The following is a 57,671-nucleotide window of genomic DNA, read 5'->3' as shown; positions in this document are numbered from 1 at the left end:
GGCCGTTCCAGGTCGATTGCTCGGCGATCGGGATGTGTGGGGTGTTGGCTTGAACCCTGCTGGTCACTGAATCTTTTGTGGCGAGGGAGCTTGCCTGTGGCGAAGGGGCTTGCCCCCGTTCGGTCGCGAAGCGGCCGTAAATCCGGATGACCAGAAAAAGCTTGGGGCTGCTTCGCAGCCCAACGGGGGCAAGCCCCCTCGCCACAGTGGCTGCGTTTACTTTTTCATCACACCGGTAAACAACTCCGACTCCAGAAACCGCTGCAACCAGTCCTGCAACCGCCGATACGGCGCCTGCGCAAACCATTCACGGTCGACGTGGGCGAACTGCCGCACGAAGGGCATCAGCGCCACGTCGGCCAGGCTTGGATGCTCGGCCAGCAAATAGTCGCGCCCCTCCAGCAACGCCTCCAGCCTTTGCAAAAACACCTCGCCCTCGGCGCGATACGCCTCCATCGGCTGCTCGGGATAACGCTCGGCGTACTTGTAGCGATTCAAGTGCACCTTGAACACCTGATCGTTCTGTTCGATCAGTGGGGCGATCTGCGCCGCTGCGTCAGGATCATCCTTGAGCAACCAGTCTTGCGGATCGTTCTGTGCCAGCGCCCAGCGCATGATGTCGAGGCTTTCGTCGATCACCCGGCCATCGGCGCTCAGCACCGGCACCGTGCCTTTGCCGGACAGCGCGAGCATCTCGGCGGGCTTGGCCTTCAGGCTGACTTCGACGATGTCCACGGCCACTGCCGAATAACGCAGGGCCATGCGTGCGCGCATGGCGTAGGGGCAGCGGCGGAAGGAATACAGCGTGTTCATTTCACCTCCAGGGTGCTCAGGCCGTTGCCCTGGCGGCGGACCTGGATCTGCACTGGAATCCGTTCATGCATTTCCTGTACGTGGGAAATCACCGCGACCTTGCGGCCCTGGGCCTGCAAGCCGTCGAGGGCGTCCATGGCCAGTTGCAGGGATTCCGGATCGAGGCTGCCAAAGCCTTCGTCGATGAACAACGACTCGATTTTCAGCGTGCTCGATGCCATCGACGCCAGGCCGAGGGCCAGGGCCAGCGATACCAGGAAGGTCTCGCCACCGGACAGCGAATGCACCGAACGCAGTTCGTCACCCATTTCGGTGTCCATCACCAGCAACCCGAGCATGCTGCCGCCGCGCTTGAGGCGATAACGCCGCACCAGTTGGCGCAATTGCACGTTGGCGTGATGCACCAGCAGGTCGAGGTTGTAGGCCTGGGCGATCTTGCGGAAGGTGTCGCCGGTGGCGGATCCGATCAACGCATTCAGGCGTGCCCAGCGTTGATATTCGTTGTAGGCGTCGGCAATCTGTTGGGCCAGGGCCTGATTGGCGTTCTGCCGGCGCTGGTCCTCGACCTGCTCGGCGCGCAGTTCGGCGCAGTGCTGCTCGCTGACGGCGAACTGATGTTGCAGGTCGGTGAGGGCAGTGGCGAGTTGTTCGGCATCGAGGTGGCCGTTGTGCTGGGCTTGATGGTCGAGCAAGCGCTGATCACGCTCCTGCAGCAGCACCTTGGCCTGTTCGATGGCTTTTTCGTTGTGTTGCAAGCGTTGGCGCAGTTCGCTGACTTGCATGTCTTCGACCCGCAGCAGATCTTCGAGGCCACCGTCATCCAGCTCAGGATGTCGGCCGCGCCAGTCGGCGATCTTGTCGGTGAGATCGCGATCTTCGTTTTCCAGCGCTTGCAAACGCTCCTGCTGCGCCTTGAGTTCGGCGGCGATCTGCACCCGTTGCGTACGTACCTGCTGCAGCTCCTGCGCCGTTGTTGCCTGGGTACTGCGTGCTTGCTCTACGGCGTTTTCCAGCCCTTGCTGCCACTGCTCGGCGCTGCTGTGCTCGCCCAGCAGTTGTGTAAGTCGGTGCTGGCAAGCCGTTTGCTGTTCGGCCAGTGCACTGAATTGCTGCTCGGCGATTTGCTGCTGTTGCACGCGGGTTTGCTGGCGATCCTGTTCTTTCTCAAGCGTCTGTTGGCGTTGTTGCTGCTCGGCAAGTTCTTCCTTTTGCTGATCGAGCTGTGTGAGGCGCTCGGCGATCTGCCGATCCAGCTGCATGAACGTCGCAGCAGGCTCCACCCGTAGCGCTTCGAGGGTTTCGGCTGGCAGAAGACTGCCGAATGCGGCGAGTTCCTCGTCGAGCCGTTGACGGTCGCTGCCCAGTTCGCGCTGCTGGTTGCTCAGGTGCTGGGCCGCTTGCTGATGCGCGGTTTCGGCATGGCGCAATTGCTGGGTCAGGCGCGCGGCGTCCTGCTGCAGGGTGAGCAGGGCGCGCTGACGTTGTTCGTCCTGAGTGATGCTCTGGTTCAACTGATCGTTTTGCCGGGTCAGCCAGGCGTCGCGCTTTTCGGCGTCCTGGTCCAGAAGCTGTGCGGCCAGTGGGTGAGCGTCGAGGCTCGGAGCCAAGGCTTGTTGTTGGGCGTCCAGTTGCTCTTGTTGTTGCAGCAGCTCCTTTTGTTGAGCGATGACGCCCACCACCTCGGCGCGCAATTCGGTGAGCTTTTCCTTGAGCTGGTCGACCGCTTGCTGCGCCCGGGCCTGTTCGTTTTCGTCGTGGCGACCGAGGCTCTGCAGCAGCGCTTCGGGCTGATGGTAAGGATGCTCGTGACTGCCGCAGACCGGGCACGGCTGGTCGTCCTGCAACTGCGTGCGCAACTCTTCGACACTCGCACTGCGGGCCAGACGTTGGCGTTCCAGCAGTTCACGGGTGACGTTGAAGGTTTGTTCGGCGACCGTTAGTTCGGCTTTGGTTTTCACCCCGTCCTGAGTCAGGCGCTCACGTTCCTGTTGCGCGGCGAGCTGACGCTGTTGCAGTTCGGCACTGCGCTTGTCCAGTTCCTGCTGGCTGGCCCACAACCGCGTCAGGTCTTCGATGGCGCGCAGCTGTTTACGGTTGTCCTGCAACAGGTTGCCGAGGATGCCGATCTGCTCGGCCACGGCGTCCGGCTCCGCGCCGGCCTCCTTGAACAGCACTTCAAGTTGCTGCTTTTGCAAGGCGAGTTCTTCGCCGCAGCGGGTGGCGGTTTGTTCGAGGGTGGTCAGCTCGGCCTGACCTTTATTCAAGCGGTTGCCGATCAACATCAACTGTTGCAGGCGATCCCGATAGGCATTCCACGCGTCGCTGAGCGGTGCCAGATGGGCGCTTTGTTCAAGCTCGGTGGCGATACGCTGCAAACGTTCGGCAACCTGGTTCTGCTTTTCCAGCAAGGCTTGAATGGCGCTTTGACCCTGGATGCAGGCTTGTTCTGCGGTGTACTTCGCCTCGGCGCTGAGGGCGGTGTCCCTGGCCAGGCGGGCGAGGGTGCTTTGTTCCTCGAAGGCCTGACGCAGTAGCGGAGCGCTGTCGGTTTGTCGTTGCTGGGCTTCGCTCAGGGCGATTTGTGTGGCCGAGAGGTTTTGCTCCAGCACCGCCTGGCGTTCAGTCAGCTCGTGCTGCTGCCGGGTATGGGCAGCAACCTGTGCGGCCAGTGGCGTCAGCAGTGCATCGAGTTCGGTTTTGCGGGCGAACTGGTGCCGTTGCGGGCCGAGTTGTTCCAGCCGTGTCAGCTTCAAGCGTTCGCCGGCCAATCCTTCCCACTGCTGTTGGGCACCGTGAAGTTGCTCGGTCGCGGCGAGTTGAGCGTCCTGCAACTGACGCAAATCCTTGAGCCAGGTGTGCTGCTGCTCAAGCTGTTTGAGTTGTGCCTGCTGCAATTTCAGCTGTTGCTGCGCGGCATTGAAGCGCTCATCCAGTTCCGCACGGGCCTGCGGCGCCAGCGGCGTCACTCCGCTGGCCTGATCCTGCAGCAGCTTGTGAACCTCGCGAGCCTCCTTGGTCTTGTCGAAGGCGCGACGACCGAGGCGGGTGTAAAGCGCCGTGTCGGTGAGTTTCTCCAGCAGTTCGCTGCGGTCGTTGTCGTCGGCCTTGAGGAAGGCGCTGAACTCGCTTTGCGCCAGCAGCACGGCACGGGTGAACTGTTCAAAGTTCAGCCCCAGCGCGGCTTCGAGCTGAGCCTTGTATTCGCCTTTCTGGCTGGCCAGCAACTGGTCCTGATCGATGTCACGCAAGCTCTGGCGGCTGGCCTGCAGTTTGCCGGCGGCCTTGTCCCGGGCGCGATTGGCTTCCCAGCGGGCGCGGTAACGGCGGCCGTCGACTCCGACGAAATCCACTTCCGCATAGCCTTCACCGGTGCCGCGACGTAGCAGGGTGCGCGGGTCGCCGGTGCCGATTTCGCCGTCGGCGTCCGGCACTTTCGCGTCGCGGCCGGTGTTGTTCAGACGTGGTACGGCGCCAAACAGCGCCAGGCACAAAGCATCGAGCAACGTACTTTTACCGGCGCCGGTGGGGCCGGTGATGGCGAACAGCCCGGCACTGGCCAGGGGTTCGGCGGTGAAGTCGATTTCAAACGGCCCGGCCAGGGAGGCGAGGTTTTTCAGGCGGATCGCGAGAATTTTCATGGCTGTTCGCTCTCCATCTGCACGTCTTGCAACAGCTCGGCAAAGTCCTTGAGGGTCTGCTCGTCGACCTCGCTGCCGTAGTTGTCCTGCCAGGCGCGGCTGAACAGCTCCTGGGGCGTGAGCTGGTCCAGTTCGATCAGCGTGCTGCCTTCATCGGCACCGTCACGGCCGCCATTGCCGGCGTACTCGGCGGCAATGCGCACCAGGCGCACGGCCTTGCCTTGCAGGGCGGTTTCCACTTGATTGCGCAGGTCGGGCTGCGGTTCATCGAGGCGCACCCGCACCTCCAGCCAGGGTTGGCGCTGGATGTCGGCCAACAGGTCGATGTCCGGCAGGTCCGCCAGCTGCAGCAGGATCTCGCTCAAGGGTGCCGGGCCGATGCGTTGCAGGTTGACCGCGCGGGGAATCAGTTTCGGCTCGACGCTCACCAGGGTTTCGCCGTCGAGCTTGATGTCGAGAATCTGGTGCTGATAGCTGATCTCGGAGAACGACAGCGGAATCGGCGAGCCGCTGTAGCGGATGCGCTCCTCGCCGTTGACCTTCTGCGGTTTGTGCAGGTGACCGAGGGCAACGTAGCTGATGCTCGGCCCGAACAGGCTGGCGGGCAGGGCTTCGGCGTTGCCGATGATCAGGCTGCGCTCGGAGTCTTCCGACACCGAGCCGCCCGCCATGTGCGCGTGGCTGATGGCGATCAGTGCCTGGCCTGGCGTGCGCTTGGCGTTGGCCGCTTCGATCAGCCATTCGTGAACCTGACCGATCCCGCGCAGATAGTTGTCGCCCAAATGCGCGCCGGTGACTTCCGCCGGGCGCAGGAACGGCAACGCCAGGCACCAGCCGGCGATCGCACCACTGGCGTCAGGCAACGGCAGCAACAGGCGCTCGGCATCCAGCTGCCCGTCGTCCAGCCACAGCACACGGCCGAGCGCGTGGGTGCGCAAGCGGCGCATCAATGGCGCGGGCAGTTCGATCCGCGAGCCGGAATCATGGTTGCCGGCAATCATCACGATGGTCAGCGACGGCTGCTGCTCGTGGGCGCTGACGATGAAGTCGTAGAGCCGCTCCTGGGCTTTGACCGGCGGATTGACCGTGTCGAAGATATCGCCGGCGATCAACAGCACATCCGGCTGATCCAGTTTCAGCTGGCGCAACAGCCAGTCAAGAAAACAGCCATGTTCGAAATCGCGATCCTGGCCGTGCAGGTTTTGCCCCAGGTGCCAGTCGGAGGTGTGAAACAAGCGCAAGGCGGACTCCGGTACAGAAATAGGTGATGGCCGCGTGAAGAATGAAGGCGGCGAAAGGGGGGGAGAGTTTACTGGTAAAAGCGCTTGACGGGATCAACCAAATGCTTGAGTAGAAAGTCTTTTCAGGCATGTTCGAACTGGCGAGGTGGCGATGGTATCGCCGTGTTGTGGTTGTTGGCTTCAGGCAACCTGTTATTTCTGACAGTAGAGGCAGCATTAACACTCATGCTATAGAAGTGCGCATGAACAATACCTTTTTGGATCGTGCCACACCCGCGCTGAGGGTCATTGACCCTCGTGGTGCTGTTTGTCGTGAAATTGCCTTCTGCCGCTCGCAAGCCGATCAGGTACCGGAACGACGAATTACGCGCTTTGGTTACGATTTGATGGGGCGAGAAATTACCAGTTGGGATCCCAGGCTATGGGCAAAAGTTGAGTCGGGGAATACACTCGCGGCCAATCTAATTCGAGTGCGGAGTTTGTCCGGCGCCGAGTTGCTTACAGATAGTGTTGATGCAGGTTGGCGTGTGACATTGTTTGGGGTCGCTGGCATGGAGTGCCATCTTTGGGATAGTCGCAAGAGTGAGTTTCAGTACTCCTACGATTCTTTACTTCGGCTGATTGCGGTGCAGGCGTCCGCAAAAGATGAACAAGAAAAAATAGTTGAGCGGTTTTGTTATGGGGATACCAGGGAGGACACCATATTTCGCAATCAGGGTGGTCGCCTTGTTCGCCATGATGATGAGGCGGGTACGTTGCGTTTCACCCGATACTCACTGGATGGCCACCTGTTGGAAGAATCCAGGCAGTTTATGGCGAACCTGGATATTTCCGATTGGCCGTCCGATTTGTCTTCGCGTGACAAGTTGTTGGTGGATGAATGTTTTATCTCAGTGTTTCGTTATTTTGCGTCGGGCGAAATGCGTGCTGAAGTTGATGCATTGGGCAATACGAAAGAATTCACTTATACACGTGCTGGAGAGCTGCGAAATGTAAAGCTTCAAGCGTCTGGCAGTGATAAGTCATGCACTTTAGTCAGCGATATAAACTATAGCGCCCAAGGACAGATTGAGAGTGAGCACTTAGGGTGTGGTGCAAATGTCGTCGCTGAATATGATCCTGAAATCAATCGGCTGAGTCGGCTTGTCGTCAGATACGGTCTCTCGAAGGTTTTGCAAGATCAACGATATGTCTATGATCCGGTTGGTAATGTCTTGCATGTTGAAAACGTTGCTCAGTCGGTAAATTTTTATAAAAACCAAAAAGTAGAGCCGGTTAGCATTTATCGATACGACAGTCTCTATCAACTTATTGAAGCAACGGGCCGTGAAGTAGGTTTTCCAATATTTGGGCCTCAATTGCCGGCGTGGCAAAAAGTGCCTATTGATCCGAATTGTTTACGCAGTTACACACAGAGTTTCGAATATGACCGTTCGGGAAATCAGCGAGTTCGATTTCACAGTAATTCGCCAACAATCAGGATGGCGGTTTCCGAGTTTGGCAATCGGAGTTTGGGTCAAAACGAGGATGGTTCACTGCCGACTGAGCGGGAAATCGCCGATGGGTTTGACGCAAACGGGAACCAGCATGAGCTTTCTCGTGGCCAACGAATGTCGTGGAATCTTCGTAATCAACTGCACAAGGTCACTATGGTCAAGCGCAAGAGTGGTAGTGATGACGAAGAACGATATTTTTACGATGGTACGGGACGACGTGTGAGAAAGGTGCACCTGACACAGGTTGGAAGTCGGACACTGTTGGCTCAGGTGTTTTATCTTCCTGGCCTCGAAATCCATCGGTGTGAAAGTCGCGAACATCATGTGGTGGATATCGACCTGGGAAGGTGTCGTGCCCGGATAATGCAGCGGGCGCAAGATCCCGCAGTTCGAGTCACTAATGATCAAATAACCTATGGCTTGAAAGATCACCTTGGGTCAAATACTCTCGAGCTTGACGGGGGCGGCGGGCTGAGCAGTCAGGAAAGTTACTATCCGTTTGGTGGGACTGCATGGCATAGCAGCAGGAGTGAGGAAGCATCAAAGTGCAAAGTAATTCGGTATTCAGGCAAGGAACGTGATGCTACAGGGCTTTATTATTATGGTTTCAGATATTACGCCACCTGGTTGTGTCGCTGGATAAGTCCGGATCCTGCCGGTACGGTGTATGGTCAGAATCTCTATGCGATGGTCGAGAATCGACCCACGTCACTCACTGACATCGATGGTTTGAAGCCGGGCTTTCCGGATGCTGTGAGCCAATCTTTCCAACATCCGAATCTGAAGGCGAGGTTTGACCAGTTGGGCCAAAAAAGTCAAGCGGCGCAGCGCCTCATACAGGAAAAATTTGAGCGGCCGGACGTTCATCCTGAGTCTCGTTTAATCAGATCTACATACTTCCATGATGAGGGCGGTCATCGCTATGAAAGTTGGTTTGTGAATGAATTTCGCGAAGATATCTGGGTTTTCAAAGAAAACTATATAACCAAGCCTCCGCGTAGTGACAAGATGGACGTTGGCGGTGTACTTGGGTTTTATGCTAGCGATGTTGCGCGGTATCAGTATGAGGTTGTCGCTAATCAGCTTGGTTTTTTTGGTAGGTTACCCTCGATTATAAAAAGAGAAAATGTTCTGAATTTTACAGCGCTCACCAATACGGAAAGCAGTGCAAATGAAATGGACGATTTAAGTACGGATTTTTTCACTAAAACACCGAACGGAAAAAGTACAAGGCGAATAATCGAAGATTTCGACCTGGAAGCCGTCAGTGTGGAAAAAATCAAAAATTCAGGTGGGGAAATTGATTTTCTGATTCATGTGCGGCCTAAAAATATTCAGCGAGCGGAACCGCAAGCATTCACGGCGGGTCCGCAAGGGGGCTCGCCAGATCGCGATGACGTAGCGGCAAGATCAGAGTTCTTCGGATCAGAGCCGTTAAAAGGCTCTGTCCGCAGAGGATCTATAGATATGGACCGGTTCAATCGTTACTGGTGATCCTGCCCCCAAGTTTCCTTACTTCGGATAAAGCGGCGGCAACCCACTGTCGCCAACCACATCCTGCACCCGTTCGGCCATCGGGATCGCCTTGATCGCCCGCCACAACTCGTCACCTTGCCAGTACTGGCCGGTTTCGCTGTAGAGCGCGCCGTTCAGGCCGTCGAGGGCGTTGGACAGTGGCACGAAGCGGGCGGCCATGTCGGCCAGGGTTTCCGGTTGTTGCCGGGCCCAGGCGTCGAGGGCCTGGCGGGTGGCGTGGGAATCGTTGGCCAGGCAGGCGCGCTTGAGGTCGTCGAGTACGGTGCGCGGGCTCGGGCCGGTCTGGGCGACGCGCGCCACCGCCGGTTGCCAACGGCCACGCCACCAGAGGCCGAAGCCGAGCAGGGTGGTGCAGGCCAGGAACAGGGTGCTGAGCTTCCAGCGCCACAGGGCTTCGCTGTCGGCGCTGGCTTCGACCGCAGACGCACCGGCCGGGGTATCGACCACCAGGCTCGGATTGGCCGCCACGTGCAGCGTGCGGGCAGGCAGGCTGCTGTGTTCCAGGTGGTCTTCGAAGGTGTTCCACCAGACCACGTCGACGGTGGGCAGTTCGATGGCGCCGGTGCGTGTCGGTACCAGGGCCTCGCGGTCTTCACGGCTGCCGACCAGGCCACGTTCGCTGTTCTGGTTGCCGAGCACCGGTTGATCCGGGTAGCGGCGCAGCCCGCCGACGTCGGTGCCGGGCAGCGGTGGCAGTTGGGTGCTGGACAAGCCTTCGGCCGTCACCGTCAGGCTGCGGGTCAGTGAATCGCCGACCTGGGCGTGGTCCGGCTCCGGGTTCCAGCTTTCGCTCAGGGTCAGGCTGCGCGCTGGCAGCCAGGGGGCATCGGCCGGCCAGGTGATGGGTTTGGCCTTGACCGTCAACAGCAGTTCGGCCGAGGTGACGCGCATCAGTTTGCCGGATTTCGGCCCCTGGGCGGTGCTGTCCTGTACCGGTTGCGCGTCGACCAGCGCCGCGTTGAAGACCTGTGCCGGAATGATCAGTTCGCCACTGTGTTGCGGGTAGATCGCGTAGCGCATTTCGATCACACCGTGGCGCAGGCCATCGATGTCTTTTTCGTAGGTGCGGGATTCGCCCAATTGTTCGATGCGTGCGTCAGGTATCTGCAAGGGTGGCAGGCTGCTGTCGTCGTACAGCGACACCGAGTGGTAGATGCGCAGGGTCAGGACTGCCTGGGCCTGAACGTACACGCTGGTTTGATCGAGGCTGGCATCGATGAACACCGGGGCGCGTTTGTTCGGGTTGTCCGGTGTTTCACTCTCGACCACTTGCAGGGTGATCGGCTGGCTCTGTAGTTCGCCCAGTTGCAGGGGCGGAATCACGACGCTGCCGTTTTGCCGGGGCAGGAGGGTGATGATCCAGCGCGTGGCGGCCTGGTTTTCCCCGCTGAGGGTGTTCAACTGGTTGACCTGGCGGGTGCCGCGCACCTCGAACAACGGCTCCAGCGGTGTCAGGTCGGGTTTGCCGAACTGGGTCACGTCGGTGGATTCCAGGGTCAGCTCGACCGTCTCGCCTGAGCTCAGGCGACTGCGGTCCACACTGGCGGCCAGCTCTGCAGCCTGTGCCTGGACAAAGCAGAACAACAGGCCGTGCATCAGCGCGAGCAATAAAACGGTGAAGCGGGTCATCGAGTTTTTTCCTGATCCTGATGTTGTTGCTGTTCGTACCAGAATTTTCGCCGCAGCAGCTCGCCGGGGTCATCCGGGATCTGTCGCAACCACTGCTCCAGTGCCTGACGCTGTTCACCTTCGATACTGTCGGTGGCAGGGCGCAAGGGCGGCGTGGTGTGCTGTTCGTCACCCAGCTCGCTGCCGGGCACTTCATTGGCCCCCGGTCTGGGTGGCGACACCGGTGGTTGCTTGGTGTTGGAGTCGGCCGGCGGTTCTTGCGCCTGCGGCTCGCCGTTGTCCGAAGACTGCGATGAGACGCCCGGAGGAGTCTGTTGTTGCATGGCCTGGGGTTCGTCGCTGGCGGAGGGGTCCGGTTCCGGGGCGGGCGGGCTGTTTTTCTGCTTGAGCAGCTCTTCCACCAGCGCTTTGTTGGTCAGCGCCGGGCGCAAGTCCGGTTGACGTTCCAGAGCCTGTTCGTACGCGTCCAGGGCCGCCTCCAGCTCACCGCTTTTGGCCAGGGCATTGCCTCGATTGTAGTGGGCGTGGGCATTGTTGCCTTCTGCGAACCGCTCTGCGGCGCGGGCATAGTCTGCGGCTTCATAGAGCGCCACGCCTTGCCACTGGTGGTCTTCGAAGCGCCGGGCGGCTTCGGCCGGGCGCTTTTGCTTGAGCAGGTGCACGCCTTGTTGGTCGGGACGCAACCACAGGTCGACGAGGTCGAAGGCGTAGCTCGGTTGAGGCAGCGCCAATAGCAGCGGCAGGCACAGCAGCCAGCCGCGACGCCCCGCGCAGGCCGCCAGCAACAGGAGCGGCAGCAACAGCCAGTAACCTTGATCGGCCCAGGTGTCCAGGCGCAGGGTCTGACCGTCGTTGCGCAGGTGGCGCGGGCCGTCGAACAGGCCGAGGGCATGCAGGTCACTGTCGTCCAGGCGTGCCTGGCGAAAGCGTCCATCCAGGTCGTTGGCAAAAGCTTTCAAGCCGGGCTCGTCCAGTCGCGGCACGAGAATGGCCCCTTGTTCATCCTTGAGGAAACTGCCGTCCTCCTGGGTGATGGGCGAGCCTTCGGCCGTACCGATGCCAAGCATCAGAAATTGAGTCGATTTGCCGTTGAGCGCATGACGGATGCCCAGCCGTTCCTGTTCGGTCAAGGACGAACCGATCAGCAGGATCCGGCCGTCGCCCAGCGCCGCTTGTTCGAGCAGCGCCAGGGCCTTGAGCACCGCCAGATCGGCGCGATGCCCGGTCTCTGGCATCAACGACGGTTTCAGTGCGTCCAGCAGATTGCGGCTGGTGGACAGATCATCCGACAGCGGTACCAGCGTGTGGGCGCTGCCGGCGTAGACGACGATGGCAGTTTGCGCGTCGCTGCGAATCTGCAGTAGATCGAACAACTTGCGTCGCGCCTGTTCGAGGCGGTTGGGCATGACGTCGGTGGCGAGCATTTCCGGGGTCAGTTCGAGCACCACCACCAGCGGGTCGGCGGGCTTTTGACTGGTCTGCTCGACACGCTGCCAGCCCGGACCGAGCAGGGCGAGCAGGGTCAACAGCCACGCGAGACCGAGGGCGATCCAGGGCAGTTTACTGTCACGGCCACTGCCGCCACTGAGCAGTGCGGCGTGAAAGGCCGGTGGCAGAATCATTTGCCAGCGCCCGGCGCGCTTCTTGCGGTGCCAGAGTTGCCAGAGCAACCAGCCAAGCACCGGCAGCAACAGCAGCCACCAGGGGCGGAACCAGTACGGCCACAGCGCACTCATCGACGCCTCCGCAGGCGCAGGCGTTTGAGACGCTGGCGCCAGTCAGGCAGCAATTGGGTTTGCAAGAACAGATCCTTGGTGAACAGGCGTTGCAAGGGGTTGTCCGGCCAGAGTACGGGGGCCACCAGCAGCATGCTCAACCACAGCGCCAGGGCCAGTGGCCAGTGGTACAGCGCTTGAGTCGGGCGGGCCTGGGTGGGTTGCTGGGCCACGGGCTCCAGTTGATCCAGGGTGTCCTTGATCGCCTGCAGCTCTTTGCCGTCGCGAGCACGGAAATACTGGCCACCCGTGACTTCGGCGATGGCCTTGAGGGACGGTTCGTCGAGGTCCAGGCTCGGATTGACGCCGAGAAAGCCGACCGTGCCGCTTTGCTCCGGATCGGCGCCGATGCCGATCGGGTAGATTTTCACGCCTTCCTTGGCGGCGAGTCGTGCAGCGGTGAGTGGGTCGATTTCACCGCCATTGTTGGCGCCATCGGTCACCAGGATCAGCACGCGGCTGGTTGCCGGACGCAAACGCAGGCGCTTGAGGGCCAGACCGATGGCATCGCCGATGGCGGTGTTTTTGCCGGCGATGCCGATGCGCGCCTCATCGAGCCAGACGCGCACGGTGTGGCGGTCGAAGGTCAGCGGTGCCTGCAGGTAGGCCTGGCTGCCGAACAGGATCAGCCCGACCCGGTCACCTTCGCGGCTTTCAAGAAAGTCGCCGAGCAGATGCTGGACCAGTGACAGGCGACTGATGTCTTCGTCCTGCCATTGCATGTCAGGGAAATCCATGGACCCGGAAACGTCCACGGCCACCAGCAGGTCACGGCCGCTGGCGGCAATCGGCAAGGGCTCGCCGAGCCACTGCGGGCGAGCCGCCGCGACCAGCAGTAACAGCCACAGCAGGATGAACGGTGCCTGCTGGCGCCAGGCTGGCAGGTTGGCCCGGGCGCGTCGCCCGGCGAGGCCTTCCAGGTCGCTGAGGAAGCTGACCTTGAGTGCCGGTTCACCACTGTCGGCCATCGGCAATAGGATGCGCATCAGCCACGGCAGCGGCGCAAGGGCAAAAATCCACGGCCAGGCGAATTCAAACATGTTTGCGAATCCACGTATCGACGGCTTGGGTCAGGCCGGCAATGGCCTTGTCGTCGAGTTTGCATTCGGGTTTGTAGGCGCCTTCCACGAGCACCATCCAACGGGTCAGGCCGGCCGCCGGGCAGCGATTGTCGAGGAACGCCAGCCATTTGCGGCCGTTGAGGGTGTGGCTCTGGCTGTAGGGATAGTGGTTGCGGCACAGACGCTTGAGCAGGCCGTTGAGTTGCTGCAGCCAGGCACCTGCCGGCGCACCGTCGTAAGGCTTGGGCATCAGTGCCAGTTCCGCCAAGGCCGCAAGGCGTACCGGGTCGAGCGGCTGTTCGGCACGGACCACGGGGCGTTTTTGCGGAATGAAGCGACGCAGCTTCCACAGGCCCAGGCCGATCAGCGGCACCACGAGCAGCAGCAGCCACCAACCCGGTGCCGGAGGCCAGAATTCCACCGGTGGCGGGGATATCAGCGGTTGCAGTTGATCAAGGCTGCTCATCGGCCTTTCCCCGGTTTCTGTGGGTTCAGGTACTCGCGCAGTTGCTCGACCATCTCGCTCTGAGTGCTTAACGGCATCATCAGCACCCGCAGTTTCTGCGCGAGCAGTTCCCAGCGGGCGATTCGTGCTTCGGCCTGGGCCCGGTAAGTCTGGCGCAGGTCGAAATTCAGCGTGTCGAGTTCCAGTTGCGCGCCGCGTTCGGCGAAACGTAACAGGCCGGCGGCGGGCAGGGCATGGTCCAGCGGATCGGACAACGGCAGCAACAACAGGTCGCAGTGGCGCGATAACAGGCTCAGTTGCTGCTCGGCGCTGTCCGAAAGGGCGCGTTCGTCGCAGATCACGATCACCAGGCTGCCAGGGCGCGACACTTCCCGGGCGCGGCGCAGGGCAATGCCAAAGGCGTCGCGGTCCGGCTCGCTTTCGCTGTTGAGCGACTGATTGACCCGCACCAGCCGGTTGAGCAACTGCAGCAAGCTTTGCTTGCTGCGCCGAGGCTTGATTTCGTAGTGCTCGTTGTCGCCATACACCAGCCCGCCGACCCGGTCGTTGTGCCCCAGGGCGGCCCAGCCGATCAGGCTCGCGGCCTGGGCGGCGAGCACCGACTTGAACATCAGGCCCGAGCCGAAAAACAGCCGGCGGCTTTGTTCGACCATGATGAAGATCGGTCGCTCACGTTCTTCGTGGAACAGCTTGGTGTGGGGTTCCTGAGTACGGGCAGTCACGCGCCAGTCAATGGTGCGCACATCGTCGCCGGCCTGATAGACCCGCACCTGATCGAAGTCGACGCCACGTCCGCGCAGTTTGGAGTGGTGCAGGCCGATCAGCGGGCTGCGCTGGCTCGGCGTGGAAAACAATTGCACTTCACGCACGCGATGGCGCATCTCGATCAGGTCGGCGAGGCTGACACGGATGCCCGGCTCGGGCGGCAGGCTGGCGTTCATCGGGGTCAAGCGACGGCTACGACGTCGAGAATCCGCTGGACCACCCGGTCCTGATCGATGCCAGCGGCTTCGGCTTCAAAGGAAAGAATGATGCGATGGCGCAACACGTCGAACAGCACGGCCTGGATGTCTTCCGGGCTGACGAAGTCGCGGCCGGCCAGCCAGGCGTGGGCGCGGGCGCAGCGGTCCAGGGCAATCGAACCGCGAGGGCTGGCGCCATAGGCGATCCATTCGGCCATCTCCGGGTCGAACTTGGCCGGGATGCGGGTGGCCATGACCAGCTGCACCAGGTATTCCTCCACGGCATCGGCCATGTACAAACCGAGGATTTCCTTGCGCGCGGCAAAAATGGCCTGCTGGCTGACCCGGCGTTCGGGCTTGGTTTCGCCATTGAGGGCCTCGCCACGGGCCTGTTGCAGAATCTTGCGTTCAACCGTTGCGTCCGGGAAGCCGATTTTCACGTGCATCAGGAAGCGGTCGAGCTGGGCTTCAGGCAGGGGGTAGGTGCCTTCCTGCTCGATCGGGTTCTGCGTGGCCATCACCAGAAACAGGGGCGACAGCTCGTAGGTGCTGCGCCCGACACTGACCTGGCGCTCGGCCATGGCTTCGAGCAGCGCCGACTGGACCTTGGCCGGGGCGCGGTTGATTTCGTCCGCCAGAACCAGGTTGTGGAAGATCGGGCCTTGCTGGAACACGAAACTTCCGGTTTCCGGGCGGTAGATTTCCGTACCGGTAATGTCGGCCGGCAACAGGTCGGGGGTGAACTGGATGCGGTGGAATTGGGCTTCGATGCCTTCGGCGAGTTCTTTGATGGCCTTGGTCTTGGCCAGGCCAGGGGCGCCTTCGACCAGCATGTGGCCGTCGGCGAGCAGGGCGATGAGCAAGCGCTCGATGAGTTTTTCCTGGCCGAGAATCTGCGTTGAAAGAAAGGTTCGCAGCGCGAGCAGCGCTTCACGATGTTCCATCGATGACTGTTCCTGCAAATGGGTGGCCGAGGACGTTCGACATACGCCAGGGCTGGGGGCGTTACTTTAATCCATCGCGGGGGGCGGCGACTAACGGCATTTTGCGCAAAGTGCAGGAAATGGCCGGCAATCGTTGTAGGAACTTTCTACAGGTTGCAGGCTGGTGGTGTTCTCTAGGGCCTCTTCGCGAGCAAGCCCGCTCCCACAGTCGACCGCGTTATTCCGGCAAGAATGCGATCAAATGTGGGAGCGGGCTTGCTCGCGAAGGCGCCCGCTCAGGCACCATCAAATCTGGCTGATAAAGGTGCCAGTACCATCAAGAATATTCTTCAAGGTCAGCTCCACTTCAGCCAGATCCGTCATGTCGGCATCAAAGGTGATTTCCAGCACATCATCCCCATTGAGCGCATCGGCATCTGCCGCCGCAATTTCAATCTTCAGCAGGGAAGGGCTCAGGGTGACTTTTACGCCATCCAGCGTCGAAGGCTCGCCGTCGAGCGTGATTTCAAGTTCGTCCTCGTCGGGGTAGCGGCTCATCAGGAACATTTCGCCCTGTTCGCTGTGGCAGCAGAGCATGGCCATGTTGTCTTCTTCGTCGTCGCAAGGGTTGACGATCAAGAGGGCGGTTTTCATTTTCATGGGAAATTCCTGGCTCGACGGGCGTGGTAAACGCAACAAAGGGCGATTCTGCCAGCCCGCGCACATTTCTGCTCGTTCGCGTAGCAGTGACCGGGTCGTGAACGGGCAGAGTGTTACTGGTCATTTCTGGTACGGATGTCCTGTAAAACCGGATGGATAACCGTCATTTTTCTGTGTGAATGCTAGTGTTGTTCGATGCGCATGCCTTGAGCAGCGTGCCGATGACCGAATATGTCGCAGCACCGCAAGCATGGGCCTTACCGCACTGGTTAAGCTGCGCAACGGATGAGCACCCGTAAAGACATTGCGCCGCACCCGGCCCAGTCGTTTTTGCAGATGCCCATTCACGGAAGGTGAATGTGACCTGAGTGTCTCGTCCAGCTTCACCCACCTGTCACCCTGTTTCCTCTGCCCGAGAATCAGGAACCGGGTGACGGCTAGCTTTGAAACGTAGCCCCGAAAGGGGTTTCGCGCGACGCTTTCATCAATAACAAGCCCAAGCGGAGTACCACAGATGGCGTTCTTCACCGCAGCCAGCAAAGCCGACTTCCAGCACCAACTGCAAGCGGCACTGGCGCAGCACATCAGTGAACAGGCACTGCCACAAGTGGCGCTGTTCGCTGAACAATTCTTCGGCATCATTTCCCTTGACGAGCTGACCCAGCGTCGGTTGTCCGACCTTGCTGGCTGCACCCTTTCTGCATGGCGCCTGCTTGAGCGCTTCGATCACGCGCAACCGCAAGTGCGCGTCTTCAACCCCGATTACGAACGCCACGGCTGGCAATCGACCCACACGGCGGTCGAAGTGCTGCACCACGACCTGCCATTCCTGGTGGACTCGGTGCGTACCGAGCTGAACCGCCGCGGCTACAGCATCCATACCCTGCAAACCACCGTGCTCAGCGTGCGTCGTGGCAGCAAGGGCGAGTTGCTGGAAATCCTGCCAAAAGGCACCCAGGGCGACGACATTCAGCAAGAATCGCTGATGTACCTGGAAATCGACCGCTGTGCCAACACCGCCGAGCTCAATGTGCTGAGCAAAGAGCTGGAGCAGGTGCTCGGTGAAGTCCGCGTGGCCGTCGGCGATTTCGAGCCGATGAAGGCCAAGGTCCAGGAGATCCTGACCAAGCTGGACAACAGCCAGTTCGCCGTCGATGGCGACGAGAAGAACGAAATCAAGAGCTTCCTGGAATGGCTGGTGGGCAACCACTTCACCTTCCTCGGTTATGAAGAGTTCGTGGTCAGCGACGAAGCCGATGGCGGCCATATCGTCTACGACAAGGACTCCTTCCTCGGCCTGACCAAGCTGCTGCGTGCCGGCCTGACCTACGATGACCTGCGCATCGAAGACTACGCCGTGAACTACCTGCGCGAACCGACCCTGCTGTCGTTCGCCAAGGCCGCGCACCCAAGCCGCGTACACCGCCCGGCTTACCCGGACTACGTGTCGATCCGCGAAATCGACGCCAACGGCAAGGTCATCAAGGAATGCCGTTTCATGGGCCTGTACACCTCGTCGGTGTATGGCGAGAGCGTGCGGGTGATCCCGTACATCCGCCGCAAGGTCGAGGAAATCGAACACCGCTCCGGCTTCCAGGCCAAGGCTCACCTGGGCAAGGAACTGGCGCAGGTGCTCGAAGTGCTGCCGCGCGACGATCTGTTCCAGACCCCGGTGGACGAGCTGTTCAGCACCGTGATGTCGATCGTGCAGATCCAGGAACGCAACAAGATTCGCGTGTTCCTGCGCAAAGACCCGTACGGCCGTTTCTGCTACTGCCTGGCCTACGTGCCGCGCGACATCTACTCCACCGAAGTGCGCCAGAAGATCCAGCAAGTGCTGATGGATCGCCTGAAAGCCACCGACTGCGAATTCTGGACCTTCTTCTCCGAGTCCGTGCTGGCTCGCGTGCAGCTGATCCTGCGCGTCGACCCGAAAAACCGCCTCGACATCGACCCGCTGCTGCTGGAAAAAGAAGTGGTGCAGGCCTGCCGCAGCTGGCAGGACGACTACGCCGCACTGACCGTCGAGAGCTTCGGTGAAGCCCAGGGCACCAACGTGCTGGCCGACTTCCCGAAAGGCTTCCCGGCCGGTTACCGCGAGCGTTTCGCCGCGCATTCCGCTGTGGTCGACATGCAGCACCTGTTGAGCCTGAGCGACAAAAACCCGCTGGTGATGAGCTTCTATCAGCCGCTGGGCCAGGTCGCCGGCCAGCGCCAGCTGCATTGCAAGCTGTACCACGCCGATACGCCGCTGGCACTGTCCGACGTCCTGCCGATCCTGGAAAACCTCGGTCTGCGTGTGCTGGGCGAGTTCCCGTACCACCTGCGTCATAGCAATGGCCGCGAATTCTGGATTCACGACTTCGCGTTCACTGCCGCCGAAGGCCTGGAACTCGACATCCAGCAGCTCAACGACACACTGCAGGACGCGTTCGTCCACATCGTGCGTGGCGATGCCGAGAACGACGCGTTCAACCGTCTGGTACTGACCGCCGGCCTGCCATGGCGTGACGTGGCGCTGCTGCGTGCCTACGCCCGTTACCTGAAGCAGATCCGCCTGGGCTTCGACCTGGGTTACATCGCCAGCACCCTGAACAACCACACCGACATCGCTCGCGAGCTGACCCGGTTGTTCAAGACCCGCTTCTACCTGGCGCGAAAGCTGACCAGCGATGACCTGGACGACAAGCAACAGCGTCTGGAACACGCGATTCTCAGCGCCCTGGACGACGTCCAGGTGTTGAACGAAGACCGCATCCTGCGTCGCTACCTGGACCTGATCAAGGCCACCCTGCGCACCAACTTCTACCAGACCGATGCCAACGGCCATAACAAGTCGTACTTCAGCTTCAAGTTCAACCCGCACTTGATTCCCGAGCTGCCCAAGCCGGTACCGAAGTTCGAAATCTTCGTGTACTCGCCGCGCGTCGAAGGCGTGCACCTGCGCTTCGGCAACGTTGCCCGTGGCGGTCTGCGCTGGTCCGACCGTGAAGAAGACTTCCGTACCGAAGTGCTGGGCCTGGTAAAAGCCCAGCAAGTGAAGAACTCGGTGATCGTGCCGGTGGGTGCGAAGGGTGGCTTCCTGCCGCGTCGCCTGCCACTGGGCGGCAGCCGTGACGAGATCGCGGCCGAGGGCATCGCCTGCTACCGCATCTTCATTTCGGGTCTGCTGGACATCACCGACAACCTGAAGGACGGCGCGCTGGTACCGCCAGCCAACGTCGTGCGTCATGACGACGATGACCCGTACCTGGTCGTGGCGGCGGACAAAGGCACCGCGACCTTCTCCGACATCGCCAACGGCATTGCCATCGACTACGGCTTCTGGCTGGGTGACGCGTTTGCGTCCGGCGGTTCGGCCGGTTACGACCACAAGAAAATGGGCATCACCGCCAAGGGCGCGTGGGTCGGCGTACAGCGCCACTTCCGCGAGCGCGGCATCAATGTCCAGGAAGACAGCATCACCGTGGTCGGTGTCGGCGACATGGCCGGTGACGTGTTCGGCAACGGCTTGCTGATGTCCGACAAGCTGAAGCTGGTCGCGGCGTTCAACCACCTGCACATCTTCATCGATCCGAATCCTGAGCCGGCGTCGAGCTTCGCCGAGCGTCAGCGCCTGTTCGACCTGCCGCGTTCGGCCTGGTCGGACTACGACACCAGCATCATGTCCGAAGGCGGCGGTATCTTCTCGCGCAGCGCGAAGAGCATCGCGATCTCCCCGCAGATGAAAGAGCGCTTCGACATCGAGGCCGACAAGCTGACCCCGACCGAGCTGCTGAACGCCTTGCTCAAGGCGCCGGTGGATCTGCTGTGGAACGGCGGCATCGGTACCTACGTCAAGGCCAGCAGCGAAAGCCACGCCGATGTCGGCGACAAGGCCAACGATGCACTGCGCGTGAACGGCAACGAACTGCGCTGCAAAGTCGTGGGTGAGGGCGGTAATCTGGGCATGACCCAACTGGGTCGTGTGGAATTCGGCCTCAATGGCGGCGGTTCCAACACTGACTTCATCGACAACGCCGGTGGCGTGGACTGCTCCGACCACGAAGTGAACATCAAGATCCTGCTGAACGAAGTGGTTCAGGCCGGCGACATGACCGACAAGCAACGTAACCAGTTGCTGGCGAGCATGACCGACGAAGTCGGTGGTCTGGTGCTGGGCAACAACTACAAGCAGACCCAGGCCCTGTCCCTGGCAGCCCGTCGCGCCTTGCCGCGGATTGCCGAGTACAAGCGCCTGATGAACGACCTGGAAGGCCGTGGCAAGCTGGATCGTGCTATCGAGTTCCTGCCGTCGGAAGAAGCGATCAACGAGCGTGTAGCGGAAGGCCATGGCCTGACCCGTGCCGAGCTGTCGGTGCTGATCTCCTACAGCAAGATCGACCTCAAGGAGCAGCTGCTGGGCTCCCTGGTGCCGGACGACGACTACCTGACCCGCGACATGGAAACCGCTTTCCCGCCAACCCTGGTGAGCAAGTTCTCCGTGGCCATGCGCCGTCACCGCCTGAAGCGCGAAATCGTCAGCACCCAGATCGCCAACGATCTGGTCAACCACATGGGCATCACCTTCGTTCAACGACTCAAAGAGTCGACCGGCATGAGCCCGGCGAACGTGGCCGGCGCCTACGTGATCGTGCGTGACATTTTCCATCTCCCGCACTGGTTCCGTCAGATCGAAAACCTGGATTACCAGGTTTCGGCCGACGTTCAACTGGAGCTGATGGACGAGCTGATGCGCCTGGGCCGTCGCGCTACACGCTGGTTCCTGCGTGCCCGTCGCAACGAGCAGAACGCTGCCCGTGACGTCGCGCACTTTGGTCCGCACTTGAAAGAGTTGGGCCTGAAGCTCGACGAGCTGCTCAGTGGCGAGATCCGTGAAACCTGGCAGCGCCGTTATCAGGCCTATGTCGAAGCCGGTGTGCCGGAGTTGCTGGCGCGTATGGTGGCGGGTACCTCGCACCTGTACACCCTGCTGCCGATCATCGAGGCTTCCGACGTGACCGGCCAGGATCCGGCCGAGGTGGCCAAGGCTTACTTCGCCGTGGGCAGCGCGCTGGACATCACCTGGTACATGCAACAGATCAGCGCTCTGCCGGTTGAAAACAACTGGCAGGCCCTGGCCCGTGAAGCGTTCCGCGATGACGTCGACTGGCAGCAACGTGCGATCACCATCTCGGTCCTGCAACAGGGCGACGGCACCCAGGACGTGGAAACACGACTTTCCCTGTGGATGGCGCAGCACGAAGGCATGATCGAACGCTGGCGCGCCATGCTGGTGGAAATCCGTGCCGCCAGCGGCACCGATTACGCCATGTACGCGGTGGCCAACCGCGAACTGCTGGACCTGGCGTTGAGCGGTCAAGCGGTAGTGCCTGCCGCTGTCGCCGCCGAGCTGGAACCGGCGGCCTGATCAGGCGTTGAATGAAAAAGCCCCGCATCGAGAGATGCGGGGCTTTTTTCTGTCGCAGGTTTTCTGGTGACTGGTCGGACGCCTTCGCGGGCAAGCCCGCTCCCACAGTGATTTATGTCGTGCGCATCACCCATGTACACCAAATCAACTGTGGGAGCGGGCTTGCCCGCGATGGCGTCGTCAGCATCAACCAATTACTTGAAGACTGAAGTTCTTTCAGTGTTCATCGATACATTACTTGTCGGGCTGGTCAATAAATTACTGAGCGACTGGTCAAACTTCTGCAGCGCCCGAACTTGCACATTCTGTTGCTCGTTAATGTCAGCCACTATCTCTTCACTGCGTTTGTAGTCAGCCCAGACCGGACTAAGTGCCTTGGCGTCATGGCCTTGTGCAGTACCTATGTAGTTGAAGTTCTTGTCGTAAAAGTCCGCACTGACATCTGACTGGATATCTGAACTGCGCGATGTAATCAGTTGGCTGCGGGTGTCGACCACCGCCATCACGTCCGGTTTCGCCGCCCTGAGGCTCTGCATGTCTGGATACACGGTCACCGAACCAAATTGCCGCTGCAGGGAGGCCTTGACCCAATCCACGGCCATGTCCGGCCTGGAGGTGGCTACATAGGCGTCATGAATCGGCTGCACCAGCAGGCTCTGGCCGAAACCGGTGCCGGCGTTGGCCTGGTAGTCCCGCAGATAGGCACGGTTCGTCTGGGTATTCTGGCTGTAGACGATGCCCAGCGAGACATGGCTGCCGTTGTTGATCAGGGTGGCACCGCTGCGGCCTACCGGTTCGGTGAAAATGCCATTGAGGGACGAGACCGCCGTGGGCGCAGTAGGGATCGAGCAACCGGTTAAAACAACCGTTAGGGTCAATGTACTGACAAGAGCAAGTTTCATGGTGTTTCTCCAGTGAAACAATTCAGTCGAAAGTTGAAATTGCCGGTGCTGTGCCGGCGGTGAATCAAGACTAAACCCTGTATGTTTTATTTAAATAGCCAATGTCCGAACTTCTCCGGTGACCAATAGTTTTGTTTGGTTTAATAGTCTGTGGTTAATTGCCTCGGGAAATAAAAAGGCCCGAATTCGCCATTCGAGCCTTTTTATTTATGGCTGTACGTTCAGCCATCAGTTTTCCAATGGGATCAACACTTTCTCGTCGGGGGCCAATACCATGAACACCAACAGCTTCGCCGGTTTGGTTGTACTGGCGTTTTTCGAGACCAGGTGTTCTGAACCTGCGGGTTCGTACCAGTACTCACCGGCCTTGTAGGTGACCGCTTTTTCGCCTTTCACCTGAGACGTGATCGCCCCCGAAAGCACATAGGCCATGGCCGTGCCGTCGTGCTTGTGGGCAATGGACGATTGGCCTGGCTGGTAGTCGACCTCGATCATCAAAGCCTTTTTGCCCGGGGCATTTTGCAGCATCTGGTCCTGCAAAACGGTGACCTTTTCCGAAGGGTCATGGGCAAAGGCCGATGCGGACACAATCAGGGCCAGGGCGGCGAGGAAGGCAGCCCGCAAACGCAACATGTTCATGGTTCTTTACCTGCGGTGGTTAGTTGTTGCAAACCACAGTAGTGCGCAAGCGGTAGCGGTTAAACAGCCAATACTCCGGAAGGCGAGGAGACCAAAGCAAAGATCGCAGCCCATGCAGGAGCTGCCGCAGGCTGCGATCTCTTGATCTTGTTTTCAGACGATCGGAAAACTGTTGAAGTCCACGGCATTGGCCAGTTGGCTGTCGATCAGGCCGATGAAACCCTGGACTTCGGGGCAGTTGAAATGCGATTTCATGGCCGCTTCCGATTGCCAGCGGGCACTGACCGTCCAGCGATTGCTGTCCTCTGGGCAGCGGTCGACCATATAGGATTCGCAGCCCGGTAGTTCACGCAGGGTTTCGACAATCTTTTGCAGTTGCTTACCCAGTTCATCCGAGCGGCCGGCGACGGCACGTACCTGTACGGTATTGATCACTTCATGGGACATTGCTCACACTCCTGAATCAGGCCGGACGAATCCTGCTCATTGAGGGTTAACGCCTATGCAGGATAGGCCTGACCCTGCGGACCGCCAATAGCCAATCGCCGGATAAAGCCGCAGGCCAATCCGTCAGGCCACCTGCTGCAAAATGTCGCGCACGCGGTCCAGGGCGGTGTCGATGTCCAGGGTCTCAATGGCGCCAAAACCGAAGAAAAACCCGGCCTTGGGCGCTTGCTGATAGAAAAAGCTGTCGATGGCATAGAGCCCGACTTCGACTTTTTTCGCCAGTTCGATCACCAATGGAATATCCAGGGGCACTTTGCACATCACTACCATGTGGAAGCCGGCGGTGGAGGGCACCGCCTCCAGCCAGGGTGAGAGGTCGCCGGCCATGCGCGTCAGGATCCGCTCGCGGCGCCCGGCATAGACCGTATGGCAGCGGCGGATGTGCTTGAGCAGGCAGCCTTCGGCGATGAACTTGGCCAGCGCCCACTGCGGCAGGGTCGATGTGTGCAGGTCGGTGAGCTGTTTGGCGCGCACCACGGCCTCCAGGATCGCCGGCGGCAGGATCCCATAGCCAAGGCGCAATTCCGGCAGCAGGGTTTTGGAAAAGGTCCCGACGTAAGCGACGATCCCCCGTTCGTCCATGCTTTGCAGGGAATCGGTAGGACGGCCTTCGTAGCGGAATTCGCTGTCGTAGTCGTCCTCGATGATGATCGCGCCTAGCTCGTGAGCCTTGGCCAGCAGTGCTTGCCGGCGCGCCTGGCTCATCGGCATGCCCAGCGGGAACTGGTGCGACGGGGTGACGTAGATCAGGCGCGTGCCACGAGGAATCTGCTCCACCACAATGCCTTCGGCGTCCACCGGCACGCCGATCACCGTGGCGCCATGGGTGCCGAACAGCAGCCGGGCCGGCGGGTAGCCGGGGTCCTCCATGGCGACCAGGCTGCCCGGGCTGATCAGCACCCGCGCAATCAGGTCCAGGGCCTGCTGCGCGCCGTTGCACACCACCACATCCTCATCCTGACAATTGACCCCGCGGGAGAACGCAATGTGCCGCGCAATGGCGTTGCGCAGGGCGGGCAAGCCCTCAGGCAAGCTGTACAACCCCTTGGAGCCGGCAATCTGGCGCAGCGCGTGGGAGGTGCAGCGTCGCCAGTCATCCTGGGGAAACTGGCCCTTGCTGGTGGCGCCACCAATGAAGTCGTAGCGCAGCGAGCCTTCCAGGGTCGGATGACGCAGGAATACCGGCAGGTTGCGCCAGGACTCGATCACCTCGAAGCCGCCAAGCTCCGTGTAGTTCTGTTTACGCTGCACTTTCGACGAGCGTGCATTGACGTAAGTGCCTTTGCCGACCACGCCGGTCAGGAAGTTTTCGTAGGTCAACTGGGCGTAGGTATCGGAAATGGTCTTGCGTGAAATGCCCAATTGTTCGGCCAGCAAACGGCTGGGCGGCAGTTGCGTCCCGGCGGCCAGGCGTCCGGACTCGATGGCGCTGCGCAGTTGGTTATACAACTGGCCGGCCAGGTCCTTGCGGCCGTTGATGACAACATGTAGTTCCATGCCGGCGAGACTCCGGGGCTGTTGAGGCGCGTGTGCGTCGCGCAAGATTACCCTCATCCGCTCGCTCGGCAGAAGTTGCGCAGTGGAAAAACCGTTAATTGGTCTGCAGGCCTTGGTCCACGGGGAAATCGCGAAATTGGATCTGTCACGCTCCCGCGCCAGCGATTACCGTGAAAATCAACTCAAGGCCGCACGAGAACGCTCCATGAAGCCCCGCCTGGATTACTACAGCGCGTCCCCCAAAGCGATGAAGGCCATGATCGCCATGGAGGCCCTGACCAGCAGCCTGAGCATCGAGCAGGGCCTGCTGCACCTGGTCAAGATTCGCGCCTCGCAACTTAATGGCTGTGCCTTCTGCACCGACATGCACTCGGTGGATGCAAGGCGCCTCGGCGAAAGCGACCGCCGCCTGTATTCCATCGTGGTCTGGCGCGACAGCAACTTTTTCAATCCGCGGGAAAGAGCCGCGCTGGCCTGGACCGAAGCCGTCACCTTGCTCTCGCAAAGCCACGTCCCGGACGATGTTTACGCGCTGGCCAGGGAGCAGTTCAGTGAAAGCGAAATGGTCGACCTGACCATCGCCGTCACCACCATCAACAGCTGGAATCGCCTGGCCGTGAGCTTTCGCCAGACACCCAGCGCCTGAATCATTGTCACAGCAGGTTCATCAATGATCCGCAGGATGGCGCTGTCAGTGTCATGTCGACAGGGAGTCCTCGATGTCAGTCATGGAAACCAGTGCCCACCGGGGCGCTACCGAGTATCGTGTAGTCATCGATAAAAATGCGTCCTGGCGCCAGTTGGCCGCGGGTATCGACCCCGAACTGGCGCTGTGCTTCACCGTCAGTGCCCGTTGCGGTTGTTTCATGCAGGCCGCGCGCAGCCTGAACATCAAGGCCACCCGCCTGCGCAGGCAACTGGCGCTGCTGGAAACACAGTTGCGCTGCTCGCTGTTCAACCCGTCAGACAATGGTTTGAGCCTCAGCCGCGATGGCTTGCGCCTGCACGCACAGTTGATCGCCCTGGCCCATGAGCGCGATTTGCCGGTGATCGAGCAGCCGTTGATTCGCCTGGCCGTGGCCGATTCGATCCTGCATGACATTCTCGGGCGTGACCTGGTGGCGCTGCTGCGGCGCAATGCTAGCGTGCGCCTGGACATCAAGACGCTCGACAGCGAACTGTCCCTGCAAGCGGTCAGCGCCGACGTGGTGGTGTGGCTGGGCGAAACCGGATCGCCGTTGCCGGGGCCGAGCTTTGCCACCACCGAACCCCGGCCTCTGGCGCAACTGGAGTACCTGCCGCACATTGCCAAGCGTTACTCACGGGTGGCGTCCAGGCCGGAATGCCTGGAGGAGCTGGCCGATTTCCTCCTGGTGCAATGGCAGCAGGACTGCCAGGTTGAAAGCTTGCGGCCATGGAATGCACTGGTGGACCAACGCCTGGCGGGAGCAGTGCAGTTGCAATCCTATGAACTGATGCTGGAGATGATCCGTTGCAGCGCCTGCGTCGGCCTGCTGCCGCACTACATGAGCCACTTCGACCGCGGCCTCGTTGCCTTGCCGGGCCTGTTTGACCGACCGATGCGGCGTCAGGTGTGGATGGCGGTCAACGCCGAGTCACAGGGTGAAGCACAGGTGCGGACGGTGGTCGAGTTGATCGAGAACACCTTCAGCGAGCGTAGGGAGTGGTTCGAAAGGTGAGTGCGATCAACATGTGGGAGCAACGGTCTTCACCATGCCACTCCTCACCGCCATCGCGGGCACATTCAATTTCAATGTCGCCTGACAATCCGCCTTCGCGAGCAAGCCCGCTCCCACATCGGTTCTCGCCACACGTGAAGAAAGCGTTATAGAGTGAACGGCCATGTCTGCTTCAAGGATGATTCACCCATGCCGACCACCGAACCCGTTATCACGTTCGAGCGCTTCAACGAATCCCATATCGAAGGCATTACTGCGCTGTACAACGATCCCGCCATCGCCCGGCAGACCCTGCAAATGCCGTTTCAGTCCACCGAGCTCTGGCGCAGTCGCCTGGCGCCGGATAACGAGCGCGTGGTGAAGGTAGTGGCCCTGCATCAAGGCACGGTCATCGGCAACATTGGCCTGGAACAGTTCTCGCGCATTCGTCGCAGCCATGCGGGCAGTTTCGGCATGGGCGTTGCAGTCGAGTGGCAGGGCAAGGGCGTGGGTTCCAAGTTGCTCGCGACGGCGCTGGATATCGCCGACAACTGGATGAACCTGCAGCGCGTCGAGCTTTCGGTGTATGCCGATAACGAAGCGGCCATTGCCCTGTACCGCAAGTTCGGCTTCGAAACCGAGGGCCTGTTTCGTGATTACGCCGTTCGCGACGGCGTCCTGGTGGACACCTTGAGCATGGCGCGCCTGCGTCGCACGCCCAGGGTCGGCTGAATCACTCGCCCAGGGTGCATGCCGTACTCCGTTTGTCAGGTGAAGTGCGCACCTGCAGTGCCCGCGTTTACGCAACGGTGCAAACTGTCCTCAGGTTTTAGTCGTACGCAGCGTGCGGGCATCTGCCATGCTCCAGGTCCGCAACACCGGTCTATTCAGGGAACACCGCTATGGACGATGTACAGCAACTGGGCGAAATGCTTCGCCACTACGCCGAAAGCGAAGCGCACAAAAAGCAAGTGTTCGAGTCGCAGTCGGCCGAGTGGGCGAAGCGCATTGGTGCGCTGTTCGATGAGATCCAGCAGTGGCTCGAACCGGTCAAGGCACCTGACCTGCTCGAAGTGAACCGCGAAGTGTATGTCGCGTCGGGGCCCAGTGTTCCGGTGGAGACCTCGCCCTTCAAGACTGAAAAGCTGAGCATACTGATCGCGGGCAAACCGGTGGAGTTCGTGCCGGAGGTGATGGGTGTCGGCGGGCAGATTTCCGTGGCGGTGATGGGCTTTACGGCAGCCCGTTATGGCAGCGTGTCACTGGTGTGCCTGCCGCCATCCACTGGCTGGCAGTGGCGCAAGACCAATGGCTTGAAAGACCCGGACACCTTTGCATTCAATGCGGATTTTCTGGCGCAGCAGCTACAGGTTTTGATCCCCCGGGATCGTGGCTGAGGGGGTGGGAGCGGGCTTGCTCGCGAAGGCGGATCTACATTCAACATCAATGTCGACTGACACGCCCCCTTCGCGAGCAAGCCCGCTCCCACAGTATCAGAAATCGGTGTTTCCCCAGCCTGGCTTCGCCTCTTCGGGCGCCACTGCGTTGATGGTCTTCCCGGTAGCCGCCTCTACTCGCCGAGCCACCTCAGGGTCGTCGGCAAACGGGATCAGGCTCGCGTCGTCCAGGCTCTCGGTGGTCTGATGACGCAAGCAGTATTCGATGGCGAACCAAAGAAACCCCATACCCAACAGGTTCAGCACGACTTCAATCATCAGGCTATCTGCGCCTCACGTTCCACCATCGCCACGTCCGCTACCCGCACCGTGCGCCACACGTTGTAGGCCATCAACAGCATGCCGCTGAGGAAGAACACCCCGCCGGCAAAGCGCACGACGAATCCCGGATGGCTGGCCTGCAAGGCTTCGACGAAGGAGTAGGTCAGCGTGCCGTCATCGTTGATCGCGCGCCACATCAGGCCCTGGGTGATGCCGTTGACCCACATCGAGGCGATGTACAGCACGGTGCCGATGGTCGCCAGCCAGAAGTGCAGGTTGATCAGCGGGGTGCTGTGCATCCGATCACGTCCGAATACCTTCGGCACCATGTGATAGGTCGCGCCGAAGGTGATCATCGCCACCCAGCCCAGCGCCCCGGCGTGTACGTGGCCGATGGTCCAGTCTGTGTAGTGGGAGAGGGCGTTGACCGTCTTGATCGCCATCATCGGCCCTTCGAAGGTCGACATGCCGTAGAACGCCAGGGACAGCACGAGAAAGCGCAGGATCGGGTCAGTGCGCAGCTTATGCCAGGCGCCCGAGAGCGTCATCATGCCGTTGATCATCCCGCCCCAGCTCGGCGCCAGCAGGATCAGCGACATGGCCATGCCCAGCGACTGCGCCCAGTCCGGCAGCGCTGTGTAGTGCAAGTGGTGAGGACCGGCCCAGATGTACAGGGTAATCAGCGCCCAGAAGTGCACGATCGACAGGCGATAGGAGTACACCGGCCGGCCCACCTGTTTCGGCACGAAGTAATACATCATCCCCAGGAAGCCGGTGGTCAGGAAAAAGCCCACGGCGTTGTGGCCGTACCACCACTGGACCATGGCATCGGTGGCCCCGGAATACACCGGGTAGGACTTGAACCAGTCCACCGGAATCGACAAGTGGTTGACCACGTGCAGCATGGCGATGACCACGATGAACGCACCAAAGAACCAGTTACCGACGTAGATGTGCCTGGTCTTGCGTTGCACTACGGTAGTGAAGAACACCACGGCGTATGCAATCCAGACCACGGTCATCCACACCGCGCCGGTGAATTCGATCTCGGCATATTCCTTAGTGGTGGTGTAGCCCAGCGGCAGGCTGATCAGCATCACCACGATCACCGACTGCCAGCCCCAGAAGGTAAATGCGGCGAGCTTGTCGGAAAACAGCCGCACCTGACAGGTGCGCTGTACCGCGTAGTAACTGGCGGCAAATTGCGCGCTGCCGGCAAAACCGAAAATCACCAGGCTGGTGTGCAACGGGCGCAAGCGGCCGAAGGTGGTCCACGGCAGGTCAAGATTCATCTGCGGCCACACCAGTTGCGAGGCGATCCACACGCCCATGGCCATCCCCACGACGCCCCAGAAGACTGTCGCCACCACGAACTGGCGCACGACCTTGTAGTTATAGGCCTGACTGATAGTAGTTGTGCTCATGCTCAATGCTTCCACGGTTGCAATGCCATGCACTGTAGAAACCCCGATGGAAACAAAACAGGCTCAGGAATATTTCATTTAGGCGGATCAGATTTGAGTGCCGCCTGCGGCCATCTGCCGCGCTCTGATACGGTTTTTATGCAGTCAGGTGAATCTGTAATGCGCTGAGCCGCAAGTCCATAGTCGACCTCACACAACAACCGCATACCCACCGATCCTACAGGGGAATGCGGTGAATCCTGATGAGGTAGCCACATGTATCAGTACGATGATTACGACCGGGCACTGGTGTTCGAGCGGGTTGCGCAGTTTCGCGATCAGGTCGAGCGCTTCATGGCTGGCGAGCTGAGCGAAGAAGAGTTCCTGCCCTTGCGTCTGCAGAACGGCCTGTACCTGCAAAAACACGCCTATATGCTGCGGGTGGCGATTCCCTACGGCACGCTTAGCGCCCGGCAGATGCGTAAGTTGGCGAGCATCGCCCGGGATTACGATCGCGGCTACGGCCATTTCACCACCCGGCAGAACATGCAGTTCAACTGGATCGAACTGGCCCAGGTGCCGGACATCCTCGAACGCCTGGCCGAGGTGGAAATGCATGCGATCCAGACCTCCGGCAACTGCGTGCGCAACATCACCACCGAAGCCTTTGCCGGGGTGGCGGCCGACGAAATGATCGACCCGCGACCGTTGGCGGAAATTCTGCGGCAGTGGTCGACCATCAACCCGGAGTTCCTGTTCCTGCCGCGCAAGTTCAAGATCGCCATCTGCTCGGCCGAGCAGGACCGCGCGGCGATCATGATGCATGACATCGGCCTTTATCTTTACCCGGGCTGCGACGGACACATGCTCCTGCGAGTCATGGTCGGCGGCGGCCTGGGGCGCACGCCGATCCTCGGCTTGCAGATCCGCGAAGGCCTGCCGTGGCAGCACCTGCTTTCTTACGTAGAGGCGGTGCTGCGGGTGTATAACCGCCACGGCCGGCGGGACAACAAGTACAAGGCGCGAATCAAGATTCTGGTCAAGGCCCTGGGCATCGAGGCCTTCGCCCGGGAAGTGGAAGAAGAGTGGCAGTACCTCAAGGACGGCCCGGCGCAACTGACCCTTGACGAGTTCGAGCGTGTGGCCAGCGCGTTCGTCGCACCGCCTTATCGCGATCTGTCCGACACCCATCTCGATTTCGGCACGCACCTGGCCGAAAACCCGGCGTTCGCTCGTTGGGTGCAGCGTAACGTGCAGTCGCACAAAGTATCGGGCTATGCCAGCGTGGTGTTGTCGACCAAACCGGGCGCCGCTGCGCCACCGGGCGATGTCACTGCCGAACAGATGGAGGCGGTGGCCGAGTGGTCCGAACGCTTCGGCTTCGGTGAAATCCGCATTGCCCATGAGCAGAATATCGTTCTTCCGGACGTGTCCAAGGCCGATCTGTTCACCCTGTGGCACCTGGCCTGCGAACACAATCTGGGCAGCGCCAACGCCGGATTGCTCACCGACATCATCGCCTGCCCCGGTGGCGACTTCTGCGCGCTGGCCAACGCCAAGTCGATCCCCATCGCCAAGGCCATTGCCGCACGCTTCGAAGACCTCGACTACCTGCACGACCTGGGTGACATCAGCCTCAATATCTCCGGCTGCATGAATGCCTGCGGTCATCACCACATCGGCAACATCGGCATTCTGGGGGTCGATAAGAACGGCGCCGAGTGGTACCAGATCACCCTGGGTGGCGCCCAGGGCAAGAACAGTGCGCTAGGCAAGGTCATTGGCCCGTCCTTCAGCGCTGCGCAAGTGCCCGGGGTGATCGAGCGCATCGTCGACACCTTCGTGCGCTATCGCGAGAGCGAAGAACTGTTCGTCGACGCCTTCCAGCGGATCGGGCTGGAGCCGTTCAAGGAGGCGGTCTACGGGAAAGTGCCGCAGGTGTCGGCATGAACAATCTGTTGCGGCTGGAAGAGGGCGTGGCGCGGATTGTTGCGGATGATCCGTGGCAGCTCGTGCGCGACCCGCAAGCAGCGCGGCCCGTGGGTGCCGCGATTCTGCCGCTGAGCCGTTGGCTGGAAATCCCGTCGCATAACGGCGTGTGGCTGGGGCCGGACGATGAAGTGGAAAGCCTGCAGCCATGGTTTGCCCGACTGCCCTTGATTGCCCTGGATTTTCCGAGCTTTCGCGATGGCCGCGGGTACAGCCAGGCGTATCTGCTGCGCACGCGATTGGGCTGGGCCGGCGAGTTGCGCGCCATCGGCGATGTCTTGCGCGATCAACTCAGCCACATGCGCCAATGCGGTTTCGACAGCTTTGCCGTGCGTGAAGACAAATCCGCGGAAGATGCATTGAAGGGATTGGCGGGGATGAGCGTGTTGTACGGGCGTTCGGTGATTGAGCCGCGGCCCTTGTTCAGACGCCGCTGAAGGACCGAGCTTGCTCGCGATGGACGTCAACGAAAACGCGAATATTCTGGATAAACGCGTCGTCTGTAACGCCATCGCGAGCAGGCTCGCTCCTACAAATGCGGTTTCGACAGCTTTGCCGTGCGTGAAGACAAATCCGCTGAATATGCGGTGGTGATAGAGCCAATACCTCCCCTGTAGGAGCGAGCCTGCTCGCGATGGACGTTAACGAAAACGCGAATATTCTGAATAAACGCGTCGTCTTTAACACCATCGTCGGAACGCCGCCCGGAGCAAGCTCGCTCCTACAGGAGTATTCCGTCACTTCAACGCCGGGTCCCCCATATTCATCTTCTTCCAGCCCTGCAACAGTACCTGGGCCTTGGGCTCCTGGCCGTTGGCCAGGTAATACTGGATCAGCGACAAGCGGGCATTGCGGTTGGCCGGTTGCTCTTTCAACAGCCGTTCCAGTTCTGCGCAGGCTTCGTCGATCTTGCCGCTATCATGCAGGGCCACTGCCAGTACGTAGCCGAATTGCCCGCTCTGCGGTTCCAGTTTCGCGGCCTGGCGCAGGTACGGCATGGCTTGAGCGGCTTGGCCGGCACGAATCAGCGCCAGGCCCTGGGTGTATTGCAGCAGGCCCGAGTCAGGATGGTCCTTGAGGCTTTGCGCCAGCAGGGCATGACCTTCCTGGCTGCGACCGTTGGCCTCCAGCCACTGCACCAGGGTAACCAGCGCCGGGTAGAAGTCCGGATCGCGCTGCAGGGCCGTGCGCAGGAACCCTTCGACTTCTGCGTCGCGACCGCTGGCCTGATACAGCATCGCCAGGTTGAGGTTCGCTTCGGCGCGTTCGAGCAGGTTTTTCTGCACCGCCTCGTATTCGCCGATGGCGGCATTCCAGCTGTCCTGCGCCGTGCCCAGGCCAGTGTGCGCGACACTGAGCAGATCACGGGCGGCGGCGATGCGCACGGCTCTCACAGGGTCACTCAGCAAGGGTGTCAGCAGTGGCGCACGTTCCGCTGGCGGCAGGAATGCGCTGAGTGCGCGTATGGCGCTCTCACGGACTTGCGGCGCTGGGTTATTCAAGTCCCTGGTGGCCAGTTTCAACGCTTGCTCGCTCGGATACTGCGCCAATTCGCCAAGCAGCGTCGCGCGCTGGATTGCCGGCAGGTTGCTGCGTTGGAGTTGCTCGATCAAGGCCTGTGCGGCACCGGGCTGACCGTTGCGAATCAGCCACAGGCTTTCGTCGTAGCGAGGGGCTTGCACCGCGCTGGCGTTGGCCGTGTTCCACAGCTTGAACTGCTCGGTGACCTTGTCGCCGGCCTTGCCCTGGTGGCAGGTCAGGCAGGCATCAGGCGTACCGAGTTTCTTTGCCCGCTCAGGGTTGGGGATGCTGAAGCTGTGGTCATGCCGGAAATCATTGCCCATGTAGAACTTGCCGGGCATGTGGCAATCCACGCACTGCGAACCCGGTTGGCCCAGGGTGTGGCGAGTGTGTTCGACGGAGTCGTAGTTTTTCGCTTGCAGGCCTTTGCCGTCGACGCCTTCCACGGTGGTTTTGCCGGCGGTGTTGTGGCATTGCAGGCAGACACCGTTGCCTGGCGTTTTCAATTGCGTGCTGTGCGGGTTGTGGCAGTTGCTGCAGCGCACGCCCTTGTCGAACATTTTGCTCTGGGCAAAGGAGCCGTGTTCGAACACTTCGTCCTTGATCTTGCCATCCAGCGCGTACAGCTCGCGGGTCAGGACGCTCGGCAGGTAGTCGTCCATCAGCCGTTTGCCGACCGTGTAGCCGTCGTCCAGAGGTGCGCGGCGCGAGTGGCAGCGGGCGCAGGTTTCGATTTCGACGGTGGCGTTCTTGTCCTTGAGGTCGACGGCAAAGCCGGCATGGATCAGGTCGGTCTTCTTCGCTGTCCATTCCAGGTGATTGGATGCGGGGCCATGACAGGCCTGGCAGCCGACACCCAGGCTGTTCCAGTGGCTGTCGAAGGTGTTTTTTGACGCATCGAAATTACGCTTGAAGCCGGTGGTATGGCATTCGACGCACATGAAGTTGGCGTTCTGGCTCGGCTTGCTCCAGTGCAGCGGGTTCTTGAAGTTCACCCCCTGGCCCGGGTAGAGGTGAAACCAGCGGTGCTTTTCGGTATCCCAGGCAATGCCAAGGGCCTGTAACCGGCCTTCACCGACTTCGATCAGGTACTGCTGCAAAGGGGCGACGCCAAAGGTATAGGCCACCTTGAAATCGGCATTCTTGCCATCGGTACCCGGCGTGTTGACCCAGAATTCGTCGCCTTTGCGCGAGAACACCGTGGTCTCCTTTTCAGCCTTGAAGGTGACGTTGTTGAAGTCGCCGAGCATCGTGTCGGCGTTGGCTTGCTGCATCGCCAACTGGTGGTGGGAGCCTTGCCAGTCCTTGACCTGCTCGCCGTGGCAGCCCTGGCATTGCTGCTCGTCGACCATTTTCGCAGGCGCGATGGCCACGGGTTGCGGCTTGGCTGGTTGAACAGCAGGGGGGCTGACGGTGACCGGCTTGGGCGGCGTCGGTGTGCTGCTCAGCAAAAACCAGCCAATACCCGCCACAGTCAGCAACAGGATGCCGATGGTGACGGGGAACAGATAACGGTTGATCAGGGTCGGTTGCGAATCAGGGTTTGGCTGTGCAGCTTTGTTTTTATATTTGGGCATTACGACTTCCATGGTCCAGGTGCGATTGCCGTCAGGCGCGCGTTGAAGCTTGATGCAGCTTTGCCGGATGGTCGGCGTCTGTCAAATAACTGATGTTGTGAAGCTGATGGCCCCTTCGCGAGCAAGCCCGCTCCCACAGGGGAACGCATCCCCATGTGGGAGCGAGCCTGCTCGCGAAGGCGGCCAATCACTCTCCGACAAACCACCGGTAATACGGATTCCCGGCATCCCCGCGCATCACCTCGCGCATATCCCTGGCCCAGCCCTCACGGTCACCCTCATAGGCATGCAGGCTGGCCCGGTAGAACTGCATCAGGCGTTGTTGCTGGGTGTTCATGCGCTCGATGAACCCGGCATCGGCGTTCAGCAGTGCAGGTGACTGATGCAGGCCGAGCAGGGCGGGCAGCACTCGGGTGATCTCCCTGGCCCGCACCCACGGCGCGTATTCGATTCGCGGCTGATCGTCCGTCACCGGTTGTGCGTCGCCAGCGAAGCGTTCAAGCCCCGCACGGTCAGTCACCCAGGTGGCGAGCAACGCCGCGGCCGAGCCGATGCCGACATCCTGCAAGGTGCTGCGGACGCTGTCCTGCTGGAAGCGTGCGTTGATCTTCGCCGCATCCAGCTCAATCGGCTCCATCGAACCCACCAGCAGCATCTCGTGGAACTCGCTGGTCCAAAGGGTCGCGTAGGGGAACACGTCGAGGAAGCTGCGCACCAGTGAGCGCGAGTCGTCGATGTTCTGCGTCGGCAACGGCAGCCATTGGGCGACCAGGCCCTGTTTCTGCAAACGGCTGGCGGCCAGTTGGTAGAAGTCCCGGGAATACAGGTTGACCACGCCGGCAGCGGAGGGCGGTGGCGGTTCAAGGGTGATCAGGTCGTAGCGCTGTGGATTGCGCAAGAGTTCCTGGCGACCGTCGCGCAAGCGCACATCGACACCCGGATCGGCCGCGGCATTGAAATTGCCCTTGAACAAGGGTGCCGCCTTGACCACCGAGGGCAGCAGTTCGGCGACCACACGATGATCCAGGGCGGGGTAGCGGGTCAGGGCGCCGGCGGTGATGCCGGTGCCGAAGCCGATCACCAACGCCGAACGCGGTTCACCATTGTGGATCAACAAGGGCAGCAGCGCCTGAATCCGCATGTAGCGCAGGGACGGCATGGCGTCGCCGGTATTGGACACGCCTTGGATATACAAGCGCTGGAACGCCCGTTCGCCTTTGCCCTGAGTAACCACGGCGACGGTCCCGCCACGGCCTTCTTCGTAGAACGTCAGCGTGCCATTGCGCGCGCCCGGCAGCAGGCTGGCGAGCTTGTTGACCGGCGTGAACACGGCCAGTGCCAGGGACACCAGGCCAATGGCAACCACCGCCTGGCGCCGGCCTTTCTTCACGCCATGGCCCTTGCGCACGGCGAGGTACGCGATACCGGCGGCGATAATTGCCAGCAGTCCCAGGGTCCGTACCAGGCCCAGCATCGGGATCAGGACGAAGCCGCAGAGCATCACGCCGATGATCCCGCCAAGGGTATTGAACGCGACGACTTCGCCAACGTTACGCCCCACCTGTGCGTCGCCGACGCTCAAGCGCAGGGCCAACGGGAACGCCGCGCCCAGTAACAGGGTCGGTACAAATACAATGCTCAAGGCTGCTACCGCAAACCGCGTGCTCATGCCCGCCAGTTCACTGCCGCCCCATGACAATACCCAGGATTCGGCCAGGGTCTGGGCGAGCACCAGCCAGCGTCCGAGCAACGCCACTTCCAGCAAGGCAATCGCCCCGGCTGCGGCAATCAGCAAACCGAACACCCCCCAGGGATCGCGCAGGCGATCGACCCGACGGGCCAGCAGCATGCTGCCCAGGAACAACCCGGTGAGGTAGGTCGCCAGCACCACGGCAAAGGCGTAGGTACGGGTGCTCATGAACTGCACGATCGATTGCGACCACACCACTTCGTAGCCCAGCGCTACGCCACCGGCAATGGCGTACAGCCACAGGGCCAGGCGGTCGGGGGCTTTTTCAACGTGATGTTTTGCCGCCGCATCGACGGGGGCCACGCGCCGGCGCTGGAACCACAGGGCTCCTGCGGCGGCCAGCAGGTTCAGCATGGCGGCGGCCAGCGCGCTGCCGCGCACGCCGAGGGTGGCAATCAGTACGAACGCGGCGAGCAGGGTGCCGGCGATGGCCCCGGCGGTGTTCGCCGCATACAGTTGCCCGCCGGCCTTGCCCAGGTGTTGCGGGTCGGTGGCCAGGGAGCGAACCAGAACCGGCAGGGTGCCGCCCATCAACAGCGCGGGAATGCCCACCAGCGCGAACGGCAGCACCCAGGCCAGCAAACCCACGTGCGCTTCCAGCCAGGCAAACGGGCTGGCCGCGAGGCTCATGGCAAAGGTCGCAGCGACACCCAGCAGCGCCACCAGCACTTCCAGAATGGCGTAGAGCACAATCGGGTGCTGCATCCGGTCCGCCCAACGGCCGAACAGCAAGCCGCCCAAGGCCAGCCCGGCAAAGAATGCGCTGATCCCGGTGGTGATGGCATAGACCTCGACGCCTACGACCAACGACAGCTGCTTGATCCACAGCACCTGATACACCAGCGCCGCAGCGCCGGAGACAAACAGCAGCAGGGCGGGGATCAACAGCGCCGGGGAGGCGACTTGCGGGGCAGGTATGGCCGACGACTTGCTGGCGACACGTGAGGTCATGGATCTGTTGCCTTGTGCGAATTTTTGAATCGATTACAAGCTAGCGTAGGAGCTGCCGCAGGCTGCGATCTTTTGATCTTGCTTCTTTAAAATCAAGATCAAAAGATCGCAGCCTGCGGCAGCTCCTACAGTGATCGCATTCATCTTGCAAAAAAGTCCGCTCGCCGGTGAGGGCGAGCGGCGGTCTTACTGTGCAGCTTTCATTTTTTCAGCGATCTTGGCATCTACCGCAGCACGGATCTGGTCGATGCTGAAGCTCGCCGGTTTCTGGCTTGGCGGGTATTCGATGAACGTTTGCAGGAACCCGGCCGCTTTTTGTACGGCTTGAGCGGCCAGGTAGACGTTTTTGGTCTGCCAATCGTAATACTGATCGGAAACCACGTCGGCCCGTTCATACGGGTCCATCCTCAGGTTGAAGATTTTCGGTACGCGCAGGCACACGAACGGTTCGCTCCAGACTTTAAAGCCACCCGGCTCGCGCTGCTCGCAGAACACCACTTTCCAGTTATCGAAGCGCATCGATACCAGCACGCCGTCGTCGTTGAAGTAGTAGAACTCCTTGCGCTCGCCTTTAGGCTGTTGGCCAGTCAGGTAGGGCAGTTGGTTGAAACCGTCCAGGTGCACTTTGAAGTTATTGCCACCCGAGGTCGGTGCCCAGCCTTTGAGCAACTTGTTCTTCACGTCGGTTTCACCCGCTGCGGCGAGCAGGGTTGGGAACCAGTCCATGCCCGAGAACAACTCGTTGGAGACTTCACCGGCCTTGATCTTGCCCGGCCAACGAATGATCGCCGGCACGCGGTAGGCGCCTTCCCAGTTGGAGTTCTTCTCGTTACGGAACGGCGTGGTCGCCGCGTCCGGCCAGGAGAACTGGTTCGGGCCGTTGTCGGTGGTGTAGACGACAATGGTGTTGTCGGCGATCTTCAGGTCGTCGAGGGTTTTCAGCAGTTTGCCGACGTCGCCGTCGTGTTCCAGCATGCCATCGGCGTATTCGTTACCAGGCATGCCGCTCTGGCCCTTCATCGAATCGCGCACGTGGGTGAACAAATGCATGCGCGTGGTGTTCATCCAGACGAAGAACGGTTTGTCTGCCTTCGCTTGTTTCTCGATGAAAGCCTGCGCCGCCGCCGTGGTTTCATCGTCGATGGTTTCCATGCGCTTGGTGGTCAGCGCGCCGGTGTCTTCGATCTTGCCGTCGGCGAAGCTGTGGATCACGCCACGTGGGGTGTTGGCCTTGACGAACTCGGCATCGTCTTTTGGCCAGTACGGACGTTCAGGCTCTTCTTCGGCGTTGAGGTGGTACAGGTTGCCGAAGAACTCGTCGAAACCGTGGTTGGTCGGCAGGTATTCATCCTTGTCGCCCAAGTGGTTCTTGCCAAACTGGCCGGTGGCGTAGCCCTGGGACTTGAGGGCCTGGGCGATGGTGATGTCACGCTTTTGCAGGCCCACCGGTGCGCCCGGGATGCCGACTTTCGACAGACCGGTACGCAAAGGCGTCTGGCCGGTGATGAACGACGAACGCCCGGCGGTGCAGCTGTTCTCCGCGTAATAGTCGGTGAACATCATGCCTTCTTTGGCAATGCGATCGATGTTCGGCGTCTTGTAGCCGACCACGCCCATGGAATAGGCGCTGATGTTGGTCTGGCCGATATCGTCGCCGAAGATCACCAGAATGTTGGGTTTATCAGCGGCTCCGGCTGTTGCCGAAATCGCCATCACCGAGGCTGCCACCAGGGCGAGTTTCGGTAGCCACTTACCTATGCGAGTCATCTGACTGGCTCCTTTTCACTGCGTCGCCGAATGCGACAAACGTTTACTGCTGTCCTGCGTTACGTCTTTTTTACTGCGCTTGCTCGGGTGTGGCGGCGTCGTACGGATAGATCCGGCGCCATTCGGCCGCCATGTCGACGACTGTCCAGCCACGCTTGTTCGCTTCGTCCAGGGCCTTGTCCAGGCGACCGATCTGCGACTGTCGGTCGTAAGCCCATTCGCGTTTGGCGTCGGTGTGATGCACCAGCCCCATGAATCGTTTGCCGGGACCGGCGGCGGTCCACTGGAGCATTTGCAGGTCACCGTCGGAGTTGCCGAACGCCAGGATCGGTCGTTTGCCGATCACGGCATTGATGCTTTCCGGTTTGCCCGGGCCATCGTCGTTGTGGGCCAGTTTCGGCGTGCGCAGGATCGACGCCTGGCCGTCCTTGTAATGGAACGCGGTGACGAAGGTGGTGCCGATGACTTGTTCCGGTGGAATGCCGTAGACCTTCTCGGCAAAGGCACGCATGAACCCGGTGTCGCCACCGGAGACGATGTAGGTCTTGAAGGCGTTACCGCGCAGGTAGTCGAGCATCTCCAGCATCGGCTGGAAGACCATTTCGGTGTACGGCTTGCCGGTTTTCGGGTGTCTGGCCTGACTCAGCCAGGTCTTGGCGTAGTCATCGAACGCTTCGCTGGTCATGCCGGTGTGGGTCGCACCGAAGATTTTCATCATGCCTTCCAGGCCGCTGGCGGCCAGGGCCTTGTGATCGTTTTCCAGCACGGCCTGGAACGGCTGGGTGGTTTTCCATTCCGGGTGCTGCGCCGCGGTGCGCTTGACTTCTTCGAGGGCGAACAGCAATTCGAAGTACATCGGCTGCTCGCTCCACAAGGTGCCGTCGTTATCGAACACGGCAATGCGGTCTTCGGGTTTGACGAAGTCCTTGTTGCTTTGATCGGTCACCGCCTGCACGAACTCGATGATCTGCTTTTTCGACGGACCATCGTTCCACGAGGGCAGCGGTTCGGCTGCCTGGACCAGCAGCGGCAGGCTCAAGGCCAGAGTCAGCAGGAAGCTGAATAGGCGTTGATGGTGTAACGATTTCGAATTGGTCATGGGAAACCCTTCTCGTGAACGGGGTTGAGCGGATGAAGAGCAGAAGAGACTGATTCTCTGTTGCGCTCGGCCTGACTATGCAGCGTAGACAAGGATTCCCTGATTTGGCGCAGGGCCTGCTCTTTGTCCGTTTCGCGGCCGTAACAGGCCCGCAGGAAGCTTTGCAGGCGCGGGCCGAGACCGGTCAATTTCAGGCCCCGGCGGCTGCGTCGGGTCCACAGGTACAGGGCGCTCAATTGCGTCGGTTTGCCCTCCAGTTGTGCCGGAATCTGCTGCCATGCGTAGTCGGCGGACTCGAGCCAGGCGGCGTGTCGGGCGCGGCGTCGGGCCTGACAGTTGAGGTGCGCGCGGCGTACGAGCGGGCGACTGAACCAGCCCAGGGCCACCACCGCCAACGCCAGTGCCAATAGTCCGAACCAGTGCCCGGAAAGGTGCAAACGATTGTGCTGGCCGAGTTTTTTCAGGTCTTCGGTGATTGAAAACACCGGCTTGTAGGCGCTGTTGGACGCGGCGTCGAAGGTCACGCCAGGCACCGTGGCCGTGCGGGTTTGCCGGCTGCTGGCATCCCACCATTTCAGTTCGACGGCTGGCAGGCTGTAGTGGCCTTCGGTGTCGATTCGATACGTCACGCTGTCGATGCGCTGGCCGCCAATGAAGTTACCGCGACCGTCATCCAGATTGCGGATTTGTGGGGCTTTCGGGTAACGGCTCAGGCCCTTGATGGCCTCCAGCGTCGGTGTCGGCAGTGACATGGCCAGGGCACCGTCGGCCTGTAGCGTCAGTTCCCGGGTGATGCTGTCGCCGACCTTCAGCGGTGTCGCTGAATTGATGGTCTTCTGGGTGAAGCGCAGCCCTTGAGCCACCAGCACCGCCTCCCCGGGCTGGAATCCCGGCGGCTGTGCGGCGTTGAAGTGCAATGGCTGACTTTGGGCACTGAGTTCGTGGCTGGCCTGGCCCGGTGTGGCTTGAACGGTCAGTGCCGGAATGTCGAAGCCCTGGGCCAGGTTCGGGGTGATCAGGTAGCTGTAGCGCATGCCGTTGAAGGATTGGCCGTCGATCGTCTGGTTCAGGTGTTCGGCGTGGCCGTCCGGTGGCATCACCAGTGCGCCGGGCAGTTTCAGGTCGGGCAGGGTGGGGGCGTTGGTGAACCAGGTGTCGGTGAAGACATCGAGTTGCAGTTCGACCAGGCTGCCGACCATGACGGGGTCGGCGGGTTGCAGGGTGGCCTGGACTTTCAGTTGAGGGTCGGCGGCGAATGTGTTGAGGCTGATCAGACCGATGAGCAGGGCTCCGAGATTTGTGGTGAGTGGTCGGGCCCTTTCGCGAGCAGGCTCGCTCCCACAGGGGATTTGTGGCGGGCGTGGATCAAATGTGGGAGCGAGCCTGCTCGCGAAGGCCGCGACTCGGTTTTGAAGGCAGCTCATGGCTTGGCCCCCGCCTGATCCTGCAGGCTGAACTTCTGCTTGAGAAACTTCGCCGGCGACGTGGTCAGGTTCTGCAACCATTGCTCATCCGAGGCCGCTTGTTGGGTTTCCATCTTTTTGCTTTGGCCTTTACCCGGCGTCTTGTCCATCTTGATTTCGTCGGGTTTGACCTCCGGCGCGTTTTTCTCGGCGCTCTCGGTGTCTTTCTGCAAGGCGATGGCCAGGGCCAGGTTGGCCGTGGCTTCCGGGAACTGCGATTGCAACTTCAGCGCCTGGTTATAGGCCGCGATGGCCTGATCGAACTTGAACCGGCGCACGTAGATATTGCCCAGGTAGAAATACGCCTGGGGTGTATCGAGCCGCGCGAAGCTGGCCAGTGCCAGGTCGAAATCGGCCGCGTTGTAGGCGGCCAGCCCTTTCCAGTACGGATCGACGAACAGCGCCGCGGCCTGAGGATAGTGCTGGTGTTCGAAGGCCCAGCGGCCTTGCTGGTCGCGGGTGAAAAAGGCATCGGTCAGCGCATTGGCCTGTGCCGGCGCCGGTGGCAGGCCCAGGCCCACCGCCAGCAGCAGTCCCGCCATCCAGTTCACGCTCCAGCCCTTGCGTACGCTGAAGAAGGCGAACAGCAGCAGCGGCCAGCACAACCAGTAGCCGGCGTCTTTCCAGTGCAATTCACGCTGTTCGTCGCTGGCTGACTGGTAGTGCTGCTCGGCGTGCAGTTCGATCCAGTCCAGATCGTCATCGTTGAGGGTCAGGCTACCCAGCGGGGCATCCAGCGTTGAGGCAAGCTGGTTGAGGGCATCCTGGTCGAAACTGCCAAGTTGCGGGCGACCATTGCTGTCCATGCGTGGCTGGCCGCTGGCATCGCGGATGATCCCGCCGTCGCTGCTGCCGGCCGCCAGAATCAGCACTTGCAAGGCACTGCCAGCCAGTCGTTTGTGCAGCCCGGCCAGTGTCGAGGTGTCGGCGCCATCGGTGATCAGCAGCAGGGTGCCGGGTGTTTTTTCGGCGGCGAGCAGGCGCTTGGCCTGATCGATGACCGCGCCGACATCTTTCCCCGGTTTGTTGATCAGGTCGGTGCTCAGGGCCTGAATGAAGGTATCGAGCAGGGCCGGGTCGTCGGTGGCGGGCAACACCAGATGCGCGCTGCCGGCATAGGCAATCAAGGCGTTGCGCGAACCGGCGCGGCGTTGGATGAGGTCGTGGAGCTTGTGCTTGACTGCTTCCAGGCGACTGGGTGGAACGTCGCTGGCGTCCATGGACGGCGACAGGTCGACGGCGATGATCAGCGGCGCGCGGTTTTCCAGAAAGTCCGGGCGATCCTGTTCCCAGGTCGGCCCGGCGGCGGCGAGGGCACCCAGTACCAACAGCGCACACAGCAGATGCACCGGGCGCAGGCGGTGCCGGTCTTGCGGGGTAATGAGCAGATGCGGCAGCAGGTGCGCCGCGATGTTGCTGCGCCAGCGACGCTGCAAATCCTGGCTATGTCGCCACAGCACTGGCAGCAGCGCGCCGAACACGGCGAGCAACAGCCACACAGGACGCAGGAAATGGAAGTCGCCGAGGTTGATGTCCATCTCAGGTCTCCTGCCGTTGACGGGCGAGCATCAGCCGTGGAAGCAGCAGGGCGCCCAGGTGATACATCGCAAGCAAAGCAATGGCCGCGCCCAGCGGCCACCAGAACAGATCGCGTTTGGGCTGATGGCTGAGGGTTTTCACCTGATGCGGGGTGAGCTTGTCGAGGGTGCTGTAGACCTGATCCAGGGCGTTGCGGTCTTCGGCGCGGAAGAAGCGTCCGCCGGTGGCCTGGGCAATGTCCTGCAGGCCTTGCAGGTTGACCTTGGCCTCGCCTTCGGCGTTGGGGTCGCCGATGCCGATGGTGTGAATCACCACCCCTTTGGCAGCAGCCATGGCGGCCGCGTGATCCGGGGTGATGGCGCTGCTGGTGTCGTTGCCGTCGGTGAGCAGGATCAGCACTTTTTCCTGCTCGTGGGCCTGCTCCAGCAGTTTCAGGCTCAGGCCGATAGCGTCGCCGATGGCGGTGTTGGGGCCGGCCATGCCGATGCCGGTGTCGTCCAGCAACAGTGACAGGCTGGCGTGGTCGAGGGTCAAGGGGGCCTGCGGATAGGCGCCGGTGCCGAACACGATCAGTCCGATTCGATCGTCCTTGCGTTTGTCGATGAACCCGTGCACCACGTCCTTGACCGCGGCCAGGCGGTTGATTTTCTGGCCGTTGGCGTCGGTGAAGTCGGTGGTTTCCATCGACTGGGATATGTCGATGGCCAGCATCAGGTCACGCACCGGCTGCTGGCGCTCGATGGGCTGTTCCACCCACACCGGCCGGCTCGCCGCCACCAGCAACAGTGTCCAGACCAGCAGGTTCAGGAGCAACTGCCAGCCGTTGCTGCGGGTACCGGCCTGGCTGGGTGCCTGGCCGACAGCACGGCTCATGGCGCCGAAAAACGGGACGCGCACGGCACTGCGCGCCTCGCGGTAATCGGGCAGGTAGCGATAACCCAACCATGGCAATGGCAGCAGGATCAGCAACCAGGGGTAATCAAGCTGCCACATGATGACGCTCCACCCAGGTTTTGCAGGTGTTGAACAACAGTTGGCGCTGCTCGTTGGGCATGGCGCGCAAGGTTGCGTCAGGCGCGTAGGCCAGCAGCGACAGTTGTTGGCTGAAGTCGGCGGGCAAGGGTTGTGAAATGTGTCGCTGCAGGAATGCCTGCCAATCCTTGTTTCCTAACGCCGCAGGACCCTGTGGGAGCGGGCTTGCTCGCGATGAGGGCATGACATTCAAAATTGATGTCGACTGACAGGACGCCTTCGCGGGCAAGCCCGCTCCCACAGGGAATGCATTCCAGTTAGAGGACGGCATGGAAAGGGCTACGCGTTTGAGCAGTTCCGGAAGTTCGCGCAATGCATTCAGGTCATCGCTGCGCTGCTGCAACTCCGCCAGCCGTGCCAGCGCCTCGCGCCGATAGCGATCGCGCCGCCATTGCCAGTAACGTCGAGCACAGACCAGCAACAGGCTGAGCACCAACAATGTCAGCAATGCCCACCAACCCCAGGTCTGCGGCGCATAGCTGACCGGAGCCGGCAGGGCCATTTCCTTGAGTTGGTCGATACTCGGGATAGCGGGGTTCATCGGCGTCTCCCGGCGAGCTTGCCCAGTTCGGCGCGCAGTTGTTCGTGGGCTTCGGTGGCGGTGCTGAACATCATCAACGGCACCTGGCTGCGGCGCAGCAAGGTCGCGACGTCCTTGAGCCGACCGCTGAGAAAATCCCCCAAGGGCTGATGCACCTGTTGCCGATCCACCGCCAATTCCACCTGCAATTGCCCCTGGGTGATCAGCACTCGGCCGTTTTTCGGCAGGTTCAGCGCCAGCGGGTCATAGACCTGCATGGCGATCACATCGTTATGGGCCGCCAGTTGTCGCATGAGCTGCAAGGTGCGTTCGCCGGCCCCGGCAAAATCACTGACGATGCAGATCAGGTGGTCGTGACCGGCCACGGCCAGGCAATGCTGCAGGACCTTGTCGAGCTGGTCTGCGCCCTCGGCATCCGGGTTGCCCGCATTGAGTGCCTGGTTTTGTTGGGCAATGCGACTGCACAGCGCCTCGACGCGTTTGCGGCTGCGCAGTGGGGCGATGCTGTCGATGCGTTGATCGTTGAATACCAGCCCACCGACGCGGTCGCCCGCGTTGAACACCATCCATGCCGCCAGGGCGCCGAGTTCGGCGGCGACCGCGGATTTGAAGCTGCGTTGCGAACCAAAGAACATCGACATGCGCTGGTCGACGAGGATCAGCGCCGGGCGATCGCGCTCTTCGGTGAATGTGCGTACCACCGGTTTGCCGGTGCGCAGGGAGGCGCGCCAGTCGAGATGACGCAAATCGTCCCCCGGCTGATAACGGCGCAGCTCATCGAAGTTCAGGCCGCGGCCACGCAAGCGTGAAGCGTGATTGCCCGCGAGGATGCTGCCTTGAGGTTGGCGAGCGACAAAACTCAGGTCACGGGCCTTGAACTCCAGGGCCATCAACTGCGCCAGAGAGACATACACCAGGCCGTCGACGCTGTTCATGGGCATCAGGCCGGGATCGCGACTTTATCGAGCAGACGGTCGAGCACCTGGTCGGCGCTCACGCCATCGGCCACCGCGTCGTAGCTCAGTTGCAGCCGATGGCGCAGCACCGGGTGCACCACGGCGCGGACGTTGTCCGGAGACACGAAATCCTGGCCCTGCAACCAGGCGTCGGCCCGGGCACAACGGTCCAGGCCGATACCGCCGCGAGGGCTGGCGCCGATGCTGATCCAGCGCCCGAGATCGGCGTCGTAATCGGCCGGATGGCGCGTGGCATTGATCAGGTCGATCAGGTAGCGGTCGATGGCCGGGGACACGTGCACCGCGCTGACTTCCCGGCGCGCGGCAAAGATCACGTCCTGAGCCAGGGCGAACCCCTGCACCGCAGCCGTTTTGGCGCCGAGTGCCTGCTCTTCTTCGCGCAGCAGGCGCAGCACCTGGCTTTCGTTTTCCGCGCTCGGGTAATCGAGCAGCACTTTCATCAGGAAGCGGTCCATCTGCGCTTCCGGCAGCGGGTACGTGCCTTCCTGTTCGATCGGGTTCTGGGTCGCCACCACGATGAACAGTTCCGGCAGGGCATGGCTGTTGCCGGCCACGGTGATCTGGCGTTCTTCCATGGCTTCGAGCAACGCCGCCTGGACCTTGGCCGGCGCACGGTTGATTTCGTCGGCCAGGATCAGGTTGCCGAACAGCGGGCCGGGCTGGAAGCGGATTTCGTTCCTGCCTTCGACCTGATGCAGCACCTCGGCGCCGGTGATGTCCGACGGCAGCAAGTCCGGGGTGAACTGGATGCGACTCATCTTCGCGTCCAGGTGTTTGGCCAGTGCTTTCACCGTGCGGGTCTTGGCCAGGCCGGGCAGGCTTTCCAGCAGCAGATGCCCGTTGGCCAGCAGGCCGACGAGGATTTGCCGGATCACCTGGTCCTGACCGAGCACCGCTTCGGCGATGCTGGCTTGCAGGGCGTTGAGGTCGTTGAGTGCGGTCATGAAAGGTTCCTGCAAAAGGTCGAACGGGTGCTGATGGCCATCCCTGGCTACCTCTTAGAAAAATGCCAGGGTCAGGTTGACGCTGATGCCATTGCCTTCGGGCCGGTTCTTGGTGTCGAACTCCGGGACCCAACGGGCACTGATGTTGGCCTGGGCGTCGGCGAACTTGCCGCTCCAGCCTACCGTCGGGCCCGCGCCCACCGAGCGTCCGCGAAAACCGCTGGTGGCGCCGGATCCCGAGTCGTCGGTGACCTGCTGGATATAGCCTGCCACTACGCCGGCGTTCCAGCCGTTGCCGAAGCCGTGGGTCCACAGGGCGTCGAGGGTGAAAATGTTGCCGTTGCGATAATCCGTGGCGTCGTTCTCGGTGTAGAACTCCAGGCCACTCGACAGCGTGAACTCGCCGCCCTTGCCGTCCAGGTGAGTGAACGCCACGGTCGGCATGAAGGTGTAAGTGTTCTGCCCCGGGTTGGCCAGGCGATCGTCGTTGTAGGCGCCGGTCGGCACGTAGATCGGCAGCGAGAACGCGATGTGGTTGAGCTCGTCGAAGTGATAACCGGCGGCAATCGGCGTCACCAGCATGTCGGCGAACTGGGTGCCGGTATCCTCGCTGCCCAGGGTCCTGCCGCGAGGGCCGGTGATGCTTGCGGTAATGTCGGTGTACTGCACCGGTACACCGATGGCCGAGGCGTAGTTCCAGCGACCCTTGCCCGTGTCCCAGACGTGAGTGAAGTTGGCCATGGTGTAAGACACTTTCATGTCCAGCCCGGTACCCAGGGCGCCCACGATCGGCACCTGGGCGCTGCCCTTGAGGTCGCCGTCGTACCAGATGCTGGTCAGGGACATGACCCAACCCGGCTCCGGGGGCACGATCCCGGCATCGGAAAACACTTGTTGGCCGGTGATCGGGCGACCGACACCGCCTTCGGCCGCCAGGCCCCATGGACTGACGCTGACCATGCACAGCGCCAACAAGGGGCGCACTACGAAAGGCCTGATCATGAACGACTCCGCTTATGGTTGTGGGGTGGCTGGCGTCAGCAGCGGCAGTTTCCACTGGCCGTTGTTGACTTCCGGTTTGGGCAGATACAGGCGCAGCACGCCGTAGAACGGACCATTCGGTGCCGGCAGCCAGTTGCTTTGCAATGCTTTGGCCGGTGCCTTGTGCTGCACGTAAAGGGTCAGGCCGCCATCGGCATCGAGCTTGAGGTCGGGCAACATCCGCGAATTGATCAAGTAGCGATTGAGCGGGTTGGCCACCAGCAATTTGTTTTTGCCGTCGTACATGGTCAGGGACCAGAACGCATCGACCGGGGGCAGGGCGTCCTTGTCAAAATGCAGGGTGTAGTCGGTTTTCGACGCGTCGACCGGTTTTCCGTCTTTGTCGACAAAATAGCCGAAGTAGTTCGCCTCTTCGGCAGAGTTGCCGAAAATCCCCATGTTGGCGCCTGCGTAGCGGTACAGGTAGTTGCCCTTGAGGTGGTCGCGACTGCCGAACAGGTCACCGCTGCTGACCTCATGGGTGTCGACTTTGGTTTTCTTGAATTCGGCGAACTCGGCCCTGGCGTCACTGATGCCGTCTTCCAGCGTCTTGCGTTGTTCGGCGCTGAGGTCGCTGAGCTTGAAGGGTTTGCCGGCCCCGACGCCGATTTTTGCGAAACGCGCCAGCAGGTCTTTTTCCACGTCCTGGGCCGGGGTGAATGCCAGCATGAAATTCAGGTAGCGAAACAGGTCCGGGGTCTCGCTCATGGTCGGCGTCGGTTTCGGCCAGTCGATTTTCGGCGCGGCAGCCGGAGCTTTCTGTTTGACGTAGCGACTCAGGGGTTCGACCTTGTAGCCTTTCTGGATCTGCTTGACCTTGGCCAGGTCTTTTTCATCGAACAATTGCGTGCGGTACAGCGCGTAAGCGATGTTGCTTTCACTGCGGACCATGCGGTCGATGTCGACCGGTTGCTGACCCTGCCAGTTCGGGCCGACAATCATGTAGTGCCCCCCGTTGTTGCCCGTGCTGCGAGTACCCAGATAGCCAAAGTTCTGGGTATAGGCGTCGATCAGTTGCACCGAGTAATAACGGTGTTCTTCGATGGGCGGCAGGGTCAGCACCAACGGCTCGGCGCGCAAATCCATCCAGACAAAGGAGTAGGGCGTATCGGAATTCGGGGTGACGAACGCCGTGTCCTTCGCGGTAAACGCCTTGGCGGTATTGCCGATCTGATTGAACGGTGCCTTGAAATTCGGGCTCTTCCTGTCCACGGCCTGGGTGTAGAGGGTCTTGTACATCTCCACCACCGGGAAACCGTACAGATAGGCTTCCTTGGCAATGGCCCGGGCTTCGTCCGGGGTGGCGGTGAAGTCGACACTGGCCCCTGCACCACAACTGACGAACATTGTCATCAGGCTGAAACCGGCTGCGCGAAGTGCACCGTGCATACAAAAGTCCTTATTTACCGAAGGTGACATTGATCCCGGCGAACAGTGTGAATTGCGGCAAGCCATCGCCTTTTCGGTCAACGGTCCACTGTGGCTCGATAAAGGCATTGAGGATATTGGACCCGGACTTCCAGGCTTTGCCGCCACCCAAACCGAGTGGGATGTAGTGAGTGTTGTTCTTCAGGTCGAACGTCCAGATGCCGGTCGAGCGCAGGTACCAGCCTTTTTCCAGGTTGTGGATGATGAACGGCTGGAAAGTGGCGGATTCGACATGGGGGCGGTCGTGATCACCGGCGAACGAGCTCTGGTACTGCACCAGTGCGCCAAGGAGCCCGCGCGGCGAGGAGTCGATGGCGATGGCGGACAGTCCGGCCTGCCATTTGCCGGTTCCCAACTCATCCTGCTCAGCGGTCGGCGCAGTGATTTGCGGGCCGACGCCCAACTGCACGCCTTCGGTCTTGAGCAGGAAAATATCGAACAGGTTCAGGTCACCGATGCCGGTGCTGTAGCCGTTGTGGGGATCCGGGCGGGTGCTGACGGGAAGGGTGACGCGCAACAGTTGCGGGACGCCAATGAAATCATTCGGCGCCATGGGCAACGCGCCACGCAGCAGTGCGTCATTGGTATGAGCGTTGGTGTCGAACAACTTCGGGGTGTAGTAGTCCTGAAGGTTGACGCCGGGCGCCAGGTTCAGCGGGTTGTTACTTTTGTTGGCCGTCTCGGCGTTATCGGCGTGAGCACAAAAAGCAGGCGCGAGCGAAGTCACCCAGACGAAGGCGTACTTCCCCAATTTCTTTGACATTAATCCCCCGGCTCCCTGGTGGCTGATTGGGCAGACGGCCCTTAAGTTTGGCCGTAACTGCGTAATCCCTTTCCGATCAAGCCTGTAGGACTTATCGGATGAAGTTAGCAGTTAACCACGGGTTGGCCAGTCCTGTGGATTAATTCTTTCGTTTTGTGTGTGGATTCTCGTTATTTTTGTGTACTAAAAAGTTAATGCGGATCAGTTGGTTAGGATCATTAGCTAAAAATGTCATCACGTTGGAGTTGATTGTAATCCATCCGATCACTGATTGATCTCGTAAACCAATCGCATCCTATACATATGTACCGCACCTGATCGCTGCCCTGTAAACAAGCTGTGCCCTACAGACAAGGAGAGACTGTATGGCACAACGAACATTCAATGATGGGACGTCAGGAGACGTAGTAATAAGGTCCGGCCCGCCGGCTTCGGGTGGCGGTGGTGGTTCATGGGGAGGCGGTGGTTTCGGGGGTAATCGTGTCGGCGCGTCCGGCAATTTTGGTGGCCCGGGCGCCAAGACCATTGCGCTCAGGAAAAAGGCCAAACAGGAGCGAAAAGAGAAGGCGGCCAAAGATGCAGCAGACGCTGCAGCTCGGGCGCTGGAGCAGGCACGTGTACAGACGCGGCAACAACTGCTTGCAGGGCAGGCTCAGCGTCATGGCATCGTGAGGGCTGAGATTGACCAGGGCTTTGCGGCCAAGACTGCTCAGCTGTCGTCATCACTTGAACACGAGATATCGAGCGCAAGACAACCTCTTGACAGCGGTTCGAGTAGCGAACGCTGGCAACTGTATTTGATCAGCAAAGAAAAAAACGAAATAGATGGGCTGATCGCCCGCAAAACATCGGAACTCAATGCAAGGAATATCGTTGCCCGATCGTTTGATGGGCACGATCCTCTCACGCGTACGCCAGCTGATTTTCTGGTGCGACTGGACCAGTTCGGCGATGCGCTCGACAGTGGTTATCAGGCTTGGGAAAACGCCTATACAGCTGCCCATGAATCCCGGCTGCTATCCACTCAAGTTACTTCGCTCACCGAAAAGTCAAACAGACTAGCCAGTCATCATGCTGAACAGACCATTGTCTGGCGTGAAAGGGAAGCTCATTGGGAGCGTCTTCGGCAGATTGCCGAGCAACGTGATGCACGCATCCGTTTCAAGCAACAGGCAGATGCGGATACGCGCATTGAGCGCATCAGGCAAGCCAACACACTGACGTTACCTGCCACTGCGCTGGCCGCTGGCGGCGCGGTATTGACACCGCAAGGCGTGCTTGTTGCCCAGGAAGTTGCAGCAGTTCTCGAAAGTGCGGTTCAGGCTGGCATCAAAGGTCTTATCGATCTCGGCCGCATCGCGCTGAAAACAGGACCGTTGTTCATTACGGGGATGCTGGAGTCACCCGTCCTGGGCAACGGTGAGTTGACTCCGGAGCAACGAGATCGCTTGTTCTACGCCGTAGGTGTACCCGCGAGAACACTGGAGCTTTACGACGCTCAGGAACTGCAAGGGATTGCTGACGAACGTGGCTCGGTAGAAGCAGAGTACCGGCTCAAGCCCTTACCCATGCCGGAAGGTGTTGCAATTGTCATCGCCAGTACTGGCGGCGAGATCGACTCCCGGGTTCCGGTCGTCAATGCAGTACTCGACCCTCTGACAGGGCTCTACACCGCCGAGGTCCCTGGATCGCCAACCCGGCACCTGCTGTTCACTGCCGATGCCCCTTCCCAGGCTGCGATGCCTGGCCGGACGCCGTTGGCGGTGATGGAGCCCCAGGCTCAAGACATCCCCTCAGGCGTCGATCTGCGCATCCAGGATTGCATTGTTTGCGTGCCTGGCCTTGAGCCGATCTATCTGTCTTTCGGCGTCCCGCCTATGGGCACAGGCGTCGTTACAGGAACAGGTCAGCCGCCGACAAAAGAATGGTGGAATTCGGCGACTCAGACTGCGGGTGCGGCTATCCCGACTCAAGTCGGAGACCAGTTCCGAGGGCGCGAATTCAAGTCGTTCGAGGCTTTCGACGAAGCGTTGTGGCGAACAATAGGAGAGCATCACCCACTTGTCTCGCCCTTCGATGAGGTGAATCAAAAGCGCATCGAACAAGGTTTCGCCCCCTACGCGCCGAAAAGCACATGGGTGGGTGAAAGCCGTGAATTCGAACTGCGTTACCAGGAGCGTTCGGAGTTCTGGTCTGATCCTTTCAACCTCGACAAAATCAGCATCAAGACGCCGCAAGCTGCCGAAGGATGGCTCGGGATCGTCCCTGCGGTTGTTCCTTGGCCGATTCCGCCGGCCAGTAGCTGGAAACCCGTGGTGCCGCCAGGCAGCGAACACATCGGATCGACGACATCGGCGATTACACCGACCGATCCGTTGATTTATCCCGGTAGCCCGGCCATCCCCGTCCTACCGGAAAACGAGACATTTCCGGCTGTTGATGTAGGGGAAGTTGGTGCGAGTATTCCGGGGTATCCGGGGGATATGGAGCTTCCCTCGCCGGACGCTTTGTTTCGTGATCGACGGGACGATCCGGGGGTTGCAACCGGGGTGGGGCAGGTGGTTTCGGGGGTATGGTTGGGTGAAGCTGCGCGAGGAGAGGGGGCGCCTATACCTTCGCATATTGCGGATCGGTTGAGAGGGGTTGAGTTTGCCAATTTTCACCGGTTCAGGGAGGCGTTTTGGAAGGCTGTTGCGGCGGACGTATTACTTAGTGAGCAATTTAATAAAGGTAACCTCGAAAGAATGCGAAATGGTTCGGCTCCATTTCCCAAGGGGACTGATCAAGTCGGGGGGCGTAAGGCGTTCGAACTTCATCATCGAATTGAAATAGCAAAGGGTGGTGCTGTTTACGGCTTGGATGACTTGTTTGTAATGACCCCGAAGCGTCATATTCAACTGCATAAGGGACAACATTATGATTTTTTTTAAAGAGAAACTAGAGGACTACACCGAGGCGGAATTTCTGTCTTTTTTGGGTGAGTTCTTTAATCACACAAGCGGTTTAAAAGGACGGGCGCTCGAAGAGTATTGGGACAGGCTCTTAGAGCATTTTGAGGCAGTCACTGAGCACCCGGGACGCTCAGACGTCATCTTTTACCCAAAGGAAGGCCAGGAAGACAGTCCGGAAGGCATCCTGAAAGAAGTCAAAGAATGGCGCGCAGCCAATAACAAGCCCGGCTTCAAACCAGAATAACCTTCTATCAACACTTGCCGGCACTTGCCCCTGATCGAGCAAGTGCCCTTGTCTACGACAGCTTGCCCCAAGGGCTCAAGGAAGAACCAGGATGGAACTTAAAGCCACACTCAAGGATTACACCGAATCGGAATTTCAGGCGCTGGTCAACAAGATCTGGGCTGTGGATTTATCCAAGCAGGATCATGACAGGCTTATCAACCATTTCGACCAGATTGTCGGTCATCCCAAGGGGGCCGACCTGTTGTTTTACCCGAATGAAAAATTCAACTCGAACAGTCCGGAATCGGTGGTGTATTACGTCAAGGACTGGCATCGCAAACAAGGCGGTACTGCGTTCAAAGAAGAATCGGTTTCCATACCCGAACCATCGCCAGTGATGACACCTCTTGCACGCAGCTTTGCGCAAGTGCAAAAAATTGCTGCAGATGTGACAGCGTCGGAAGTAGCCGTTGAAAAAGCGTTTGGTCTGTTCGGGCAGGGTATCCAGCAACTGCGCGACCAGCTAAATGGCAGCAAGACGGTTTCTGATCGAGAAGCAGATATCCGCGCACTGGAACATGTTCAACATGCAGTAGTGATCGCGATCAGGAAGTTCGAATTCTGGAAAATGACGGTGCAGTTCGCCAAAAATGATGCCCAGCGTAACCTGACCTATGCGCGGACCGAACAGGCGCAGTGGCAAAGTCTCGCTCAGCAGATCAACGCGTTGCAGGATCGCTACACCGGGCAATTGGCCGCTTTTAGCCAGCGTCATCGATCTTTGCATGACGAGGCCGAGGCGTTGTTGATAATGGCACAGGACCAATTGATTCGTTCCCGTCGGCTGGCGAGGGCCGAACCTGGTCAGCCGGGCTACATGATCACGGCCTCATTGGCCTTTGCCCACAAGCGCCCCGAGGTTTTACTGGAGGGTGGTGCATCCGGTTTGCAGTTGAGCCAACAGATTGATTTGCAGACAGCCATTCGTTCGGTTGTTGCCGAGTTTACCTGGAGGAACACTTCAGGCGAACCGAGCGATGAGACACTGTACGCCGCCGTGATGCAATTTGAGTTTTCCAGCCGCGCGGATACTCAGGTCTACGGGCTCTGTGTTCCGTTGGTCGAACTGACGCCGCTCGAGGGTCAGGATTGGCTTTCGTTGGCGATGAAAGAGTCCGAGATTGATCTTCCTTTCCGAATCGGGACGACTACAGTGCCCGCAAGACCCGGAACGATGTTTCAGGGCTTGCGCGAGGTGAAAACACTGGCGCAGGTTTATATCACTCCGACCCCAAGCGCTAACGTGCCGGCCAGGGTCAGAGTGCGGGCGGCGCAGTTTGATCAGCAACGGGGCGCCTTTGGTTTCACCATTGATGGCACCACCCCCGTCACTGTTTGCTGGTCTACCCCGGTCCCCCTTGTGCGTCAGACTCCCGCAGCACAGCCCCCCATGCGTCGCTTGGGATTTGTGCAATCTTTGACCGTACCGCTTGTCGAGCCCATCACAGCCGAAGGAGCAACAGCCCGGTTCGCCGATTACATCGTGGTTTTCCCGGATGATTCAGGGGTTGATCCGCTGTACGTCATGCTCAGCACTTCTTGATTTGCCCGAACAACCGCTCTTCCTGCTCGCGCAATTCAGGTGTGAATTCGGCGCCAAAGTCTTCGGCTTCAAACACCTGCCGAATCTCGATCTCGGCCTCGGTGCCCGGCATCGGGTTGGGGCAGCGCTTGACCCATTCGATGGCTTCTTCCCTGGACTTCACTTTCCACAACCAGAAACCGGCAATCAGTTCCTTGGTTTCGATGAAGGGGCCGTCGATCACCGAGCGTTTGTCACCTGAAAACTTTACTCGAGCGCCCTTGCTGCTCGGATGCAGGCCTTCGCCGGCGAGCATGATGCCGGCCTTGACCAGTTCTTCGTTGTAGTTGCCCATGGCGGTCAGCAGTTCCTGGCTGGGCATGACGCCGGCTTCGGAATCCTGGCTGGCCTTGATGATGATCATGAAGCGCATGTTTTTTTCTCCGCTGGATTTGAATGATTCACTTCTAGTCGAATAGCAATGGCCTGAATCGACAACGCAGCAGGCGAAAATCTTCCGATGCCCCTATCCCATACCCCTGAGCTGCTGCAGGCGGCGATTTTTCGATCTTGAATCTTGGCAGTTTGTCAGAAATACAAATCAAAAAAATTCAAATGCCAGGAGCGCCAAATACCAGGACCCTCACGATTACAGGTTGTGAGATTACTGTGCAGTCGAACTGGATCAAGCTCGACTTGGCGCGGATTTTTTCAGTATTTATTGCTGGATCTTAGTGGTTACCGACTTGCTTATTGCCAATTAGTCTTAATGAACTGTCATTTTTGACAGTTCTCCGGGAAAAACATTTTCTTGATAATCGAACTATTGGTTCGTTTTATTCAGCCGTCGATCATCGAGATAACACTATGACCAGCAAACTTGAAACCGGGATCATGTACATATGTCACGGAGCTGAACATGAAGTCCAAATTGCAGCAACAGAAGATAGCCCATGGGTCAATCAGCAAGCGAGCCTGAACACTGATTCCGCCGAACCCGATTTACCGGTCACGACTAATCCAGAGATCGGTGTTTATAAAACCTTTTCAGAAGAAGGTTTTCTCTGCACGATAAACTGTCCACCCCAATCCGCCGAAACACCAGTTCAAGCGCTTCAGCTTCGGTTACAAAGCGAGTTCACTGCCGCACCCTACAAACTCGACTTTTCTCTCGGGCATCACCGACTTGCTTATGTGGACGCTACCGGTCATGAGCAGTTCCAGGTCATTGAGTTCGATGAAGGCGCAATACTCAATGCACGGCAGGTTTCTCACTACACCAGTCAAGCGATTCCGTTTGAGGGGCAATGGAAACTGCGTGACGAAATTCTCGGCCCGTCCAAACCGGAAAATGACGGGCAAGTATCCCAGGCTTTCAAAAGAGGTACTGCAGGTTCATACCCCGTTCGGGTTGTAGTCCCAAGTCTCTATTACGAGGTTGGGTACGCTTATCAAGAGTTCAATGTCACCTTTCTTGCGCTCACCCCGTGGGGTAACAACGCCACACTGCAGATCAACAGTAAACCGGTGACGGATGTTAGCAAGTTGGGCGTAATCTGTACTCGTGGACAGTCCAATACATTAAAGTTGTTGAACCCGGATCTGTTGTTGGAGGAATCAACGCTGATGTTGAGTTCGGCCAGCGATCTGGCGAAGCTGGGCGTTACCATTGAATATCTGGATGTCGCCAGACCTTTAGTCGGGGCGGAAATTTCCTGGCCCATCATTTCTTCGGCCTCCACGGGCAAAAGCGGGTGGTTCGAACTTGGCCTGAGTTGTTCGAAACTCAAAAAAGACTGGGAGAACATCAGCGCTCGAGTGATATCGGCAAACCTCGCTGATGAAGTGACAGCAATCAATGTGCGCGAACGGCCCATCTCAGATGTCGGGGCGTTGTTTTTTCCTGAAGAGACTGTTCCGCTTGAGTTGACGTTCGAGCCCTGGATGCTCGGTTTAAGGGTGGCACTCAAGGAAGAAGGTGCAGACAAACTGGGGATTAAAGCCAATCCACCGTTCGAACAATACATTGAAGTGACAGAGAGCCTCAAACTTTCCTGGGATGTAACAAGTGGGGCGAACACTGGATCATTCAAGTTTCTGGCAGTCTGTGAAGACACCACCACGGCGCTGACTGTAGACAGCCGGGTGATATCTAAAATATCAGCAGGTGCGTTCAAGGCGATCAAACTCAATGGCGTGGACATCGCTGATTTGAACAAACCTGATTTTGTGGTCTTTAGAGAGGACGTCAATCAACTGGAATTGGAAGCAAATCCACAAGGCCCGTTACCGGGAATGAAGGTTGCGCTAATGCCAGGAAATCTTCATCCCGATCTGGGCAATATCTACGATCCACCCCTGAGTGAAGCGAATGCGCAAACAATCCCTGCCAATGGATCGGTGAAGTGGACAATCACCGCAGGTAACAAAAGCGGTTTTTTTGATCTGCTTTTCAAGTTTACTGAAACCGATGAGGTGTTTCCGCTGCCATGGCGGTTGTTGTCCAAGAATCTGGCCGAAGAGGTGGACGTCGAGATCGCCGGAGCACCCGTCCCCGAAGCAGGCAATGTATTTA

The 57,671-nt window shown here is 60.0% G+C and carries 43 protein-coding genes and 1 pseudogene (1 of these 44 running past the window's edge); 14 read left to right on the top strand and 30 right to left on the bottom strand.

Annotated features, from left to right (window positions below; all coding sequences use genetic code 11):
• A protein-coding gene (locus PMI26_RS02420; protein ID WP_007979945.1) for a hypothetical protein crosses the window boundary here: on the top strand, positions 1-53 show its final stretch. Its footprint begins 205 nt before the window's first position; 53 of the gene's 258 nt are visible here — the last part of the coding sequence; the start codon falls outside the window, past its left edge; the stop codon is at positions 51-53.
• Positions 54-216: 163 nt separating this feature from the next.
• Here the strand turns inward: PMI26_RS02420 and PMI26_RS02425 are convergent, their stop codons facing one another.
• Genes PMI26_RS02425 through PMI26_RS02435 form a run of 3 tightly spaced genes read right to left on the bottom strand, consistent with a single transcriptional unit; the run spans position 217 to position 5,692 of the window.
• Complete coding sequence (locus PMI26_RS02425) at positions 217-813, bottom strand: glutathione S-transferase (RefSeq protein ID WP_007979942.1); 597 nt, start codon at positions 811-813, stop codon at positions 217-219.
• Positions 810-4,451, bottom strand: coding sequence for an AAA family ATPase (locus PMI26_RS02430; RefSeq protein ID WP_007979940.1), 3,642 nt, complete (start codon positions 4,449-4,451; stop codon positions 810-812). Before PMI26_RS02430 ends, PMI26_RS02425 begins: the two co-directional genes overlap by 4 nt.
• Entirely contained in the window at positions 4,448-5,692 is a 1,245-nt protein-coding gene (locus PMI26_RS02435; RefSeq protein ID WP_007979938.1) for an exonuclease SbcCD subunit D C-terminal domain-containing protein, read from the bottom strand. Before PMI26_RS02435 ends, PMI26_RS02430 begins: the two co-directional genes overlap by 4 nt.
• A 242-nt stretch (positions 5,693-5,934) precedes the next feature.
• On the opposite strand from PMI26_RS02435, the gene PMI26_RS31030 reads away from it, so the two are divergent.
• Positions 5,935-8,682: an RHS repeat domain-containing protein gene (locus tag PMI26_RS31030; protein WP_007979936.1), complete on the top strand. Its 2,748-nt coding sequence runs from the start codon at positions 5,935-5,937 to the stop codon at positions 8,680-8,682.
• Positions 8,683-8,700: 18 nt separating this feature from the next.
• Here PMI26_RS31030 and PMI26_RS02440 read toward each other — a convergent pair whose 3' ends face one another.
• The 7 genes from PMI26_RS02440 to PMI26_RS02470 form a co-directional block, all read right to left on the bottom strand.
• On the bottom strand, positions 8,701-10,353 hold the full coding sequence (locus PMI26_RS02440) for a BatD family protein (RefSeq protein WP_007979934.1): 1,653 nt from the start codon (positions 10,351-10,353) through the stop codon (positions 8,701-8,703).
• Positions 10,350-12,089 carry a VWA domain-containing protein gene (locus PMI26_RS02445; protein WP_007979932.1) on the bottom strand — a complete coding sequence of 580 codons (1,740 nt, stop codon included), beginning with the start codon at positions 12,087-12,089 and terminating at the stop codon, positions 10,350-10,352. The genes PMI26_RS02440 and PMI26_RS02445 overlap by 4 nt, the downstream gene beginning before the upstream one ends.
• Positions 12,086-13,168, bottom strand: coding sequence for a vWA domain-containing protein (locus tag PMI26_RS02450; RefSeq protein ID WP_007979929.1), 1,083 nt, complete (start codon positions 13,166-13,168; stop codon positions 12,086-12,088). The genes PMI26_RS02445 and PMI26_RS02450 overlap by 4 nt, the downstream gene beginning before the upstream one ends.
• A complete protein-coding gene (locus PMI26_RS02455) occupies positions 13,161-13,655 on the bottom strand; it encodes a DUF4381 domain-containing protein (protein WP_007979927.1) in 495 nt (164 codons plus the stop codon). The genes PMI26_RS02450 and PMI26_RS02455 overlap by 8 nt, the downstream gene beginning before the upstream one ends.
• Positions 13,652-14,596 (bottom strand): DUF58 domain-containing protein, encoded by a 945-nt coding sequence (locus tag PMI26_RS02460; protein WP_007979925.1) that lies wholly within the window; start codon positions 14,594-14,596, stop codon positions 13,652-13,654. Before PMI26_RS02460 ends, PMI26_RS02455 begins: the two co-directional genes overlap by 4 nt.
• Positions 14,597-14,601: 5 nt before the next feature.
• On the bottom strand, positions 14,602-15,561 hold the full coding sequence (locus PMI26_RS02465; protein ID WP_007979923.1) for an AAA family ATPase: 960 nt from the start codon (positions 15,559-15,561) through the stop codon (positions 14,602-14,604).
• 285 nt (positions 15,562-15,846) lie between these two features.
• Complete coding sequence (locus tag PMI26_RS02470) at positions 15,847-16,200, bottom strand: hypothetical protein (RefSeq protein ID WP_007979920.1); 354 nt, start codon at positions 16,198-16,200, stop codon at positions 15,847-15,849.
• Positions 16,201-16,714: 514 nt separating this feature from the next.
• Between PMI26_RS02470 and PMI26_RS02475 the strand changes: the two genes are divergently transcribed.
• Positions 16,715-21,610: an NAD-glutamate dehydrogenase gene (locus PMI26_RS02475; RefSeq protein ID WP_007979919.1), complete on the top strand. Its 4,896-nt coding sequence runs from the start codon at positions 16,715-16,717 to the stop codon at positions 21,608-21,610.
• A gap of 11 nt (positions 21,611-21,621) precedes the next feature.
• Entirely contained in the window at positions 21,622-21,819 is a 198-nt protein-coding gene (locus PMI26_RS31500; RefSeq protein ID WP_157222288.1) for a hypothetical protein, read from the top strand.
• On the opposite strand, the gene PMI26_RS02480 is transcribed toward PMI26_RS31500, so the two are convergent.
• The 4 genes from PMI26_RS02480 to pdxR form a co-directional block, all read right to left on the bottom strand.
• Positions 21,805-22,512: a hypothetical protein gene (locus tag PMI26_RS02480; protein ID WP_007979917.1), complete on the bottom strand. Its 708-nt coding sequence runs from the start codon at positions 22,510-22,512 to the stop codon at positions 21,805-21,807. The genes PMI26_RS31500 and PMI26_RS02480 overlap by 15 nt on opposite strands.
• Before the next feature lie 228 nt (positions 22,513-22,740).
• Positions 22,741-23,151 (bottom strand): cupin domain-containing protein, encoded by a 411-nt coding sequence (locus PMI26_RS02485; protein WP_007979916.1) that lies wholly within the window; start codon positions 23,149-23,151, stop codon positions 22,741-22,743.
• A gap of 153 nt (positions 23,152-23,304) precedes the next feature.
• Positions 23,305-23,598, bottom strand: coding sequence for an antibiotic biosynthesis monooxygenase family protein (locus PMI26_RS02490; RefSeq protein WP_007979914.1), 294 nt, complete (start codon positions 23,596-23,598; stop codon positions 23,305-23,307).
• 123 nt (positions 23,599-23,721) lie between these two features.
• Positions 23,722-25,155, bottom strand: coding sequence for a MocR-like pyridoxine biosynthesis transcription factor PdxR (pdxR, locus tag PMI26_RS02495; RefSeq protein ID WP_007979911.1), 1,434 nt, complete (start codon positions 25,153-25,155; stop codon positions 23,722-23,724).
• Between the two features lie 205 nt (positions 25,156-25,360).
• On the opposite strand from pdxR, the gene PMI26_RS02500 reads away from it, so the two are divergent.
• From PMI26_RS02500 to PMI26_RS02515, 4 genes are all read left to right on the top strand, one after another.
• A complete protein-coding gene (locus PMI26_RS02500; RefSeq protein ID WP_007979909.1) occupies positions 25,361-25,801 on the top strand; it encodes a carboxymuconolactone decarboxylase family protein in 441 nt (146 codons plus the stop codon).
• A 73-nt stretch (positions 25,802-25,874) separates the two neighbouring features.
• The gene (locus PMI26_RS02505) at positions 25,875-26,855 is read left to right on the top strand and encodes a LysR family transcriptional regulator (protein ID WP_007979907.1); all 981 of its coding nucleotides are present in this window, start codon (positions 25,875-25,877) and stop codon (positions 26,853-26,855) included.
• 189 nt (positions 26,856-27,044) lie between these two features.
• Entirely contained in the window at positions 27,045-27,566 is a 522-nt protein-coding gene (locus PMI26_RS02510) for a GNAT family N-acetyltransferase (RefSeq protein ID WP_007979905.1), read from the top strand.
• Between the two features lie 170 nt (positions 27,567-27,736).
• Positions 27,737-28,231, top strand: a complete 495-nt coding sequence (locus PMI26_RS02515; RefSeq protein ID WP_007979904.1) for a hypothetical protein — start codon at positions 27,737-27,739, stop codon at positions 28,229-28,231.
• Positions 28,232-28,327: 96 nt separating this feature from the next.
• Here PMI26_RS02515 and PMI26_RS02520 read toward each other — a convergent pair whose 3' ends face one another.
• Positions 28,328-28,549 carry a hypothetical protein gene (locus PMI26_RS02520; RefSeq protein ID WP_007979902.1) on the bottom strand — a complete coding sequence of 74 codons (222 nt, stop codon included), beginning with the start codon at positions 28,547-28,549 and terminating at the stop codon, positions 28,328-28,330.
• Positions 28,549-29,976, bottom strand: coding sequence for a cytochrome-c oxidase, cbb3-type subunit I (ccoN, locus tag PMI26_RS02525; RefSeq protein WP_007979900.1), 1,428 nt, complete (start codon positions 29,974-29,976; stop codon positions 28,549-28,551). The genes PMI26_RS02520 and ccoN overlap by 1 nt, the downstream gene beginning before the upstream one ends.
• Positions 29,977-30,231: 255 nt before the next feature.
• On the opposite strand from ccoN, the gene PMI26_RS02530 reads away from it, so the two are divergent.
• Both PMI26_RS02530 and PMI26_RS02535 read left to right on the top strand, forming a co-directional pair.
• Positions 30,232-31,905, top strand: a complete 1,674-nt coding sequence (locus PMI26_RS02530) for a nitrite/sulfite reductase (RefSeq protein ID WP_007979898.1) — start codon at positions 30,232-30,234, stop codon at positions 31,903-31,905.
• Positions 31,902-32,381, top strand: coding sequence for a DUF934 domain-containing protein (locus tag PMI26_RS02535; RefSeq protein ID WP_007979896.1), 480 nt, complete (start codon positions 31,902-31,904; stop codon positions 32,379-32,381). Before PMI26_RS02530 ends, PMI26_RS02535 begins: the two co-directional genes overlap by 4 nt.
• Positions 32,382-32,681: 300 nt before the next feature.
• On the opposite strand, the gene PMI26_RS02540 is transcribed toward PMI26_RS02535, so the two are convergent.
• The 13 genes from PMI26_RS02540 to PMI26_RS02600 all read right to left on the bottom strand — a co-directional run bounded on the left by PMI26_RS02540 (position 32,682) and on the right by PMI26_RS02600 (position 50,337).
• Positions 32,682-35,042 carry a tetratricopeptide repeat protein gene (locus PMI26_RS02540; protein WP_007979894.1) on the bottom strand — a complete coding sequence of 787 codons (2,361 nt, stop codon included), beginning with the start codon at positions 35,040-35,042 and terminating at the stop codon, positions 32,682-32,684.
• A 187-nt stretch (positions 35,043-35,229) separates the two neighbouring features.
• The gene (locus tag PMI26_RS02545) at positions 35,230-37,743 is read right to left on the bottom strand and encodes a fused MFS/spermidine synthase (protein ID WP_007979892.1); all 2,514 of its coding nucleotides are present in this window, start codon (positions 37,741-37,743) and stop codon (positions 35,230-35,232) included.
• Positions 37,744-37,929: 186 nt separating this feature from the next.
• Entirely contained in the window at positions 37,930-39,510 is a 1,581-nt protein-coding gene (locus PMI26_RS02550; protein WP_007979890.1) for an arylsulfatase, read from the bottom strand.
• Between the two features lie 70 nt (positions 39,511-39,580).
• Positions 39,581-40,609: an HAD family hydrolase gene (locus PMI26_RS02555; protein WP_007979888.1), complete on the bottom strand. Its 1,029-nt coding sequence runs from the start codon at positions 40,607-40,609 to the stop codon at positions 39,581-39,583.
• Positions 40,606-42,033, bottom strand: a complete 1,428-nt coding sequence (locus tag PMI26_RS02560) for a BatD family protein (protein ID WP_007979887.1) — start codon at positions 42,031-42,033, stop codon at positions 40,606-40,608. The genes PMI26_RS02555 and PMI26_RS02560 overlap by 4 nt, the downstream gene beginning before the upstream one ends.
• Entirely contained in the window at positions 42,030-43,610 is a 1,581-nt protein-coding gene (locus tag PMI26_RS02565; protein WP_007979885.1) for a VWA domain-containing protein, read from the bottom strand. Before PMI26_RS02565 ends, PMI26_RS02560 begins: the two co-directional genes overlap by 4 nt.
• 1 nt (position 43,611) lies before the next feature.
• Positions 43,612-44,604, bottom strand: coding sequence for a vWA domain-containing protein (locus PMI26_RS02570; protein ID WP_007979883.1), 993 nt, complete (start codon positions 44,602-44,604; stop codon positions 43,612-43,614).
• The gene (locus tag PMI26_RS02575; RefSeq protein ID WP_007979882.1) at positions 44,591-45,184 is read right to left on the bottom strand and encodes a DUF4381 domain-containing protein; all 594 of its coding nucleotides are present in this window, start codon (positions 45,182-45,184) and stop codon (positions 44,591-44,593) included. The genes PMI26_RS02570 and PMI26_RS02575 overlap by 14 nt, the downstream gene beginning before the upstream one ends.
• Complete coding sequence (locus tag PMI26_RS02580; RefSeq protein WP_007979880.1) at positions 45,181-46,125, bottom strand: DUF58 domain-containing protein; 945 nt, start codon at positions 46,123-46,125, stop codon at positions 45,181-45,183. Before PMI26_RS02580 ends, PMI26_RS02575 begins: the two co-directional genes overlap by 4 nt.
• The gene (locus PMI26_RS02585; protein WP_007979878.1) at positions 46,125-47,105 is read right to left on the bottom strand and encodes an AAA family ATPase; all 981 of its coding nucleotides are present in this window, start codon (positions 47,103-47,105) and stop codon (positions 46,125-46,127) included. The genes PMI26_RS02580 and PMI26_RS02585 overlap by 1 nt, the downstream gene beginning before the upstream one ends.
• 54 nt (positions 47,106-47,159) lie before the next feature.
• Positions 47,160-48,107: a SphA family protein gene (locus PMI26_RS02590; protein ID WP_007979876.1), complete on the bottom strand. Its 948-nt coding sequence runs from the start codon at positions 48,105-48,107 to the stop codon at positions 47,160-47,162.
• A 12-nt stretch (positions 48,108-48,119) separates the two neighbouring features.
• Positions 48,120-49,535: a DUF1254 domain-containing protein gene (locus PMI26_RS02595; RefSeq protein ID WP_007979875.1), complete on the bottom strand. Its 1,416-nt coding sequence runs from the start codon at positions 49,533-49,535 to the stop codon at positions 48,120-48,122.
• 10 nt (positions 49,536-49,545) lie between these two features.
• Complete coding sequence (locus PMI26_RS02600; protein WP_007979873.1) at positions 49,546-50,337, bottom strand: hypothetical protein; 792 nt, start codon at positions 50,335-50,337, stop codon at positions 49,546-49,548.
• A 365-nt stretch (positions 50,338-50,702) separates the two neighbouring features.
• Between PMI26_RS02600 and PMI26_RS02605 the strand changes: the two genes are divergently transcribed.
• The 3 genes from PMI26_RS02605 to PMI26_RS02615 all read left to right on the top strand — a co-directional run bounded on the left by PMI26_RS02605 (position 50,703) and on the right by PMI26_RS02615 (position 55,117).
• The gene (locus PMI26_RS02605) at positions 50,703-53,267 is read left to right on the top strand and encodes an S-type pyocin domain-containing protein (protein WP_007979871.1); all 2,565 of its coding nucleotides are present in this window, start codon (positions 50,703-50,705) and stop codon (positions 53,265-53,267) included.
• Positions 53,254-53,532 (top strand): bacteriocin immunity protein, encoded by a 279-nt coding sequence (locus tag PMI26_RS02610; protein WP_007979869.1) that lies wholly within the window; start codon positions 53,254-53,256, stop codon positions 53,530-53,532. Before PMI26_RS02605 ends, PMI26_RS02610 begins: the two co-directional genes overlap by 14 nt.
• Before the next feature lie 91 nt (positions 53,533-53,623).
• On the top strand, positions 53,624-55,117 hold the full coding sequence (locus PMI26_RS02615; protein WP_007979867.1) for a bacteriocin immunity protein: 1,494 nt from the start codon (positions 53,624-53,626) through the stop codon (positions 55,115-55,117).
• On the opposite strand, the gene PMI26_RS02620 is transcribed toward PMI26_RS02615, so the two are convergent.
• Positions 55,104-55,529, bottom strand: a complete 426-nt coding sequence (locus PMI26_RS02620) for a YciI family protein (protein ID WP_007979865.1) — start codon at positions 55,527-55,529, stop codon at positions 55,104-55,106. The genes PMI26_RS02615 and PMI26_RS02620 overlap by 14 nt on opposite strands.
• A gap of 434 nt (positions 55,530-55,963) precedes the next feature.
• On the opposite strand from PMI26_RS02620, the pseudogene PMI26_RS02625 reads away from it, so the two are divergent.
• Positions 55,964-57,671, top strand: a pseudogene (locus tag PMI26_RS02625) (hypothetical protein); the annotation flags it as partial.

The organism is Pseudomonas sp. GM33, from assembly GCF_000282295.1.
Classification (GTDB): Bacteria; Pseudomonadota; Gammaproteobacteria; order Pseudomonadales; family Pseudomonadaceae; genus Aquipseudomonas; species Aquipseudomonas laurylsulfatiphila.
This window is presented reverse-complemented; position numbering and strand designations above follow the sequence as displayed.

Coding starts and splice junctions, on each gene's coding strand:
- PMI26_RS02425 (WP_007979942.1), bottom strand. CDS start 813: ATGAACACGCTGTATTCCTTCCGCCGCTGCCCCTACGCCATGCGCGCA.
- PMI26_RS02430 (WP_007979940.1), bottom strand. CDS start 4,451: ATGAAAATTCTCGCGATCCGCCTGAAAAACCTCGCCTCCCTGGCCGGG.
- PMI26_RS31030 (WP_007979936.1), top strand. CDS start 5,935: ATGAACAATACCTTTTTGGATCGTGCCACACCCGCGCTGAGGGTCATT.
- PMI26_RS02440 (WP_007979934.1), bottom strand. CDS start 10,353: ATGACCCGCTTCACCGTTTTATTGCTCGCGCTGATGCACGGCCTGTTG.
- PMI26_RS02445 (WP_007979932.1), bottom strand. CDS start 12,089: ATGAGTGCGCTGTGGCCGTACTGGTTCCGCCCCTGGTGGCTGCTGTTG.
- PMI26_RS02450 (WP_007979929.1), bottom strand. CDS start 13,168: ATGTTTGAATTCGCCTGGCCGTGGATTTTTGCCCTTGCGCCGCTGCCG.
- PMI26_RS02455 (WP_007979927.1), bottom strand. CDS start 13,655: ATGAGCAGCCTTGATCAACTGCAACCGCTGATATCCCCGCCACCGGTG.
- PMI26_RS02460 (WP_007979925.1), bottom strand. CDS start 14,596: ATGAACGCCAGCCTGCCGCCCGAGCCGGGCATCCGTGTCAGCCTCGCC.
- PMI26_RS02465 (WP_007979923.1), bottom strand. CDS start 15,561: ATGGAACATCGTGAAGCGCTGCTCGCGCTGCGAACCTTTCTTTCAACG.
- PMI26_RS02470 (WP_007979920.1), bottom strand. CDS start 16,200: ATGAAAATGAAAACCGCCCTCTTGATCGTCAACCCTTGCGACGACGAA.
- PMI26_RS02475 (WP_007979919.1), top strand. CDS start 16,715: ATGGCGTTCTTCACCGCAGCCAGCAAAGCCGACTTCCAGCACCAACTG.
- PMI26_RS31500 (WP_157222288.1), top strand. CDS start 21,622: ATGAAAAAGCCCCGCATCGAGAGATGCGGGGCTTTTTTCTGTCGCAGG.
- PMI26_RS02480 (WP_007979917.1), bottom strand. CDS start 22,512: ATGAAACTTGCTCTTGTCAGTACATTGACCCTAACGGTTGTTTTAACC.
- PMI26_RS02485 (WP_007979916.1), bottom strand. CDS start 23,151: ATGAACATGTTGCGTTTGCGGGCTGCCTTCCTCGCCGCCCTGGCCCTG.
- PMI26_RS02490 (WP_007979914.1), bottom strand. CDS start 23,598: ATGTCCCATGAAGTGATCAATACCGTACAGGTACGTGCCGTCGCCGGC.
- pdxR (WP_007979911.1), bottom strand. CDS start 25,155: ATGGAACTACATGTTGTCATCAACGGCCGCAAGGACCTGGCCGGCCAG.
- PMI26_RS02500 (WP_007979909.1), top strand. CDS start 25,361: ATGAAGCCCCGCCTGGATTACTACAGCGCGTCCCCCAAAGCGATGAAG.
- PMI26_RS02505 (WP_007979907.1), top strand. CDS start 25,875: ATGTCAGTCATGGAAACCAGTGCCCACCGGGGCGCTACCGAGTATCGT.
- PMI26_RS02510 (WP_007979905.1), top strand. CDS start 27,045: ATGCCGACCACCGAACCCGTTATCACGTTCGAGCGCTTCAACGAATCC.
- PMI26_RS02515 (WP_007979904.1), top strand. CDS start 27,737: ATGGACGATGTACAGCAACTGGGCGAAATGCTTCGCCACTACGCCGAA.
- PMI26_RS02520 (WP_007979902.1), bottom strand. CDS start 28,549: ATGATTGAAGTCGTGCTGAACCTGTTGGGTATGGGGTTTCTTTGGTTC.
- ccoN (WP_007979900.1), bottom strand. CDS start 29,976: ATGAGCACAACTACTATCAGTCAGGCCTATAACTACAAGGTCGTGCGC.
- PMI26_RS02530 (WP_007979898.1), top strand. CDS start 30,232: ATGTATCAGTACGATGATTACGACCGGGCACTGGTGTTCGAGCGGGTT.
- PMI26_RS02535 (WP_007979896.1), top strand. CDS start 31,902: ATGAACAATCTGTTGCGGCTGGAAGAGGGCGTGGCGCGGATTGTTGCG.
- PMI26_RS02540 (WP_007979894.1), bottom strand. CDS start 35,042: ATGCCCAAATATAAAAACAAAGCTGCACAGCCAAACCCTGATTCGCAA.
- PMI26_RS02545 (WP_007979892.1), bottom strand. CDS start 37,743: ATGACCTCACGTGTCGCCAGCAAGTCGTCGGCCATACCTGCCCCGCAA.
- PMI26_RS02550 (WP_007979890.1), bottom strand. CDS start 39,510: ATGACTCGCATAGGTAAGTGGCTACCGAAACTCGCCCTGGTGGCAGCC.
- PMI26_RS02555 (WP_007979888.1), bottom strand. CDS start 40,609: ATGACCAATTCGAAATCGTTACACCATCAACGCCTATTCAGCTTCCTG.
- PMI26_RS02560 (WP_007979887.1), bottom strand. CDS start 42,033: ATGAGCTGCCTTCAAAACCGAGTCGCGGCCTTCGCGAGCAGGCTCGCT.
- PMI26_RS02565 (WP_007979885.1), bottom strand. CDS start 43,610: ATGGACATCAACCTCGGCGACTTCCATTTCCTGCGTCCTGTGTGGCTG.
- PMI26_RS02570 (WP_007979883.1), bottom strand. CDS start 44,604: ATGTGGCAGCTTGATTACCCCTGGTTGCTGATCCTGCTGCCATTGCCA.
- PMI26_RS02575 (WP_007979882.1), bottom strand. CDS start 45,184: ATGAACCCCGCTATCCCGAGTATCGACCAACTCAAGGAAATGGCCCTG.
- PMI26_RS02580 (WP_007979880.1), bottom strand. CDS start 46,125: ATGCCCATGAACAGCGTCGACGGCCTGGTGTATGTCTCTCTGGCGCAG.
- PMI26_RS02585 (WP_007979878.1), bottom strand. CDS start 47,105: ATGACCGCACTCAACGACCTCAACGCCCTGCAAGCCAGCATCGCCGAA.
- PMI26_RS02590 (WP_007979876.1), bottom strand. CDS start 48,107: ATGATCAGGCCTTTCGTAGTGCGCCCCTTGTTGGCGCTGTGCATGGTC.
- PMI26_RS02595 (WP_007979875.1), bottom strand. CDS start 49,535: ATGCACGGTGCACTTCGCGCAGCCGGTTTCAGCCTGATGACAATGTTC.
- PMI26_RS02600 (WP_007979873.1), bottom strand. CDS start 50,337: ATGTCAAAGAAATTGGGGAAGTACGCCTTCGTCTGGGTGACTTCGCTC.
- PMI26_RS02605 (WP_007979871.1), top strand. CDS start 50,703: ATGGCACAACGAACATTCAATGATGGGACGTCAGGAGACGTAGTAATA.
- PMI26_RS02610 (WP_007979869.1), top strand. CDS start 53,254: ATGATTTTTTTTAAAGAGAAACTAGAGGACTACACCGAGGCGGAATTT.
- PMI26_RS02615 (WP_007979867.1), top strand. CDS start 53,624: ATGGAACTTAAAGCCACACTCAAGGATTACACCGAATCGGAATTTCAG.
- PMI26_RS02620 (WP_007979865.1), bottom strand. CDS start 55,529: ATGCGCTTCATGATCATCATCAAGGCCAGCCAGGATTCCGAAGCCGGC.